This is a genomic window from Collinsella sp. CLA-AP-H1 (assembly GCF_040092945.1).
Taxonomy (GTDB): Bacteria; Actinomycetota; Coriobacteriia; order Coriobacteriales; family Coriobacteriaceae; genus Collinsella.
In genome coordinates this window covers 1-57,671 of record NZ_JBBNKO010000006.1, presented here as the reverse complement: position 1 = coordinate 57,671, position 57,671 = coordinate 1, and the positions used below count along the sequence as shown (strand labels likewise).

The window sequence follows — 57,671 nt, the reverse complement described above, 5'->3', positions numbered from 1 at the left end:
AGCCGACAGTATAACCGGCAGCGGCAGCGTTGAGTGCCAGATTCAGTGCGAACGACGTCTTACCTACAGCAGGACGGGCGCCGATGATGATGAGCTGGCCCTCGCGAAAACCCATGAGCATGCGGTCGAGTGACGGAAAGCCCGTGGGCACGCCCGCAGCCTGGCCACCGGCCTGGCACACTTCCTCGGCCTCGTTATAGGCCTCGACCATAAACTCGGTCAACGTCTTGTAGCTCGACTTGACCTCGCGTGCCGTAACCTTGAGCAGCTTGCTCTCGGCCAGCTCGACAACCTCTTTGGTGTCGGTGGGGGCGTTATATGCCAGCGCGTTGATCTCGTTAGTGGCGCCGATCAGCTCGCGCAGCATCGAGTCGCGGCGAACGATGGCGGCATGGTGCTGCCAGTTGACGAGCGACAGGGTCTGACCCATCAACTCCAAAATGTACGCTTCGCCGCCCACGGCATCGAGCTTGTTGATGCTTCGCAGGTAATCGATCAGCGAGATGGAGTCGATGGGAATGCGGCTGTTGTACATATCGACCATCGCAGTATAGATGGTCTTATGAATGGGCCGGTAGAAGTCATCGGGCTGCAGCTCGACCTGGGCCTCTTCGACCACCTCGGGCGATAGCAGCATAGCGGCCAGTACATTGGCCTCTGCATCTTGGTTTTGGGGAAGACCCAACTTTGAGCCGCGGTCCTCAACCGTCAGCCCGGTCTCCCTATCGTCATATGCCATGAGCATCCTCATTCATATCGCTTGCGAGCATCCATAGTATCAGCCATGGTCCCAAAACGCGCCGTGCGCCGCCAATCATCACCGAACCAAGCGGATGAACGGTCCTGCATATAGGACTTCGACGCAACGTTCACCATGACACTCACTCAGCGCAAAAAACAAAAGGGCGCCCTGGTTTCCCAGAGCGCCCTTCTTAGAACAAGATTGTTGCGTTGCAGCAAATGCTACTCGGCAGCAGCCTCAGTCTCGACCTCGGCGGTCTCGGCCTCGGCGACCTCAGCGGCCTCCTCGACCTCAGCCTCGGCAGCGAGCTCCTCGGCGGTAACGCCGACGAGAACGACAACCTCGGCCTTGATCTCGCGGTACAGCGAGATGGCAACGGTGTGGGCACCGGCAACCTTGATGGGCTTACCGAGCTCGACGCGCTTGCGATCGATGTCCATACCGAGCTGAGCCTTGATGGCGTCAGCGATCATAGCGGCGGTAACGGAGCCAAAGAGGATGCCCTCGTCGCCGACCTTGACGTCAACGGTGACCGTCTTGCCCTCGAAGGCAGCCTTGGTCTCGTTGGCGGTAGCCAGACGGACGGCCTCGCGCTTGGCGATGTTGTTGCGACGCTCGTCAAGCTGCTTGAGGTTGCCCTTGGTGGCGGCAACAGCGAGCTTCTTGGGGAACAGGAAGTTCTCAGCGTAACCCTGAGCGACCTCTACGACGTCACCCTCGCCGCCCTTGCCCTTGATCTCATCGAGAAGAATAACCTTCATGATGCGTCTCCCTTCTTAGCCGCGGTCGCGGTTGCCACGAGAGGAAACCACGGGGACGGTGTACGGCAGGAGAGCCATCTCGCGGGCGCGCTTGATGGCGTTGGCGATGTCATGCTGATGCTGCGTGCAAGCGCCAGTGACGCGACGGGGCTTGATCTTGCCACGGTCGGTCATGTACTTACGGAGAAGCTGAGTGTCCTTATAGTCGATGAACTCAGTGTTCTCCTTGCAGAACTGGCAGTACTTACGACGCGGCTGACGTGCAGAAAAATCATTAGCCATGTCAAAATACCTTTCGTTTGGCAACTTCGGCGAACCGAAGCCGCCTCTCACTCAAAAATAGGTGAACAACCCTTAGAACGGGATGTCCTCATCGTAGACGTCGACCGCGGGCGGCGTAGCCACCGGTGCGGCAGGACGTGCTGCGGGCGCGGGAGCTGCGGGGGCGTAACCGCCCTGATCGTAGCCACCCTGGCCACCACGGGAGCTCATAAACTCGATCTCATCGACGATGACCTCAAGTTTGCTCCGGCGCTGGCCGTCGCGCTCCCAAGAGCTGTAGCGCAGCTTGCCCTCGATCGCGACCTTGTTTCCCTTTGCCAGGAAACGGCTCACGGCCTCGGCGCGGGTGCCGAACATGGTGCAGTCGACAAAGTTGGGATAGTCCTCCCACTCGCCAGTCTGCGCGTTGCGGCGACGATCGTTCACGGCGACGCCAAAAGACAGAACCTGGGTTCCGCCGGCGGTGGCGCGCAGCTCGGGATCGCGGGTGAGGTTACCGGTGATGTTCACTCGATTGATGCTCATAACTCACTACTTCCTCTTGGGGCACAAGCCCAGTCCAAAACGACAGTCTTACTCCTGGTCGTCGCGACGGACGATCATGTGGCGGACCACAGCGTCGGTGATGCGCAGGACGCGATCAAGCTCGGCGATCTGGGTAGGATCTGCGTGGAAGTTGATGAGGGTGTAGTCACCATCGGTGAGGTCGTTGATCTCGTAGGCGAGCTTGCGCTTGCCCCACTCGTCAACGGAGTCGACCTTGCCAGCGCCCTCAGCGATCGTGGTATCGATACGCTTCATAACAGCGAGACGAGTCTCGGGGTCGAGCGACGGGTCAACAAAGAACAGCAGTTCATAAGCCTTCATATTGTCACCTCCTCTGGGCAAATGTGGCTTCAGGTCGTGAAGGTGCGCCTGAAGCAGGAAAAGACTTGGTAATAATATCTTTCAACCTCCTAGGCTGCAAGAATATGCAGCTACAACCTCATGACCTCCACATATGCCCATACTCGCACGACGTTTCATGCGCATTCCAACCAAATGCTGACCAAAAGCTTGACGGATCTGTGGACAAGATACGGTGCCGTGAGGACAAGCTGAGCCAAGTCGCAGGTCAACGGGCGCATGGTTGTGGTCGCAAAATGCATACCAGTGGCCCACAGCACCACCCAAAGATTTTTAAATTCATTGCCAAATCGCTTATAAATACCCCTTTTGAACAATTGAGTTGATCAACTACGCTGGTCGGAAGCCGTTTTTTGGCATCTCAAACCCCGCTGCAACGCCAAGTGCGGCCAAGCGTTTTAAAAAATGCCAACTTTTCTGTTTGCACTTTGCGATTCCTCGTGTATACTGACTTTCGCATTTAACGGAGAGTTGTCCGAGTGGCCGAAGGAGCACGATTGGAAATCGTGTAGGCGTCAAAAGCGTCTCCAGGGTTCAAATCCCTGACTCTCCGCCAGTTAATTCCAAAGCAGGCCTTCGAGCCTGCTTTGTTTTTACCCCACGCGGAGGGGTGGCAGAGTGGTTGAATGCGGCGGTCTCGAAAACCGTTTGGCCTGTATAAGGTCACGAGGGTTCGAATCCCTCCTCCTCCGCCATTAGATGGTATGAGCCCCAGCAATGGGGCTTTTTTCTTTTTGGGCACATTTCAATTACGCGCAGGAGGAGGGATTCGAACCCGCCAGGGCGCGGAGCGTAAAGAAAACGCGCCCGTGGCGCGTTTTTAGCGCAGCGCGGTCGGCGTAAGCCGACCGGATTAATTTTGAGCTCCGCTCAAAATTTGGACATCCCTCCTATTCGACCACGCCCCCATCGTGGTCGATCCCAGCCCATATCTCAAACATGTACACCGCCCTCCAAAGATGTCAAAAAATGTCGTTTTTGGAGTGTGATGTACACGTCTGCATACGACGCGCACCGAGCATGAGTCGATTTGCTTGCATCCGGTATATTTCCCCACCTCAACGGACATAAGAGTTTGGTGTCAGCTCGAAGCGAGAGGCCCCAATGGATACTCCTGTTCTCATTTCGCATAAAACGGCGTGGCTCGTCCATCATGCACCGCGGAACCTGGTTCAAGCCGTCGCACAACGCGACTACCAGATAGGTGTGCGGGGCCTCTCTACCCAGCAACGCATCGCGCGCATTCGGCAGGCACTTACCGACTGCGGCATTCCGTCCACCATGCTCAAGACTATCGACATCTCCGTAGTATTTGCTTTCGAGCGAATTCGCACCAACGGTGTCACCTGCCACGTTCTCGGCCAAAACCTACCCTACGACCATATTGACGAGCTTACGCCCGGCATCTTTATCACCGACGAAGCCTTCACCTTCGTGCTCGCTGCCGAGTGGATGGATAGGATCGAATACCTCGAGTATGGTTACGAAGTTTGCGGCGACTATCGCATGGGGCTCAATTCCTCTGACCCTTACACTGAGCAACCAGCCACCACCTCCAAGGACGAAATTGTCGAGCTACTCGATCGGCACCCTGGCAAACCCGGCGCCACACGCGCCAGACTCGCGCTCAGACACATCTACGACCACTCAGCCTCGCCCATGGAGACCGCATCGTCCATCACCCTCTCGCTCCCAACAAGCGAAGGCGGCATTGGTATCAGAGGTATCGAACTCAACAAACCGCTCGAAATCCCTCAACGTCTTTGGCATTGCACCAAAGCTCGAACGCTCAAAATCGACGCTCTTGTTACTTATCAGCGCAGAGAACTCGGCATCGAATATAAGGGCGGTTTTCACGACGAGACCGAGCGCAAGGGCGCAGATGCGGAACGAGAGTCCGTACTCGCCCAACTGGGATATCGAATCGTTACGCTCACCTCGGCACAGTTCGCAAGTCAACTTGCCTTTCATCGCGCCATGAACAGCATTCGCGAAGCACTCGGTATGCCCCGCTGCACGGACGCCGAGTACCAGCGAAAGCAAAACGAACTGCGCAAGGCACTTATCCGCAACTGGAAGAGCGCGCAGGGCGAAGACACGCCTTCCGAGTAACGTCATCCCAGCACATCCCAACCAAAACATGTACATCACCCTCCAAAACCGACATTTTTTGACATCTTTGGAGGCTGATGTACACGTTTGGTGCCTATGCCCGCATCCAGTCCCGACCGTTTACCGAGCAATAGGGTCGCAATCGGCGCCGAACATGTACTATGTACGGGCATTGTCTAAACCCGTAACTCAAAGGACCCCATCTTGCCCGTTGCCGCCGCTATGATCGTTACCGCACACGCCTCGGATGCCATGGTTGCCATCCCGTTTTGGCTCGAGATGTTCGCCGTCGTCGCGGCATCGATCTCGGGCGTGTTGGTCGCACGCGAGCACAAACTCGACCTGGTGGGCGCCGTCGCGCTCGCCGTGGTCTGTGGACTGGGCGGCGGTCTTTTGCGCGATATGACGCTGCAGGTGGGCAACGTCTACATCCTCAACCAACCGATGGCGCTCCCGCTCTCCATCGCCACCGCGGCCATCATCTACATCTTCCCGGCAATCGTCGACAAGCCCGAAAAGCTCATTCCCCTGCTCGATATCATCTCGGTGGGTATTTATGCGGCAACCGGCGCAGACAAGGCGCTGGTCTACGGCTTTGCGCCGGCGGTGTGCATCATGATGGGCTTTTTTACCGCGGTGGGCGGCGGCATGCTGCGAGATGGTTTTATGGGTGTGGTGCCGGGTATCTTCCAACGCACCAACTTCTATGCCATCGCGGCCATCGCCGGATCGGCAAGCTATGTTTGCCTTGTCATGAGCGGCTTGGTCAGCAATGTCGTCGCACTGGTCGTTTGCGTCGTGGTGACCATGGGACTACGCTGGCTGTCGCTGCGCTTTGATATCAAAAGCCCCACCGAGGATGACATCGCACGCTTTTTGCACCGCAAAAAGTAGGTGGCGCGGGCTCATCCTTCGAAATGCAACCGAGAGGTTCTTTTAGAGCGCCCACACGTTGGGTACCCTGTTAGGTGCATGTCGAGCATCTGACGAAGGATTCACTATGCCCTGTAATCAATTCCCGTCGACCCAGCGCCGTAAAGCGTGGGGCCGCATCACGATCTTATTCGCGCTCATCGCTCTAGCGGTCACCGCGCTTCCCACGGCGTCGTTCGCCGGCACGGACACCGCAGGCAACGTACTTGCGACCGACAATGACGCCAATTCGTCCGGCGTCGAAGGTGACCTGTACTGGGCAGGTCAGGCCCTCAACTTGGACGATGCGTCCATCGGCCGCGACATAATTGCAGCAGGCGAGAGCCTCTCCATCCGCGACTGCACGGTGGGCGGCGCCGTCCGCTTGGCGGCACGCACTATCGATATCGCCAAGACCACGGTTGATGGCAGCGTCACGGTCGTCGGTCAGCACGTTGTGCTCAATTCCGACAGCACCGCCAACTGTTTCTATGCGATAGGCGAGACGGTTGCCCTGCGCGGCTCTACCAAGTCGGCAGCGCTTGCGGGCAACACGGTGACCATCGATGGCACCGTCGAGGGCGATGTCGAGGTTTGGGCCGACAAGCTCATCCTGGGCAAGAACGCCCACATCACCGGCACCGTGAACGCGCACGTCTCCGAGGACCCCGAGCGTGCCGCAGGAGCCGAGGTCGGCGCGCTCAAGATCGACCGCACCGAGAACGAGGATACTTCCACCGTTAACGATGTCATCGGCGGTATCGTCGCCGCGGCACTCTCGACCTGCTTTGTCGCTCTGCTGCTCGAGCTCGTCTTTCCGCGCGCGACCGCCAGCGCCGCCGGCATGCTCCACCAGCGCCCCATGCCCCTGTGGGTGAGCGGTCTTCTGAGCACGATTGCTATCGCCCCCGCCGTCCTACTGCTGATTATCTCTATCGCTGGTCTGTCGCTTGCCGGAGCCCTCTTGTGCGGCGTTATCGGCATCGCGTTGGTGTCGAGTGCCTTTGCGGGGTGCGCGATTGCCCGCATGGTCGGACACAGCCAGAACCGCTACGCCATGGCAGCCGTGGGTGGCATCGCCGCGGGCACGCTTACGGCAATCCCCCTCGTAGGCGATTTCATCAGCGGCGTGGCCTTCGTCTTTGCACTCGGCTACATCATCCAAATCATCTGGCGCAACGCCCACCTCAAACCGCAGCAGCCGGCTAACACGCCAGGACTCCCCACCGCTTAGCAGCTAACCACTACAAAGATGCCAAGCACCTTTGTAGTGGTGCAAAGGGGTCAGGTTACTTTGCGCCAACAAACGAAGCGGGGCACCCGATCGCATCGACCGGGTGCCCCGCTTTTCTTGGAGGGTTCTCTAGTAACTTTTTCAAAACCAATGATCATCAGGTCGATAGGCCTGTGCGTCACTCGCTACGGAGGCAGTACGCCATTGAGCAAGAAGGGCAATTATTTTTCACGGCGACCTCCTCCCCGCTTGATGACGAGCGCGACAACAATAGCCGCCACTCCGATGGCAGCCAAAACCGCCACCAGTACCAACGTTCTATCTCCCGTCGAGGGCATAAAGCCTCGACCTGCTTCTTTGCTTGGGGTGTTGAGCACCGACAGCTCAATCGAACCCGTCCTGGCATCGGCGGTATCAACCCGCAGAGGGTTTTCGACCGATACGGTCACCTTGGGCTTCGCGGTCGCCACTTGTTTAACGTCCAGACCCTCAGCCGTAACCGTCACCGTACGCTTGCCCTCAAAGGCGGTGTAGCCCTTGGGTGCCGCGATTTCCTCGACGGTATAGACACCCGCGTCCACACCGCTCAATTCCACATGGCCATCCGCGTCCGTGGTGATGCACGCGTCGGCATCCGTCGACCACGAGCCGTCAGTCGTTAGGATGCGACCGCGGTCGTCGATGATGCGCAGGTTGGCACCCGCGAGCGGCTTATCGTCCGAGCTTGAGCGCTTGATCAGACTGAGTCCCCAGGTGTAGGCGCACGCGTCATCGCTCGGCGTGCGGGTGAAGCGGGCGTCACCGGACTGGCCGGCGAGGGGAGAGCGCGGGTAGCGCAGGTAGACCTCGTTGGGGTTGCCCTTCGCGATGCCGTGGTTGCACGCGCTGTTGAGCGGCGCATTGTACACGGCGACCACGCGGGCGCCCGCGGCAAAGGCGTCGGCCCCGCCGAGCGCGGCGATCAGGTCGCCGGTGCGCACGGTGAAGGTCTTGCCGTCGGCCGCCACCTTGGTGGCGCACTGAGCTGTGATATCGGTCCAGCCCTTCGCGGGCTCGGTGCCGACGCGCCCGTCCCTGCCGGCCGAGACGGCGTCGAAGCCGCCGTCCGCGCCCGCCGCCACGTACACGCGCATGCTCGCGGCCACCTTGGAGGGGTCGAGCCCCGCGCTCATGGTGTCGACGAACCGCACCGTATAGGTGTCGTAGGCGGTAAGACCCGCCGGGACCGTGGCGTCGGCGGCCTTCTGCCAGGCGGCGGTGCCGTCCTCCAGCACGTGCTTGACCACCTTGGGGCTCGCCGCCTTGGGCTTGACGGTGACGGCGCCGCCGCCCACCAGGGCCATGATCGGCGCGGTGCCGGCCTCGCCCTGGTCGATGGCGTCGTCGTCGGCGACGATGAGCCAGTAGCCACAGGGCAGCTCGGCCGCCATACCCGCGTTGAGGGGAACAGAAGCGGCACCTGCATTGCAAATCGCACAGGCGAGCCTTGCCGCCAGAGCGGTCGACATATGTCCGTCGGCATTCAGCCACTCGGCAGCCTCTTGCGCCGTCGATGCCGAGCGATCAAACCCCGCATCATAAAGAACGGGAAGGACAGCCTGACGAGCTGCATCGCTCGCCCACGCCAAGTCCGTCGCGACCTTTTGATCGGAGCCGGCTTTATCGGTAACAGTTGCCGAAAAGAGCTGGTATGCATCGTATTGCGTCGCGACGTCGCCGCCAATCGTGATGGCTCCGGCATCGGCAGCACGGGCCGTCTCGGGCGACGCGGCAAAAGCGAGGATAGTCGTCATGGCCACCATCATGACGGTCAACAAGCGGCGGTGCAGTTTACTCACGGCGACCATCTCGATCAAGACCACGGTGGCGACGAGCATGCATCCACGTCGCGGCAAAACACAACAGCGAAGCGCCGGCAAGATATGTCATAGTCAAGCCAGCCCCGCCCGCCTCAGGTAGCGTAGTCGAGTACTTGTTGGTAAAGGTCGGCGGATTCTGAGAGCCATCGTTATAGGTAACTAGGGCGTCGAGCTGGTCCGTGCCATTAGTTACCTTAACCGTGACGTTGTACACGGTCCTGTCATAGGTGATGTGATCTTTAACATGGTCGACGGCGCCCTCGGGCTCGACCTCGGAGATGGTGTAGGTATAGGTTCCCGCCTTGTTGTACTTGACGTCAAAGGAGACATTTCCTTTGTCATTATTGGTCACCGTCTGGAGCACCTTGCCCTCGGCGTCCTTGAGCACGAACGAGAACTGCCCCGCCTTGAAAGTGCCACCTTCAAGCACTTTCTTTGCTTTAATAACCGCAGAGCCCGTTAGGCGATTGTCGTAGATCCAGATCTCGTCCTTTTTGTCATCGCCGATGATTTCGGAGTCTTTGACGATGCTTTTCGCTTTATTGAGCTCAGTTTGATACTCCTCATCGTCAGCATTACCCTTAAGCATGATCCACGTGGGCGCCGCCGCGGCATAGCCGTCAGGCGCTTTCGTCTCCACGAGCTGGTAAAGCACGCAATTTACCATCGCCTTGTCTTCTGCGCCAAACGAGATTTTGCCGTTGGCGTCGGTGGGGGCGGCTTCAAACTTAGTCCTTGCATTCTCGATACCCACCGTTGCAACCTGGTCCATATTCACGCTGTAGAGCGTAAACTCCGCACGCTCGAGCGTCGCACCGACCTGCTGGGCGTCATACTTGGTCATCGTGATGCCGTAGCCGTTGCCACCTGCGCTGGCAGAAGCTTTTTTGATTTCCCATGTTTGATCATCAGTCGCAGAACCGTCCTTCACACCCGTAAGCATGGCGGTATTGGATAGAGGAACCTTGTTGCCAGGGTTTCCGGTCGGGATAACCTCATACTCGACCTGGAGGTATTTCTTGTCGGGTACCTTAAGCGTCAACTTCGTACGCGAGCCAGTTTCATCCTTGACCTGCTCCACCTTCGACGAATAGTCCTTATCAGCCAGCGGTGACCAGGCACCATACACCCACTCATAGACCTTAAGCGTCGACGGCCCAGCGTGCACTTGGCATCCATGGTATCGACGAGCCCAAGGAAGTCGGTGCCGTTTTTAAGGGCAACGGCAGACTCGTTAACAAGAATGGTGTACTTAATGCGGTTGCTACTACTGACCTGTTCACCAGTCTTTTTGATAACGTTGTTCTTGATGGTGACGGTGCCACTGCCGGATTCGAACTTCTCGCTTCCCGACTCGGCGCTGGCCTTGTTGGTGAACTTCACCTCGTTTGTGGAGGTATCGAGCTCACCGCGCTTGACCGCCGTCTTGTACGTGAGCTTTGCGTAGCCGGCATAGCTTTCAAGCTCAGTCGTGGGGATGGAGAAGGTGACCGTATTGCCGTTGCGGCTGACGTTGTCGGCGGCGAGCGTCCGACCCGTAACGACCTCCTTGGCCTCGCCTCCGCGATGAAGCCCCGTATGTTTATCATAGGGGTTCTGCACGAGCGTATACTTTGCGGAATTCGCAACATAGCTCATACCATCCGGAAGGCTATCAACGATATTCAGCGGTTTCCCGCCCAGCTTTCCAGCTCCATAGTATTCGAACTCGCCATTTGCGCCCTTATTACCCTTTTGGCGGTTTGCATACACCGTCCAGTCGACGATCTAGGCGCCCTTCTCATCCGAGCCGTCAACGGTATGCCAATCGAAGTTCTCAACCCAAGACACCTTCGACTCCGTTTCCGGCTTCTCGACCGCGGGCGCCGTTTCTTGGTTGACAACGTACTTGACGGGTTCGGTGAACGGCCACTGTAGTCTCAGGCCCGGTGCTTCGACCGCTGCGAAGTTTGAGTACCAGCCCGACAGCGCTTCTGATGTGGTGTCGTAGGTGATAACGGCGTAGTCCTCGTTCTCGAGAGCGGCTTTCACGTTGTCGGTAACGATGATTTTGAGGTCGTAGTTTTTCTTTGTTTCATTACCCGGATAGCTGGTCGTTGGTCTCCAGTCGGTGCCCGGAACCAGCTTGGTATTGCCGATTTTAATGGTAATGGAGCTTTCGTCGACACCAAGCTTCTGCGACCATGCCGACTGAAACGTGTCCTTCACCGTCACCTCGCCTGGATGGGCCGCATTGACGATCGCCTTCAGCGCGACCTTCGTCTCCCACGTCGCCCTGCCCGTCGTCGCCGCCTCATCGTATCTCACGAGCCTCTTGGCGATCGGCACAACACCCGTCAGCTGCGGCGTGAAACTGCCATCATCGCTACCGGAAACGGAGCCTCCGCGCTCGATGGCCGCGCTGTTGCGCACAGTGTCGTACGAGCTCGTGTCGTTCATCTTGGTGTGATAAACGATGCAGTAGGTGGCGTACTTATCCTCAAGGTTGTTCGGGAACGTATAGGAAAAGGAATTATCCTTAGGTTCAAGTTTTCTTTCACAAATCTTGACTCCGCTCGCCTCCGAGTCGCCTTTGTAAACCGTAAAGTTGCCCGTATACGTCTGTTTCCGTCCAGATTATCAGTGAACATGTAGCCGCTCATGTCGGCCTTGAGCTTGCCTTGGTTGAGCTTGACCGTCCACTTGATGTCCGACGGCGTGCCTGAGCCATTGGACTTCTTGATCATGTCATAGCCGAATGTAACAGGCTCAGCCGTAGCTGTTCTGTTATCGCTGTCGCTTGAGCCAGCCCAATTCCACGTTGCCGTATTCTCAGCTTTGATCAAATCGCCGCCGTTCGCGGCAACGCCGCTCTTCAGCACCGTATCGTACGTGATCGTGTGGTTGCCCTGGGAAAGGTTGCCCAGGCTGTCGAGGGTTACGACCTGGCCGTCGATCATCGGCTGGGAGTCAAGCTTCTTGCCGTCGAGCTTGAAACTGTCGTTCACAAAGTCGAAGTTGTCGCCCAGCGTATCAGTGAAGCTAGCGTCCGTAGCATACGACTCTACGGTAAGCGTAACAGTCCAGGTAACCTTGGCCACGCCATCTGCGCCCTGGGAGAAGGTCCCCGACTTCGTCCCCGTGACTTTGCCGTCCTTGGTAGGGATTTTGATCGTTCCCACACCAGGGAACACGACAGATGCGCTGCTGCCTGAGCCGGTGCCCTTGCCTGCAAGCTCGAACGAGAAATTGGCTCCGACATAAATCTCCGCAGGGTTTGACGCAAGCCAGTTTTTGTCAAACGCAAAGATGACCTTATTGTCCTTAATCTTCCACGTGCCAGCCTTGGCGGCAGTGGCTTCCGGACCCTCCATGAGGTCGCCGCCGTCGTTGTCGTCAACGACAATGGTGTCGGGCAGCTTATAGACAGCGATGTTCTTCTCGGGCGTAGGCGCCTTGCCGCCTTTGAATTGTGCCGAGAAAGCTCCATAGAGCGTCGAAGTGGACGTTACGGGATCCTCGAGCTTTTGAGTGTGGTGCTCATCGGTATACAGCCTGACATCAACCGTCGCCGTATCCCCATCGATCGCAATCGGATCGGGCTTCGCAACGTCATCGGCGCGCACGGGGGATGCGCCGTGAAAAACTGCGGCGGTGAGGCTAATCAAAATGAAGATCAGGGCCGCCATACCAAGCGACCGCGAGCGGTGTGCGTCCATAGTTGTCCCTTAATTCCTACAACACAGTGTGGAATACGGCGAATCGTCGGATCGAACACAAGCCCCAACATCTACGAGAACCTACCTAGCGCATTGCAAGAACCCATTGGGGGCAACTTCTAAGACGGTTCGTCTATGCCACAATGCATAAAATACAATATAGATAACAGTCATGTAAACCGCTGGTAAAGAGGTCTTTTAATGTAATACCAGTTGATATTTATCTGTTAACGGTTTTGTATCAAAGCGGTTATATCCTGTGGAATTATGTATATGTTTAAACAACTTTACTTTGGCTGGAAAGCCGCTCGGGGGATAACCTCCTCCACCGTGGTGCAAAGTAACCTGTCCCCTTGCACCAAAAAGGGCGCCGACCATTACGGTCGACGCCCTTTCTTGTTAGACGCTATAAAGTCCAGCGCTTATTTGTTGACCTGGCCGGCGCGGACGGCGGCCTTCTTGCGGTCGGTGGCGTTGAGCAGGCGCTTGCGCAGGCGGATGTTCTTGGGGGTAATCTCGACCAGCTCGTCGTCGGCGATGTACTCCAGCGCCTCCTCCAGCGAGAAGGTGCGGGGCGGCACCAGCTGAACGGAGATATCGGAGGTCGAGGAACGCTGGTTGCCCAGGTTCTTGGTACGGGCGATGTTGACGACCATGTCGCCGGCCTTGCTGCGCTCGCCCACGATCATGCCCTCGTAGCACTCGGTGCCCGGCTCAACAAACAGCTGGCCGCGCTCCTGCAGCGTGCCCAGAGCGTAGGCAACGGCCTTCTCGGTGGTCATGGAGATCATGGCGCCGTTCTGACGGTTACCGATCTCGCCGGCGTAAGGACCGTACTCCAGGAAGGTGTGGTAGAAAACGCCCTCGCCGTGGGTGACGTTCATGATGCGGTTCTTAAGGCCCATGATGCCGCGCGTCGGGATCTTAAACTCGAGGTGCGTCACGATGCCCGAGGTATCCATGCTCGTCATGATGCCGCCGGAGGTGCCGAAGACCTCAACGACCTTGCCTGAGTACTCGTCCGGGCACTCAACGACGGCCTGCTCGACAGGTTCCATCTTGTTGCCGTTCTCGTCCTTCTTAAACAGAACGCGGGGACGGCCGACCTGGAACTCAAAGCCCTCGCGGCGCATGGACTCCATCAGGACAGACAGGTGCAGGATGCCGCGGCCCGAGACCTCGACGCCGCTCTTGTCCTCGAGCTCCTCGATCTTCATAGTCACGTTGTTCTCGGCCTCGTTGAACAGGCGCTCCTTAAGCTGACGGGCGCCCACGATGTCGCCGTCACGGCCGACGAGCGGGGAGGTCGAAGCCTCAAAGACGATGGACAGGGTCGGCGGGTCGATCTCGATGGGCTCGAGCTCGACGGGGTTCTCGGGATCGGTGTAGACATCGCCGATATCGGTGCGGTCAATACCCACGACAGCAGCGATATCGCCGGCGCCGACTTCCTGGCACTCGGTGCGGCCCAGATAGTCGAAGGTAAAGAGCTGCTTGACGGTGGCGGTAGCGCTGGAGCCGTCGTTCTTGACAACTAGGATCTGGTCGCCCTGGTGAATGGTACCGGAGTACACGCGACCGATGCCGATACGGCCAACGAAGTTGGAGTGGTCGATGGTCACGCACTGCATGGCCAGCGGGGCGGTCTCGTCAACCTCGGGCGCGGGCATGTCGTCGATGATCATATCGAGCAGCGGGTACATGTCCATGTTGCCGTCGTTGGGGTCAAGGCGGGCAAAGCCGTTCATGGCGCTGGCGTAGACCACGTGCTCCATGGCGAACTCAAGCTGGTCATCGGTGGCACCCAGGTCGGCCATGAGGTCCAGGCAGTCGTTGTAGGCCTTCTCGGGGTTGGCGCCCGGACGGTCGATCTTGTTGATGACGATCATGATCTTAAGACCGGTGTCGATAGCGTGACGCAGCACGAAGCGGGTCTGGGGCATGGGGCCCTCAAAAGCGTCGACCAGCAGCAGGGCGCCGTCGGCCATACGCAGCACGCGCTCGACCTCGCCGCCAAAGTCGGCGTGGCCCGGGGTGTCGATGACGTTGATCTTGACGTCCTTGTACTCGATAGAGATGTTCTTGGCGAGAATCGTAATGCCGCGCTCGCGCTCCTGGTCGTTGGAATCCAGGACGCGGTCCTCGACCTGCTGGTTGGCACGGAAGGCGTCCGTGGCACGCAGGAGCTTGTCGACCATCGTCGTCTTGCCGTGGTCGACGTGAGCGATGATGGCGATGTTCCTCAGATTGTCTACGCGCATGTAGTTCCCCTATCTTCTATCTATATACAACCGGCACGCGTATGCGGCCCGCCCAGCGATACAACGCTCAGCGGGAATATTGAGCCTTTTACCGAAAACTCGTTTATTTTAGCGATTTTAGATGAGAGGGGTTTCCTCACCTGCAGGTTCAGGGTCGCTCCACATAAAACCATCGCCGGCGCCCATGCCCTCATACAGCACATATGCCGAAAAACCACTCTCGAGCGTGGTTTCGAAGAAGCTCACGAGCAGAGCATCGTGATAGCCGCCGTCAATCTCGACGCAGCCGGTGTAGCCGATGGCATAGCGAGCGATACGGCCCAGGCCCTCGTCCTTAAGACCCATCTTGTGCTCGGAGATAAAGTTGGTGGCCGCCTCGAGGCACGCCTCTTCGCCATCCTCATCGAGCGCCGCCAGATAACGGTTGGAAGCGGCGTCCTCAATTGCCACGACCACGCCAGGGTTTTCACCGGCGGCAAGGTCGTCCAAGAACGCGCCGATCAGATCGCACACCATGGCGTCGAGCTCGGCGGAGACGTTACCGGCGTCCTGCATATCCTGTGCCATCTTTAGACCTTCCCATCGAGTCTGGCGTCGTTACAGTTCTTGTGCCTCGGCGGCGATCCTGGCGGCAGCGTCGCGGGCGCGCATCATGTCCGCTGCGCGCTTGTCGAGCACCTTGATCTGACTGGTCAGCATTACCGCATCGACCACACCCCAGATCACAAGGCCCGTAGAGATCGAAAACCCAAGCGCATCAACTGTACCACGAAGGCGCGAGCAGATTGCCGCGACAAGGACGGAGACGACAACCATCTTGATAAACGAGCCGCGGCGCTCGCGAAGCGTGCGGGCCTGCGTCACATAGGCAATGCGAGCCGCCTCAGAAGCCTCCGAGCGCATCTGGGCCTCGCGGGCGATCGCAGCCGCCTCAGCCGACATACCGCCAGCCATCAGCGAACGCTCCGCAGCCTGGGCGCCCAGCATTTAGAAGTCATCGGGGGAGAGCGTATGGACGAACTCGTCGAACTTCTCGAACTCTTGCTCGTCGTCGACTTCCTCGGCATGGGCAGAAACGGTGCCCAGGCGATTCATGATGTCGTCTTCAACGAACATGGGGGCATTACTGCGTACGGCGAGGGCGATGGCGTCGCTCGGACGCGCATCGATCTTATGCTCGTTGCCATCGGCCAACACGACAACCGTCGCGTAAAACACGGGCGGCTCGGCGCGAACGATTTCGATGCGTTCGAGCTTGGCACCCAGGGCACCAACAGTATCGAGCAACAGGTCATGGGTAATCGGGCGCTCGGCGCGACCGCTATCGATGCCGCGGCTAATGGCAGCAGCTTCAAACGAACCAGTCTGAATGGAAAGGGAACGCAGTGGCGCAGGCGAGTCCGATTTGCTGCAGCGCTCGCGAAGCACGATAAGCGATGGCACGGGACCGGCGGCCATGACGATGGTCTCTATGTCGACACGAACCATGGAACACCTCCGGTACGTAGCGGTTAACACGCGGCAGTCCGCCGCATTGAATAGCTATACTACCCAAACTTTCGCACAGCACACAAAACCAAAATGAGATTTATCGCAGACAAGAAAAAAGCCCCGAGGCAATGCCCCAGGGCTCTTCACAGTTTTGATGGTGGACCTGACAAGATTCGAACTTGTGACCTCCCGGTTATCAGCCGGACGCTCTAACCAACTGAGCTACAGGTCCATCATGGTGGAGGTTAGGGGGATCGAACCCCTGACCTCAGGCTTGCAAAGCCCGCGCTCTCCCAGCTGAGCTAAACCCCCACGGAGACAGTAATAAACACCCCAGCGGCGACTCGGCTCTCGCTGGGGTGTTTATTGCGAAAGAAAGTGGTGGACCTGACAAGATTCGAACTTGTGACCTCCCGGTTATCAGCCGGACGCTCTAACCAACTGAGCTACAGGTCCATCGCGCAAGGGATATATTAGACGAGTCGTTACGCGCGCGTCAACAACTTTTTTTGAAAATCTATGGGGGTGTCGGCCCCGGCCGCCGATATATGGGGTCTGATATTTTCTACCAGTTAGGGCCTCTTACTCGTCGAGGAAATCTTCCGGCATGTCGTTGCCGTCGCCTAGATCGACAGGGGTTTCTTCGGGGGCGGAGCCGTTTTCTGTGGCTTCGCCTTCGGGCTTCTCTTTGGCGGCTGTCATGCGGGCTACGGCGCAGATGCGGTCGTTGTCGTCGACGGTCATCATCTTGACGCCCTGGGTAGCGCGGCCGGTCTGGCTGATCTCGTCGGTCTTGACGCGAATGACCGTCGCGCCCTCCGTCACGATGAATAGCTCGTGCTGCGGGCCCACCGTCTTCATGGCCGCGAGGTTACCCTTACGCTCGGTCATCTGGATGGTGTAGACACCCTGGCCGCCGCGATTCTGCTCCGGGTAGTCCGCGACCGGCGTGCGCTTGCCGTAGCCGCGCTCGGTGATGACGAACAGATCGCCGTTGCCGTTAGTGACTTCCATGCCCAGAACGCTCACGCCGTCCTTCATACCGATACCGCGAACGCCGCTGGTATCGCGGCCGGTAGCGCGTACCTGCTCCTCGGAGAACATGATCGCCTTGCCCGCGGTGGTGGCCAGGATAATCTTGTCGCCCTCGCGCACGCGGCGCACGTTCAGCAGCGCGTCGTCGTCACGCAGGTTGATGGCGATCAGGCCGTCGCGACGGCTGCGGTCATATGCGCTCATCACGGTCTTCTTGACCATGCCGCTCTTAGTGGCAAACATCAGGTACTCGTCGGCCGGGAACTCGCGGCAGCTGATGACGCTCGCGATCTTCTCGCCGTCCTCAAAGGGCAGCAGGTTGACGATCGCGGTACCGCGCGCCTGGCGCGTACCCACCGGCAGCTCGTGCACCTTCAGGCGATAGACCTTGCCCTTGCTCGAGAAGAACAGCACGTACTCGTGCGTGGACGCGATGAACATCTCGTCGATAACATCGTCCTCTTTGAGGTTGACGCCCGATACGCCCTTGCCGCCGCGCTTCTGGGCGCGGTAGGCAGCCGCCGGGATGCGCTTAACGTAGCCGGTGTGGGTGATGGTCACGACCATGTCCTCGTCGGCGATGAGGTCCTCGACATCCAGGTCCTTCTCAACCTGGCTGATCTCGGTGCGGCGCTTGTCGCCAAACTTCTTGGAGATCTCGCGCATCTCTTCCTTGATGACGCCCAGGATCTTCTCCTCATGCGCCAGCAGGTCCTCGTAGTAGGCGATGGCGCGGCGCAGGCCGTCCAACTCTTCTTGGATCTTGTCGCGCTCCAGGCCGGTCAGGCGGCGCAGCTTCATCTCGAGGATGGCCGTGGTCTGTTCGGGCGTAAAACCAAAGCGCTCGATCAGGCGGCTGCTGGCCTCGGAGTCGGTCTGCGAGGAGCGGATGATGCTAATGACCTCGTCGATATGGTCAAGGGCCATCAGGTAACCCTCGAGGATATGCGCGCGGGCCTGGGCCTTCTTAAGGTCGAAGCGGGTGCGGCGGGTAACTACGTCGACCTGGTGGTCGATGTAGTGCTGCAGCATCTCGCGCAGGCTCAGGCATTTGGGAACGCCGTTGACAAGCGCCAGGTTGTTGGCGCCAAAGGTCGTCTGCAGCGAGGTGTACTTATACAGGTTGTTGAGCACGACCTGCGGAATGACGCCCTTCTTGAGCTCGATGACCAGACGGATGCCCTTCTGGTTGGACTCATCGCGCATATCCGAGATGCCCTCGATGCGCTTGTCGTTGACGAGCTGGGCGATCTTCTCCTGCAGGGTGCCCTTGTTGACCATGTAGGGAATCTCGGTAAAGACCAGGCGGCTGCGGCCGGTCTTGGTGGACTCCACATGTGCCTTGGCACGCACGGTAATGGAGCCGCGGCCGGTCTCGTAGCTCTGCTTAATGCCGGCGCTGCCCATGATGATGGCGCCGGTGGGGAAGTCCGGACCGGGCATGATCTGCATGAGCTCGTCGACGGTGGCGTCGGGGTTGTCGATCAGGTAGCAGGTGGCCTCGATCGCCTCGGTGAGGTTATGCGGAGCGATGTTGGTGGCCATGCCGACGGCGATGCCTTGGCTGCCGTTGACCAGCAGGTTGGGGAAGCGCGCAGGCAGCGCCACGGGCTCGGCGAGCGATTCGTCGTAGTTGGGCTGCCAGTCGACGGTATCCTTCTGCAAGTCACGCAACAGTTCCATGGCGGGCTTTGCCAGGCGGCTCTCGGTGTAACGCATGGCAGCGGCGCCGTCGCCGTCGATGTTGCCGAAGTTGCCGTGACCGTCGATGAGCGGCGTGCGCATGGAGAACCACTGCGCCAGGCGGACCATGGCCTCATAGACCGCGAAGTCGCCATGCGGGTGGTACTTACCGATAACTTCGCCGACCGTCCAAGCTGACTTCTTGTGCGGGCGGTTGGGGTAGATGCCGCTCTCGTTCATCGCGTACAGGATGCGGCGGTGCACCGGCTTTAAGCCGTCACGCACGTCCGGCAGGGCGCGCGCTGTGATAACCGACATCGAATACTCAATGAACGACTGCTTCATCTCGCGACCGAACTCCGAAATCTGGAGCTGGCCGCCGTTGATATCCTCGCCGGCCGAGGCGCCACGGTCGACTTCGCCAAAGCTCTCCTCGAGCTCGGCGTCGTCTTCTTCCTCATCATCATCGGCATCGGGGTTATAGGCGTCCGGGTCACCGTCCTCGCCCTGCTCAGCACGGGCAAGCAGGCGCTTCAGATCATCGGGCATACCGGCATCGCCGGCCTCGTCCATACCCCCGTTATTGTTGATATCGTCTGCCACGTTACCTCCTCTTAAGCATCAAGGAAACGCGCGTCATGCGCATGTTTTTCAATGTACTCGCGGCGATAGCCGACCTCGGAACCCATCAGCTCGCGCACGGCGCGGTCCGCCACCACGGCGTCCTCGATCGACACACGCTGCAGGATGCGGGTCTTGGGGTCCATCGTCGTCGAGGCGAGCTGCTTGGGGTCCATCTCGCCCAGGCCCTTGTAGCGCTGGACGGTATAGCCCTTGCGCTTTTTGGTGATCTTGCCGTCCTTGGCCTTGCCGTCCTCGTCGTTATCGTCGGGGTTCAAACCCAGGCTCTGAATGGTGTCGCGCAGGATCTCGTCTTCGGGCTGGCGGCCGTTGGGATACACGTAGTGGATCTTGTTGCGTACCTTAATGCCAAAGATGGGCGGGCAGGCAACATAGACGTAGCCGGCATCGATCAGCGGACGCATGTACTTGTAGAAGAACGTCAGCAGCAGGATGCGGATATGCGCACCGTCGACGTCTGCATCGGTCATGATGATGATCTTGTGGTAGCGCGCCTTGGTGATATCAAAGTCGCCGCCGTCGCCGGCACTCGTCGTAACGCCGCAGCCGATCGCGGTAATCAGCGACTGGATGGTGTCACTCGAGAACGCGCGATGGTCACCAACGCGTTCGACGTTCAAAATCTTGCCGCGCAGGGGCAGAATCGCCTGGATGTCTCGGCGACGGCCGTCCTTGGCCGAACCGCCTGCCGAGTCGCCCTCTACGATGAAGAGCTCGGTCAGCTCGGCATCTCGCACCGAGCAGTCGGCGAGCTTGCCGGGCAGGGAAGCCGTCTCGAGCAGGCTTTTGCGGCGGGTCGCCTCGCGCGCCTTGCGGGCGGCATTGCGCGCCTTGCAAGCCTGTTGCGCCTTCTTGACGATCTCGCGAGCGGGCTTAGGGTGCTCCTCGAGGTAATCGGCAAGGCCGTCGGTCACGATCTTGAGCGTCAGCGCGCGCATATAGGAGCTGCCGAGCTTTGCCTTGGTCTGGCCCTCAAACTGAGGATCGGGCAGCTTGACCGAGATAACGGCCGAAAGGCCCTCGCGCACATCGTCGCCGGTCAGGTTGGCGTCTTTTTCCTTGAGCAGGTTCTGTTTGCGCGCGTAGTCGTTGATCACGCGGGTGAGCGCGGTGCGGAAGCCCTCAAGGTGCATGCCGCCCTCGGGGGTGTAGATGTCATTGGCAAACGACATGACGTTCTCGCCGTAACCGCTATTCCACTGCAGGGAAACCTCGACCTCGCCCATCTTGGCCACAGGTGCGTCCGGGTCCGATTTGCCCTCGATGTAGATGGGCTCCTTAAAGGCCTCGGGAACGTCCTTGCCCTCGTTGAGGAACTTGACGAAGTCGATGATGCCGCCCGCGTAGCAAAACTCCTCCACGTGGGGAGTAGACTCGCGCTCGTCAGTCAGCACGATTTTGAGGTTCTTATTGAGGAACGCCGTCTCCTGCAGACGGTTGTGCAGCGTATCGAAATCGTAAATGCAGGTCTCGAAGATCTCGTCGTCGGGCCAGAAGGTGACGGTGGTGCCCGTCGAATCCGAGGTGTCCACGACCTCCATCTTCTTGACGGTCTTGCCGCGCGAGAACTCCATCTCGTAGGTGTTGCCGTCGCGACGAACCTGAACGACCACGCGCTTGGACAGTGCGTTGACGACGGAGATGCCAACGCCGTGCAGGCCGCCCGAGACCTTATAGGCCGAGTTATCGAACTTACCGCCGGCGTGCAGAATCGTCATGACGACCTCGAGCGTCGGGATCTTTTTAACAGGGTGCTCGTCGACGGGGATGCCACGCCCGTTGTCGACGACCGTGATGGAGTTGTCGGCGTGGACCGTCACCTGGATCTCGGTGCAGAAACCGGCCATGGCCTCGTCGACGGAGTTGTCAACGATCTCCCACACCAGGTGATGCAGACCGCTGGCGCTCGTCGAGCCGATATACATGCCCGGGCGCTTACGAACGGCCTCGAGACCTTCGAGAATCTTAATCTCGCCGCCATCGTAATCGTTTTCGTTTGCCACACGTCCTCCTTCAGTCAAGAAAATGTGTACAACCTTATTAGTTTATCGTAAAAAGATACCCTCGGGAACGAGGGTATTTGGCTCTACAAGGCCACCAGATGCGATTTAAGGCTCTTTTTTGCTTTGCACGCCCTTGGCCCACTCGGCACTGGCTCTCATGGCGTTCTCGAGGGCCTCGCGCAGTTTTTGGTCTTCGATGGGCGCCACCTGGCGCTCAATCTCGGTGCGCTCGGCCTCACTTAGGTCGGCGTGCGGGGCCGGCGGGCGCTCGGTCGTCGCCGGGCGCAGGCGCTCCTTAGCGGCGGGCGGCGTATGACCGGGCGCGGTGGTTTTGAACACCAGGCCGTCCACATGCGCACCGGCGCGCTCCATGCGCGCGCGGATGATCTCGCGCAACAGCGTCATTTCCTGCGTCCACGAGGGCGAATCGAGATATACCAGCAGCTCATTGGACTCGGGCAGGTAGCGCAGACCCGTCACATGCCGCCCCTCGCGCGTGCCCGAGCACACCGCGTTCCACGCGCGATAGACCGCGCGCGACTCCTCGGCAGCCTCCATCTGCGCACGGCGCTCAGGCGTTGCAGCCGCCAGGATGCGCTGGCGCTCTGCGTTCAAAAACCCACTGAAGGCGACCGTCTCGCTCTCGCGCTCGTAATTAGCACGTCTCACCCATGCTCACCACCTTGGCTCGATCAAGCAGGTCATCGGTAAAGTATCCCAGGTTGGTCGTGGTTATGACCGTTTGGATATCATCGCCGATCAGCCGCAGAAAAGCACCGCGGCGCTCGCCGTCGAGCTCGCTCATCACGTCGTCCAGAAGCAACAGCGGAGCAGTACCCAGAACATCGCGAGCCACGGCCACCTCGGCCACCTTCCAGGACAGTACCAACGTTCGCTGCTGTCCTTGGCTGGCAAATGAACGAGCGGAGCGACCCGCCACGGTAAATTCAATCTCGTCGCGATGCGGTCCCACCAACGTCACGCCGCGGCGAATTTCCTCGTCGGCGTTCTCATCAAGGGCGGCCAGCATGCGCTCGTACGCCCAGCCCTTCAGCTCTTCGCGATCCCCGACCTGGGGCAACTCCCCCAGCGTGGACGTATAGGTCACGTTGGCAGCCTCACCGGACGCCACTTGCCCGTAGGCAGTACGCACATGGCCCGCCAGCCGGTCGAGCAGGGCCAACCGGTGCACGAGCAGAGCCGCGCCCGCGCGGGCAATCGAATCGTTCCACGCGCCGAGCATCTCGCGGCAGCACCAGGCCTCCTTGAGCAAGGCGTTACGCTGGGTCACGCAGCGACCATAGGTGCTCGCAAGATCGGCATAGCGTGCGCTCAGTTGCATGCCAAAGTCGTCGAGGGCGGCGCGGCGCACACTGGCGCCTCGCTTAACCATGTCCAGATGGTCGGGGCAAAACAGCACGCTCGGCAGAACCCCGCGCACACCGGCGGCAGAGCATCTCTTGCCGTTGCGGCTAAACGAGCGTTTACCGTCCTCCGCGCTCAATCCCATATCAAGCACGCGGCCGTCGCCCTCGAGCCTCAGCTCGACCTTGCACGAGCCCACGCCGTCATGGACGAGCTCGGCTGCGGTCGGATGCCTAAACGAGGCGCCGCTCGTCAGCAGCTGCAGCGCCTCTATGAGATTGGTCTTTCCCGCCGCGTTGGGTCCCGCAAGTATCGTCACGCCCTCGTCCAGGGCAAGACGATAGTTATCGAAGCTGCGGTAGTGCGCGACGGAAAGATCGCGGGCGAACATGGTCATGGCGAAGCGCTAAATGCGGACCGGCATGACCAGGTACAGGTAGTTGATCTTGTCGTAGGACTTGAAGATGCCCGCCTGCGAGTAGCTCTTGAGCTCCAGCGTGATCTCCTTCTCCTTGGACAGGGCATTGAGGCAGCCGAAGATGTAGTGGTAGTTGAAGGCGATGGTACCCGACTCGCCCTCGGCCTCGACATCGATCGTCTCCTGCGCAAGGTCCTGGTCATTGGAAATGGAGGACAGGCCCATCTGCCCGTTCTCGACATCGATCTCGAACTTGACGGCGGGGTTGGCGCTCGCGATAACGGCCACGCGCTTGAGGGCGGCGTTAAAGGCGGCGACGTCGATCTTGACGCTCGTCACGCACGAATCGGGGATGAGCTGCTTGTAGTTGGGGTACACGCCCTCGATGCGGCGCGACACGTAGGTGGTGTTGCCGGCCTCGAAGACGACCTGGGTGTCGGTAGCCCCGATCATGATGGTCGCCTGGCTGGCCATGATGTTCAGCGCGTCGTTAAAGGCGTCGGCCGGAACGTTGAGTTCAAAGGAGCCCTCGAGGGTTGAGGTCTCGACCTGCGTATCGCACACGGCCAAGCGGAAGGAATCGGTCGCCACCAGGCGCACGGTGTTGTTCTCGACCTTCATGTGCACGCCACCCAGGATGGGGCGGGCCTTGTCGGTCGAGGTGACGCGCCACACGCGGCCGACCATCTCGGACAAGATATCGGTCGGCAGTTCCACGGCACTCTCGATGGCATAGGCCGGAAACTCGGGGAAGTCATTGGCATCGAGCGTGTTCAGGCGGAAAGAGCTCTTCTCGCAACTGATCAGCACCTGGCGCTCGGACAGCTCAAAGGTGACTGGGGCATCGGGGAGGGTTTTGGTGATATTGGAGAGCATCTTACAGGGTATAACCATCTCGCCCTCTTCTTCGACATGCGCCGCGATGCGATGACGGATCGAGATGGTGTAGTTAGAGGTTTGGAATTCCAAGATGCCGTCTTGCGCCTTGACGAGCACGCCCGACAGGATGGGAAGGGTGGATGCCGAAGCGACACCCTTCATAACGACGCCGATGGCTTGTGTAAGCGAGCTCTGGCTGACGGTGAACTTCATCTTTTAATACCTTTCTATAGATATAAATATTTTAATAATAGTAATAGCACTGACGAAACTGTTGATTACTCCCAAAGACGCAGGTCAGACCCAGAAAGAGAATCGACAGCAGCCTGTGTGCAACAGGGGTGGTTTTCCACGTTCAAAACCTGCGCAAAACTTTTCATCACCGCGGGTTGGGTTTTAGACACCTTATGCCCGTGGTTTCGACAAGTTTTCAACAGGTGTCTCTATTTCCCTACGAGCGCAGTGTAATTTTATCGCGCAACGATTTGAGATCTTCGGTGACGGTGCGGTCTTCCTGGATCATCTTCTGGACCTTTTTGTAGCTCGTGCTGACGGTCGAGTGGTTGCGGTTGCCAAATTCGGCGCCCACCGCCGTGGTCGTCATTTCGCACATCTCGATGGCCAGGTAGATAGCGATATGGCGTGCTTTGGCGATATTGGCGTTGCGACGCGGGCCGATGAGCTCCTCGTGTGTCACGCCGTACTGCTCTTCGATGACGGACTGAACCGTCTGGACGTTGATCTTTTTGGCCGATGTGTCGAAGTACTGGCTGGCGATGGCGTCGATATCGTCAAAGGTGAGCTCCCCGCCCTCGCGCTCACGGTCGCCCGCCTCGCCGGCGCAGCGCTCGCAAAAGCTCTCGAGTTCGCGGATGTTGGTGCCCGAGACCTCGGCCATGTGTTTAAAGTGCTCGTCGGTCAGGTGTCCGCCGTCGCCCCCATAGGCCGCCAGCAGTGAGTCGTCGCCCGCCTCGGGAGCGGCGACGATGGTGTTCTCGTAATAGCGCTGCAAGATCTTGTATTTCATCTCGTAGCTGGGCTCTGCGACCAGGCAGAGCATTCCGGCGTTGAAGCGGCTGGTCAGACGCTCGTCCATGCTCAGGTCCTTGGGGGCGCGGTCTGCCGCGATGACGACCTTCTTGTTGTTGCGGATGAACTCGTCCATGAGCTGGAAAAAGTAGTCCACACTCGCGCGCTTGCCGATGATGTTTTGGATGTCATCGATGATGAGCACGTCCACGCCGTGGTACGCCTGCATGATGGGGGCGTTGCTCTTCTTTTGACGGTCGAACTCGGTCATCAGGTCGTCCAGATATGCCTGGGAGTTGGCATACTTGACCTTGATCTCGGGCGACTTCTCGGCGAGCTCGTTTTTGATGGCGAGCAGCAGATGGGTCTTGCCCAGCCCCGATTTGCCATAGATGAACAGGGATGTGCATGTGCCGCGCTCGTCCGCGAGGGCGGCAAACTTGAGTGCCGAGCGATAGGCATGGCTGTTCTCGGGGCCGTAGACAAAGTTCTCAAAGGTAAATTTTGAGTTCGCGGCGAGCGGGGCTCCATCCGTATTCTGCTCGGCCGGCACGGTCGGTGCTGGCATGGGTGAAGCGGGGGCCGCAGCTTGCGTGGATTTAGTCGGCGCTCCGCCCTTCATCTGGTTCATCATGCGACGAAAATCGTCGGCCGAGAGCGTGTTCTTGATTGCAATGCCCGAATCCGCGCCCGCCGCTGCGTCGTGAGCGATGGGCATGTGCGTGACGGGTGCGTTCGTTGACGTCGCCGCCGCGCTCGTCAACGGTGCCATTGTTTCACGGGAAACATCGCTGTGCTGGTGCTCGATTGTCGGCACGTCGCTTGCGGAGGCTGGTACCGTCGGGGAAGCAGCGGGAGCCGTGGCGGGCGCCGTCGCGGCAGCGGATTCCGTCGCGGCGCCTTGCGGCGCCACGATGTCGAGCGCAATCGGTGCAAAGGCGATTTCTTCCAGATAAGCCTCAATAGTCGGCTGATGCTTTTTGAGCTGCGCGATGGCAAAGCGCGAGGGGGCCTCGATTGTGAGCGTATCTTCGGTCAGGCTTATGGCGCGCGATTGCCCCAGCATGTTGATGAGGCGTGCATCTTGGCCGTCGCGCTGGCAAAAGGCGATGGCATCCCCCAGGATGATGCTTGCTTCCTCGTCCACTGTCTCTCCCGTTCTTTAGCTCTGAGCTCGCACGCGAGCGGCGCCGAGTTCGGTCAGATGGTATTTCTGGCCATGCTTGATGACCAAGCCGGCCTGCGCCAAGTCATTGAGCGTGCGTGACCAAGTGGGGGCCGAGTTTCCAAACGCCCTCGCAAGATCGGTTGCGCCGCACGCTTGATTTTGCGCCAGATAGCCCAGCGCGGCGTTGCCGCGATCGCTTACGAACACGTCCGGTTGTGGCTGTGCATACTGATTTACTGCATTAGGATACATCATTTGAGCTGCTGGTTGTTGAGAACTCTGCGTCGGCGGCATTTGCTGTTGAAAACTTTGAGGCCACTGTTGGTAAGGCTGCGGAGGCATCTGTTGGGCCCAGGGGTTGTACTGCTGCTGCGGCATCTGCTGGTACGGCTGCTGATATCCCTGCTGGTACTGCTGCGGGAACTGCTGGCCATACCCCAGTGGCGGCATCTGCTGATATGGATATCCCTGTTGGTACGGCTGATAGCCCATTTGCTGGCCACCCGGCGCCCCCGTCGCCTGCTGCATTGCTGCTGCATCCTGATCAGCCAGTGGCATGGCCTCTGGCATGTTTGGCGGCATCGACATAGATGCCGCCTGGGGTTCTTGTGTGGGAAGCATTCCGGGCTGCTGCATCTGTCCCACGGGGGGCTGCATCTGCTGCGTTGCCACGGGCTGCTGCGCAAAAGCTCCCGGCAGGGGATATGTGGGCTGCTCCGTCTCGGGCCGCACGGCAGCGCCGCGTCCGCCGGCACGCTCGATTTCCTGCACGCGTTTAGGGTTCAGGCTTACCGTAACCACGGTGCCGTTGCCCATGTTGTCCTCGATGGATACGGCACCGCCGGCGTTTTCCAAATACTCCTGCACCATGGGAAACCCTGCTCCGGTTCCACGGATATAGCGCTTCATCTTGCTGTTTGCGCTGGTAACGCCAAAGTCGAAAGCGCGTTCCTTGTCGTCGATGCCGGGTCCTTGGTCAGCAAAGCGGATGGTGTCTCCGCCGTCCAGAATCGAGATGATGGGCTCGGCAAAGTGTGCGTGGATAAAGTTTTCGACAATCTCGCGGATGACCATGAGCGAGATATGGCCACCTTGTTCTTTCATGCACTGGTAGACGGTGTTGGTCGTCTCTTCCAAATACGTGCGGACATCTTGCGGATCAATGACGATCACCCGCGGTGTCGACAGCATGTCGTCATAGACGGCGATGCGCGCGGCGTACATGGCTTTTGGCGCCTGCGTGGTCGTCTGCTCGCCTTCCGCACGCTCTTCGCGCACGCCGGTGATGTGCTCGTTGTCGGGTGCCGGGTCTCCGGAATCGACCATGGTGTAAAAGTCGTCAGACATGCCGCTCGCAATCTTTCAAAAGGTTTCGAACAAATAGTAGCTCACCGTGCAACGTTTCTCATCTTTCGACAACTTTTCAAAACCTGTTGAAAACTTTGGAAAACGGGCGAAAAGTTCTCAACATTGCCAACATGACCTGTTGAAAACTCGATGAAATATCGTGAAAGGTTGCCATGAGGCGCAAATTTCGGTTGCGCTTATGGGGGAACCGTGTGAACTGCGCAACCTTTTACCTTTGATTTCTTGACATTTGAACATTGATTTCCCTACAATCTTCAAGCTCACGTGTCTATATCTGCGTCCGCGTCCCCGCGGACACTCGAAATGCAGCAGGAGGAACTTAAGATGAAGCGTACGTATCAGCCTAATAAGCGTAAGCGTGCCAAGACCCATGGCTTCCGTGCCCGTATGGCCACTAAGGGTGGTCGTGCCGTGCTCGCCCGTCGTCGCGCCAAGGGCCGCAAGCGTCTCACTGTCTAGCAGCGATACACACATCTCGCATGAAGACTATTAAGTCTCGGCAAGATTTCGAGCATGTGTTCAGTCAGGGGCGTCGTTTCAATCACCCTCTGATTCGAATGACCATATGTGAATCGGTTGGCGAAGGCGACTCCGGAAGGGTCGCCTTCGTTGGTGCTAAGCGACTCGGTTGTGCCGTCGTGCGCAACCGATCTAAGCGTGTGATGCGCGAGGCCGCCCGCAGCTGCGGATTTCCCGTTGCGGGTTATGACATCATCTTGTTTGCAACTCCCAAGACGAGGGTTTCCTCGCCGCAGGAGATGGACAAGGCGTTGCGTTCGCTTATGAAGCGCGCCGGCGTTGCCGGGGAGGAGCGATGAGCAATCACGTTTTGCGACGTGTTGCCATCGCTCCTATTCGCATATATCAACAGGTTATTTCGCCCTTATTGCCTGACGCCTGCATTTATTACCCAACGTGCTCGCAATACGCCATCCAGGCGATTGAGAAGCACGGTGTTTTGAGAGGCTGCTGGCTTGCCGTGAGGCGCATCGCTCGCTGCAATTCCCTGCACGTCGGCGGTTATGACCCTGTGCCCTAGCGGGCACTCGCTATCGGAGGAAAACTTACATGTGGGATTGGATCGTTAACATCCTTTTCGAGCTGCTCAAGCTCATCCAGACCTTTGCGGTCGACTGGGGCCTGTCCATCATCATTCTGGTGGTCATCATCCGTCTGCTGCTGACGCCGCTTATGCTCAAGTCGACCAAGTCGACGGCTCGCATGCAGGTGCTGCAGCCCAAGATGCTCGAGATCCAGGAGCGCTATGCCGACGATCCCCAGCGTCAGGCCGAGGAGATGCAGAAGTTCTACAGCGAGAACAAGTTCAACCCCATGGCTGGCTGTCTGCCGCTGCTGATTCAGATGCCTATCCTGTTCGCCCTGTTTACATTGCTGCGCAACCTGCCGCAGTACTTTAACGACGGCACGTTCTCGTTCTTCAACATCCTGCCCGACCTGACCACCACGCCGAGCGCTTCCTTTGCCGATGGCTTTATGGTTGCACTGCCTGCGCTGGTTTGCCTGATCCTGTTCGCCGTCCTGACCCTGATTCCGCAGCTCTATATGTCGCGCAACCAGACCGGCCAGCAGGCTCAGAGCATGCGTATGATGGCCGTTGTCATGACGGTCATGATGCTTTGGATGGGCTGGAGCCTTCCCGTTGGTGTTCTGCTGTACTACGACGTCTCGTCTGCTTGGCAGGTTATCCAGCAGATTTTTGTGACGCAGAAGGTCATCGACAAGGCGAAGGCCGATGAGGAGGAGCGTCTTAAGAACGCTCCGCTGCAGGTTGAGGTCACTCGTCGCGAGAAGAAGCCGCGCCCGCACAAGAAGAAGTAGTGGGATATCAATCTTATTTAGGTACCTAACTTTTGGAGTACGTTATGTCTGAAGAGATCATCGAGGATATGCTTGAGGAGGTTGCCCCGCAGGTCGCGGGCGATTATCCCGAGATTGCACAGCGCTACAAGGCTGGTGAAGAGCTGACCGATGAGGAGCTCGACACCATTGCCGATGTCGCGATTTCCATCCTGCGTTCCATCCTTTCGCACTTCGATGCCGCCAACTCTCCTATCGATGAGTATGAGGGCGACGAGGGTGAGCTGATTCTGGATGTAACGGCTCCCGACCTTGCTGTTCTCATCGGCCGTCATGGTCGCACTCTTGATGCCCTTCAGGTTATGTTCTCTTTGCTGGTGAGCCGCAAGCTTGGCTTTAGGTATCCGGTTGTAGTGGACGTCGAGGGATACAAGAGCCGCCGTCAGGACAAGGTTGCCTCCATGGCTCAGTCTGCTGCCGAGCGTGCCATTCGCACTCATAAAAGTGTTTCGCTTCCGCCCATGAATGCCTACGAGCGTCGACTGGTTCACATTACACTTCGTGGCAATGATGCCGTCGATACTCATTCTGAGGGTTCTGACCCTGATCGCCATGTGGTGATTGTTGCTCGATAATCTACTCGAGCTTATGCTAAGGGGACGTGGTTTCCACGTCCCCTTTTTTTGTCAAAAGTTCTCGATACACTGATTTTTGTCAGAAAGGAGCTTTCGTTGTTAGTACTTACTGATCAGCAGGCTGACGAGATGTTGAGTCGTCTAACTTCCTATTGCAAAGAGTATTCTTTGAGCGTAACTGATGTTGAACTGAGGAAATGTATTAAGCATTTGGATTTGGTTCTGGAAACAAATAAGACAACCAATCTCACCCGTATTCTTAACGTAGAAGATGCTGCAGTACTTCATATCCTCGACTCACTTGTTTTGCTCCCCTATATCAATAAGGCTCCTGAGGGAGCTTTGCTCGATATGGGAACAGGTGCGGGCTTCCCTGGTATCCCGTTAACCATAACCACGCATCGTAAAGCTACTTATATTGACTCTGTTGGCAAGAAGGTTGATGCTGTTAATTCCTTTGTTCATGCTCTTGGATTGAAACATGCTCATGCGGTTCATGATCGTCTTGAAGAATATGCTCGAAGCCATAAGAAGCAGTTCTCTGTTGTAACCGCCCGCGCACTGGCCCCTCTACCGATTCTTGTTGAGTATGCGGCTCCGTACCTCAAGGATGGAGGGCTATTTGTTATCACCAAGGGCAATCCATCTGATGAGGAGCTTGCTTCCGGCATGTCAGCAGCTAAGATCTGCGGCTTTACTTCGCTTCTGAGTGACGCAATCGATTTGCCTGAGGGCTTGGGCCACAGGGAGTTTATTGTTCTTAAGAAGAGTCATCCAGCATCCGTTTCATTGCCTCGTGCAAATGGCATGGCAAAGAAGAATCCGCTTGCCTAGATGTTTCACGTGAAACATAATGGATACTAACAACTTGCAGTGTTTCACGTGAAACATGGCAGTTGATATTGAATCGGAATGTTTCACGTGAAACATCCTCCGTTTGACAGCTTTAATACACACCAGGAGGGACCGTGGGATTTCGCGACGTTAAGCGTTCTAAGAGCGCAAAAGACACGCGTATCATTGCAATTATCAATCAAAAGGGCGGCGTTGGTAAGTCAACGACGGCTGTAAACCTAGCAGCAGCACTGGGTGAGCAGGGTCGTAAGACGCTAATTGTCGATTTTGATCCGCAGGGAAACAGCACCAGTGGATTCGGAATTGAAAAAGAAGACCTTGATCACTGCATCTATGATGCATTGCTGAATGATGTGCCGGCAGAATCGCTTGTCCTTGATACAAATTGCAAAAAGGTATTCGTAATTCCGGCTACAATTCAGCTTGCAGGCGCCGAAATTGAGCTCGTTAGCGCAATTGCTCGTGAAACCCGCCTCAAAGATTTGCTTGAGCCGATTCAGGACGAGTTCGATTTTATTTTCATTGACTGTCCTCCTTCGCTCGGCCTGCTTACCATCAACGCCTTGACCGCAGCAGACAGCGTTTTGATTCCAATCCAGTGCGAGTATTACGCACTCGAGGGCGTTACGAAGCTGCTTGAGTCAATGAAGATGGTCAAATCACGTCTGAACAAGGGTTTAGACACCTATGGTGTGCTTATGACCATGTATGACTCGCGTACTTCTCTGTCGAATCAGGTTGTTGAGGAGGTTCAATCGTACTTTGGTGACAAGGCGTTTAAGACGCTGATCCCCCGTACAGTTAAAATCTCCGAAGCTCCGTCTTTTGGAGAGCCGGTAATTACCTATGCACCTCAAAATAAGGGTGCAAAAGCATATATGAACCTTGCAAAAGAGGTGATCAAGCGTGCCTAGTGTAAAGAAACGTGGCGGATTGGGACGTGGACTCAATGCTTTGGTCTCAGAGGCCGAGTATGAGACCGGTGGTTCGGCTGCATCGGCTTCAAATGCCGCATCTGAAACAAAGCTACCTATTGAGGATATCGTTCCCAACCCAAATCAGCCACGAATTCACTTTAACGAAACTGAACTTCGCGAGTTGAGCGAGTCAATCCAAGAACATGGCGTTTTGCAGCCGCTTTTGGTTCGCAAGCATGGAAACGGCTATGAGATCATCGCCGGTGAGCGTCGTTACCAGGCATCAAAGCTTGCTGGTCTTGAGGAACTACCTGTCATCATTAAAGATGTTAATGATGAAGAGATGCTGGCTCTTGCTCTCATCGAAAACCTTCAGCGTTCTGATCTGAATCCCGTCGAAGAGGCTAAGGGCTATCGCCAGCTCATCGACGCCAGCGGTATGACCCAGGAGGCATTGTCGAAGGCGGTAAGCAAGTCACGCTCTGCAATTACAAACTCGCTGCGCCTTCTTGATCTCCCCGAAGTAGTTCAGCAGATGATTTTTGAGGGTAAACTTACTGCCGGTCATGCACGTGCGATTCTTGCAGTTCCCTATGAGGATGCTCGAATTCGACTGGCGGAGAAGGTTGTTGCAGAGGGTCTTTCCGTCAGAGCGACAGAAAATCTTGCCCCGTTGTTTTCTGCCGGAGAGACACCTAAGACGCCGAGGCCCGCAACGCCTCAGTCTTTTAAAAAGGCTGCCCGTGTGCTTCGTCAGGTATTTAATACCAACGTGCGTGTGAAGAGCTCGCGTGGAAAGAACAAGATTGAGATTGAGTTTAAAGACGAGGAAGAGCTCTCTCGTATTCTTGGCGAAATGATTCAGTTTGATCAAGGAGACCAAGATGAGGAATAAGATTTTAACTGCGATTGCATTGGTGACAACCGTCGCGGCTGGTGCCTTTGCTGGCTATAAGATCGCGACAGACGATGAGCTTCGAGGTCGTTTGCTTCGTGGTGCGCAGGATATCGTCGATACTTCCAAGAAGAAGATGGATGTTATGACAGAAGATGTTGCTATGCGTACTGCTCAGGTAACGAAGAATCCAAAGATTAATCAAAGTTGGGTTAGCAACCAATGGGAAAATGTAGGCTATTAGGTACCTAACAATTACCCAGTATATTTTGAAGGGTCCTTGTCTGATTCACGAGACAAGGACCCCTTATTTTGACCGTAAAAATGTGACCAGAAGCAGCTGATTCAAAATTAAGGTCAATAAATGAAACGGCCACGGTTGCATATCCTGCAACCGTGGCCGTTCGATGTTTCACATGAAACGTTTTGGGGTGCGACTCCCCTATGCGTTCTTCTGAACTTTGAAGCGCTGCTTCAGTTGTCCGCAAGCGGCGTCAATATCGTTACCACGGGAGTTACGAATCGTGGTCTCGATGCCACGGGACTCAAGACGACACTGAAGATCCTCAACCTTATGAATCGGCGACGGCTTGAGCGGGCTGCCCTCGATGTCGTTAAGCTGAATCAGGTTAACGTGGCACAGCGTTCCCTCGCAGAAGTCGCAGAGCGCCTGCATCTCGGGATTCGTATCGTTAACGCCTTCGATCATGGCATACTCATAGGTCGGGCGGCGGCCAGTCTTCTCGGTGTAGAGCTGTAGCGCCTCGTGAAGGCGAAGCAGCGTGTACTTCTTAACACCGGGCATGAGCTTATTGCGCGTCGACTGAATGGCGGAATGCAGGGAAACGGCAAGCGTGAACTGCTCGGGGATATCGGCAAATTTGCGAATACCGGGAATAACGCCGCTGGTGGAGACGGTGAGATGACGAGCACCGATACCAATGCCATCGGGGTCGTTGAGGATTCGCAGCGCCTTGAGAACCTCATCGTAGTTGGCAAACGGCTCGCCCTGGCCCATGAAGACAACGCTCGTGGCACGCTCGCCAAAGTCGTTAGATACATGAAGCACCTGGTCGACGATCTCTTGAGCGGTCAGCGAGCGCTTGAGGCCGTTGAGACCGGTAGCACAAAAGGCGCAGCCCATGCCGCAGCCTGCCTGGGTGGAAACGCAGACGGAAAGCTTGTTACGACGTGGCATGCCGACAGTTTCGACGGAAATGCCGTCGTGGTACTCGAGCAGATACTTGCGAGAGCCATCTTTGGAAACCTGCTTGGCGAGTTCAGTCGGCGTGTCAAAGGCAAAAGCCTCTTTAAGCTGCTCGCGGAAAGCCTTGGGGAGGTTGGTCATATCGTCAAACGAACAAACGTTCTTCTCGAAGACCCATTCGATGAGCTGCTTCGCGCGAAACGCGGGCTGGCCAAGTTCGGCCACGAGCTCGCGAATATCGTTTTGGCTCAAGTCGCGAATGTCCTGAGATTTAGTCCTGGGATTCATGGAAGCCTTTCGATTTTGGGGAAACGTAGAGGGTATCGCTACAATATGGTATCAGCTGCAGAAATTATAGAGGAGGAGTCTGCCCATGCCGGGTAAAAGCCTAGAGAACATGCACGTAGCGGTCTTGGCGGGCGGTCATTCCGCTGAGCGCGAGATCTCGCTCAATTCGGGAAAGAACGTCGTGGTTGCCTTGAAGGAGGCCGGCTACACTTCGGTGGAGCTGCTCGACACGGCTGCCGATGATTTTATGGTAACCATGGCGACCGGCGGCTTTGACGTGGCGTTTATCGCCATGCACGGTGCCGGCGGCGAGGATGGCGCCATGCAGGGCGCCATGGAGACCATGGGTATCCCCTACACGGCCTCGGGCGTGCTTGCCAGCGCCTGCGGTGCCGACAAGGAGGTCTCTAAGCTCCTGTACGCCAAGGCGGGCATTCCCATTGCCCCCGGCCTCGCGCTCGAGGTGGGCGATGAAGTCGATATCGATCATATCGTCGAGGTTTGTGGCGAGCGCTGCTTTGTGAAGCCGGCCGTCAACGGTTCCAGCTATGGCATTTCCCTGGTCCATGAGCCCTCCGAGCTGCCCGCGGCAATCGCCAAGGCGTTTGCGTACGGCGACAAAGTGCTGGTCGAGAAGTGCATCGAGGGTACCGAGATCACCGTCGGTGTGTACGGCGAGGACGACGTGCGCGCTCTGCCGATTGTCGAGATTCGTAAGCCCGAGGACTGCGAGTTCTACGATCTGGACGTGAAGTATATCGACCCTACGGACATCCATCGCATTCCGGCGCAGATTTCACCCGAGAATTACGCTCGCGCTCAGGAGCTTGCCTGTGCTGCTCACAAGGCCCTCGGTTGCCTGGGTATCTCGCGCAGCGACTTTATCGTGAGTGAGGACGGCCCCGTTATCCTCGAGACCAATACCATTCCCGGCATGACCGATACGTCGCTGTATCCGGACGAGATCCGCCACACCGACGACATGACGTTCCCGCAGGTCTGTGACAGCCTGATTCGTATGGGCCTTCGTCGAGCGGGCATTGCATGCTAATCGAGGACGCGGTTTCGTCGGGAACGCCGCAGTTTGTCATCGACTCCTATGCCGCGCTTGCCGAACGCGCCAAAACGCAGTCCTTCGGCCTTATCGAGGAAGATGTGATTGTCCTCGATACCGAGACCACAGGTCTTTCGGTGCAGGACAACGAGCTGATCGAGATCTCGGCGGCCCGTCTTTCGGGCCGCGAGATTGTCGACCGCTTCGATACCTTCGTGCATCCCAAGCAGCTGATTCCCGCCGAGATTACCGAGCTCACGAGCATTACAAATGCCGATGTGGCAGATGCCCCGTCAGCCGTTGAGGCCGTCGCCGCTATCGCCGATTTTGTCGGTGGTTGCCCGGTGATCGCACATAACGCCACGTTCGACCGCTCGTTTATCGAGTCGGTCAAAGGCGGCGTCAACGTGAGCGATATTTGGATCGATTCGCTGGCGCTGTCGCGCATCGCGCTTCCTCGCCTGGCCTCGCACAAGTTGTCTTTTATGGCCGATCTGTTTGGCTGTGACTCGGTATCACACCGTGCCAATGCTGACGTCGACGCCCTGTGTGGCGTATGGCGCGTGTTGCTCGTGGCGCTCACCGACTTGCCTCAGGGCCTCATGGCGCGCCTAGCCGACATGCATCCGGATGTGCCTTGGTCCTATCGTCCTATCTTCTCATTCTTGGCAGGGCAGAACCCTGGTTCTATCTTCTCTCTCAGCGCCGCTCGTGCTGACGTTCTCAAGGCCGATCGCGCCGACGATCGGGTGGACGCCGACGAACTGCCGGTCCTCAAGATGCCGAGTCGTGAGGAGATTGAGGCAGACTATGCGCCCGGTGGCCTGGTCAATCGCATGTATCCCACCTACGAGCCGCGTGATGAGCAGATCGCGATGGCGCTCGAGGTCCGCGATGCGCTGGTCACGGGCACTCATCGTGTAATTGAGGCGGGCACGGGCGTCGGCAAATCGATGGCCTATCTGGTGCCTTTTGCCGAGGCGGCACGCCGTAACAACATCACGGTTGGTATTGCGACCAAATCGAACAATCTTGCAGACCAGCTCATGTACCATGAGCTGCCAAAACTTGCCGAGCAACTAGGCGGTGGTCTGTCATTTTGCGCTCTCAAGGGGTATGACCACTATCCGTGCCTGCGCAAGCTTGAGCGCATGAGCCGCGGCCAGGTCGAGATTACCACCAAGCGCGATCCGGCGGACACGCTCACGGCGGTCGCGGTCATTATGGCGTACGTCTGCCAGTCAGCCGATGGCGACCTCGACTCGCTCGGCATTCGGTGGCGCAGCGTCAACCGCCCCGACTTTACGACGGCCTCGCGCGAGTGTGCTCGTCGCCTCTGCCCGTTTTTCCCTGATAAATGTTTGGTCCACGGCGCTCGCCGTCGTGCGGCGCATGCCGATGTGGTGGTCACCAACCATTCCCTGCTGTTCCGCAATGTCGCGGCCGAGGGCAGGATTTTACCTCCGATTCGTCATTGGGTAATCGACGAGGCCCATTCCATCGAGCGCGAGGCGCGCCGCCAGTGGGCGCGCGTGGTGTCGGCGGACGAATCACGCGTTCTGTTTGAGCGCCTGGGTGGCTCGAGCACCGGCGCGCTAAGCCAGGTTTCCCGTGATTTGGCAACCTCCGAGGGCTCTACGCTCTATCTGGGCCTTACTGCCAAGGCGACGTCGACGGTTGCGCGCGCGAGCATGGCAATCGCCGACGTGTTCGATGGCGTTCGCGAGCTCGGCCGCCGTGCCCGTGGGGGTTATGACAATGCCAATCTATGGATTGGCCCCGAGCTGCGCGAATCTGACGACTGGCATGATTTCTTACAGTCGGCCTACACTGCCATCGACGCATTGGAACAAGCTGACAAGAGCGTCGACGCGCTGGTGCAAGCCATCGCCGCCGACAAGCCCGAGGTTGTTGTCGACCTGGGTGATATCTCGCGCCGCTTGCACGAGCTGGCCGAGAACCTCAAACTCATCATTGACGGCACCGATGAACACTATGTGTATTCGCTGCAGGTCAATCGCAGGTTGCGTGCCGGCGGAGAGTCAATGACCGCAGAGCGCATCGACATTGGCGAGGCCTTGGCAACCGAGTGGCTGCCCGAGGTTCACACGGCTATCTTTGCCTCGGCGACCATGACGGTGTCCAAAAGCTTTGAACACTTTAACCACGCGGTCGGCCTCGATCGCATCGGTGCTTCAATATCCTCATCGTTGCACTTGGACTCGAGCTACGACTTCGATTCGAACATGGCTGTAGTCGTTGCGGGCGATATCCCCGATCCGCGCGATCGTGAGAGCTATCTTACGGCGCTCGAGCGCGTGCTGGTCGACGCCCATCTTGCCATGGGCGGATCGGTGCTCACACTGTTCACCAATCGGCGCGACATGGAAGACCTGTACGCCCGCGTTGAGCCCAAGATGGCCCGTGCGGGTCTGGAGCTCAACTGCCAGCAGCGCAACTCATCTCCTCGTCGCCTGCGCGACCGGTTTATCAACGAGCCGACCTCGTCGCTTTTTGCTCTTAAGGCCTTTTGGGAGGGATTCGACGCCAGCGGCGAGACGCTGCGCTGCGTCATCATTCCCAAGCTGCCGTTCTCGAGCCCCACGGACCCGCTCTCGTGCGAGCGCAACCTGCGCGAAGACCGCGCTTGGGCGCGCTATTCGCTGCCCGAGGCGGTGCTCGAGGTCAAGCAGGCGGCCGGCCGCCTTATCCGCTCGTCGACCGATTGCGGCGTGCTGATTCTGGCCGACCCGCGCCTGGTGACGAAGGGCTACGGAAAGAAGTTCTTAACGTCGCTGCCCACGAGCTCCTACCAGCGCATCGAATCGGCGCAGATCGGGCACTATCTGCAACTGTGGCGCGCACGCCACGAGCGGCGGCGTTAAAGCTGACAGACGAGGGTTTTTGCCATATCGCACAGACGCTTTGACAGGGCGGGGTCATCCAAGATGTGGATGGCTCCGCCCGCTGCAATTATCTGGCTCAGTAGCCAACGCTCGGAGCCGTAATGCACGGTTACCGTTGCCATGTCTGCTCCGCTGCGCTCGATTAGGGTGATGCCGGCCCAGTCCAGATGCTCCGCCATATCGAATGGCATCAAGAGTTTTGCACTACGCTGCGTCCGGGCAAGGGAATCGTGGAGGGATGCGACGTCCGGTGCGTGAGGCACGACGGAGTCTTCCGTCAAGGCGAGTCCCTCGATTTTATCCATGCGATAGGTGCGCTGCTCATCGACTGCGATGTCCCAGGCAATCAGGTATGTTTGGTCGCCGTTTGCCGTAATGCGCAAGGGGTCGACCAGACGCTCGCGTGGCCGTGCATCGTCCATCGAGCGATACGAGATGCGGCAGCGAACGCCGTCCTGAATGGCGCAGCTCAGCTGCTGCCAGTGCGATCCGTGGTTGACGGTGTCAAAGACGCGCTGGTTATAGCCAAGCTCTTCGGGTAGAAGGGCATGTCGAATCCGAGCTGCCGTCTGCGGCTCGATCCCCAACGATTCAAGTTCATGGTTGAGCACAGCGCCCTCGGCGGCACTCAGGCGCAACGGTAGCACACGCCCGGCGTCACCGGTGAGGACCACACGCTCGCCGCGGCATTCGCAGATGATGCGCGCGCCCGATTCTCGGTCCGCGAGCGTCGAGACGATCTCGAGAATCTCGTCGAGCGATACCCCCGTGATGTCAAAGCGACTGCAAATCTCGGTTCGTGTCATGCCGCTCTCGCCGGCGGCGTAGAGGGCTTCCATGATGTCGATGGCGCGCGAGAGTCTCTGCTCGCTGGTGAGTTTACGCACGGGCATACTCGTGCACCGTCCTTTCGATGAGGTGGTTCCACGCCTGCTTGAGCGATTTGGGGGCCATGGGCCTCATGCCGTCCATGGCGTGGGCCATGCAAAATGAGGCGGCGGCTTCAAGGTCGCGCACGTCAACGGTCCAGGTCCATCCCACATCGGTGTGTGCGAGCTCACCTCGCCCGCGCGTGAGGCCGTTGATCATATCGATCTGCGTCTGGGGGGCGAACGAGAACGTGGCTGCAACGGGCGGTCGGTCGGCAAAATCGAATTCAAAGAACAGATAGTCGTTGAGATTGAAGTTCGCGGGGATGACGTAGGCCTTCGAAGGACGCCAAGCGCGTACGATGCGGTCGCAGCGGAATGTCCTGATGTCGTCGGTGACGTTGTCGAGGCCGCAGAAGTACGCCACGCCCTCGCGCTCGAACATGCCGTAGACGCAGACGGTACGTTCTTTCTGCTCGCCGCGTCCGTTCTGATATAAAAATCGCAGCGCGCATCGCTCGGCAAAGGCGCTCCATACCGCATCGACGGTGGGAGAGCGGCGGATCGGTGCTTCGTCCGCCGTCGTCCTACCGGTGAGGTAGGCAATCTTTGATCGAATATCGGCAAGCGGTGCGGCAAAAGTGGATGAGCCGGCCGCTAGTGCCTGGTCGATGGCGTTGAGCAGGATATCGGCGTCGTCTGCGGTGATGAGGCCGCCTGCTGCAAAGGTGTGCTCGCGGTCAATTGTCCACGAGCTTTCCTCGGTCTCCTGCGCGCCGGCGGGGCGAACCTCCTTGATTAAGATGCCACGCTCGAGCAGTTTGTCACGATCGCGCCGAAACTTGCGCTTATCCGAGTCGATGTTGCCCGAGCCATATCCCAGGTCAGAATCCAAGACGATCTGCTCGGTCGTCAGCGGTTCGGGGGAGCTATTGAGCACAAAGAAAAGATTGAGGATGCGCTGAGCCGTTTTATCGAAACTGGGCTCCGAATTCCCCTTTTTAATTGTCGCGGTCGCGTCGCTTGCCGTCATAGAGTCCTCGCATGAGAAGGTGGTTTGCTGCCATGATTTTAGTCCGATATGGAGATTAGGCTATATCCTTGTCCGCTCGGGGCGTTAAGATGGCCCGAATTCGGTCGTTTGCGCCCGCTCGGGGTATACTTTCGACTATATACGGTTCTAATGTGCATGCATTGGGCCTATTTGTCGGATTATGGATGTGGAGCGCACATGGCGAACACCCAGAACTATATTAACCACCTGCTGCAGAACACCGGCATTACGCCGGCATGCAGCGAAGAAGAGCGCTTGGCTGCCGAGGATATCGCTCAGATCTTCCGCAACCACGGCTTTGATCCCGAGGTTCAGGAGTTCAATGCCCCGGCGCCCAGTAGATTGGCATTTGCCGTTACCGGTATTCTTGCGTTTGCCGGCGCCCTGCTGATGGGCATCGGCGGCGGTATCGGCTTGGTCGGCACCTTGCTGGCTATTGTCGGCGCCGTTCTTTACGTGCTCGAGCGCACGGGCCACCCCGTGGTTTCGCGTCTGGGCAAGACGGGCGTGAGCCAAAATGTCATCGCCTACCACAAGGCCTCGGGCCCGCTCGCGTCCCCGCGTAACCGCCCGGTGGTCGTTGTCGCACACTACGACTCTCCCCGTGCTGAGCTGCTCGCCCGCGAGCCTTATGCTTCGTATCGTGCGCTCATCGCCAAGCTGTTGCCCGTTGCCACGGTTGCCCCCGCTGCCGTTGCCATCCTGCGTATCCTGCCGCTCCCCGGCGCGCTCAAGGTTCTGCTGTGGATTGTCGCGCTCCTCGCTTCCCTCGTTGCACTTGCCAACGCGGCAAACATCATCTCTAACCGCCATATTCTTCCCTATACGTCCGGCGCGGTGTGCAACAAGTCTTCTGTCGCCGCTATGCTCGGCGTTATGGACAACGTTGCTCCCTTCCAGGGCGAAAACGAGTTTCCCGACGATGTTCCGTTCGATACCTATTTTGGGGAGCAAAAGCGTCGTGCCGAGGAAATGGCGCGTGCAGCGGCGGAGTATGCCGCGGCCCAGCAGCAAAACGACTACGGCAACACCATCGAGTACGAAGAGCCTACCTACGCCGAGGACGAGTTCGGTCAGCCGATTGCTCCCGACACTCAGACCGAGCCCGAACAGGGTGAGGCTTTCGACGAGCATATCGAGGGCTTTGAGGGTGCGTCTGCCGACGAGACGCTGATTGGCGCCATCGTGCCCGAGGATCAGAATCAGGCTGTCCAGGCTGAAGAGTTCAATGACGAGGTTTCCGCTGCCGAGTCGGCGGAGGAGCCTGTCGCGGCCGAGCCCGAGCCCAAGCTCTATCGCAATGCCGCCGGCAACATCCGCTTTGGTTCGGATGCCATCCGTGCGCTCGGAATGCTTCCCGAGTCCTGCACGCTCGATTACGAGGAGGGCGAGGAGCCGACGTTTGAGCCCGAGCCTGCCCCCGTCGTGACTGCGCCTGCGCCCGCTGTCACCGTGGATGATGAGTCTGCCGCGGTTGCCGCTGCCGTTGCCGAGCCCGAGGCGGTGTCCGCGATCGATCCCGCGGCAGGACTGGACATTTTGGCTCCCGCCGCGCCGGCGCAAGACGTTGCGGACGAGTCTGACGACGATTACGTTGAACAGCCGAGGCGCGTGTCTTACGAGAGCGATACTGATTTCTCGGCCGAGATTCCCGCGGCAACGCCCCATGCCGACATTGCATCCGCGTTCTCGTCGATTGGCGCCAGCGCTTCCAACTTCTTTAAGGGTGCGCTTGCAAAGGGCAAGAAATTTGTCGACGATTTCGAGGAGAAGCGCGCTGCCGCACGTGAGGCTGCCGAGCAGGAGGCTATCGCTCAGCAGCAGGCAGCCGAGGCGGCACGTGAGCACGCGGCGCAAGAGTTCGAGCAGAACGAGGCTATGCAGTCCGCGCCCGTCGACGCCGCCGAAGCTACAACGTCCTTTGAGTCCCAGCAACCGGCGTCCGCGGATGTTGTTGAGGCGACGACGTCTTTCGAGGCTCAGCAGCACGTCGATAGCACCATGTCGTTTGATGCCGCGCAGTTCGATTCCACGATAACGTTTGAAAAGCAGGGCACCGCGATTGCCGAGTCCCTTCCTGTTTCCGATGAACAGGGCGACGCGGTGGACGATGACGAGCCCATTGATGCTGCCGAGGACGAGCCCGTCGAGGCCAACTCTGGCGAAGAGCAATACGCGGCAGCCGAGCAAGCTGATTCGACCGAGGCCGAGCAGGAGGAAGTGCCTGCGGTTTCCGAGACTCTCGAAACGGATGAGTCGAGGCCTTACTCCACGCAGATTTTCACCATGCCGACCCCGAGTGGTTCCGGTGCCACGGTTGCCAATGTCGCTCCCACCCAGGACGAAACGGTCGATTCCCTTATGGCCCAGATTTCCTCCCAAGCATCGCCGCGTCCGCAGATGAATGTTCCCGATCCGTCGTCGGCACCGTCGCCTGCACCTTCCTCGTCTCCGCTGGCTTCGGTCCCCGATCCGTCGCTGCCGTCTATGAAGCAGGCAAACGTTGCGTCTCGCACGTCGCTGTTCGACCTTCCCGACCCCTCCGCACAGGTCAACGATCCCTTTGCTACTGCCCAGGGTCCCGAACCCACATCGGCACCCGTTGCGCCTCCTATGCCCGTTGCGTCGGGCGCGCAGCCGATCGAGACCATTTCGGCTCCCGCCCCGGCGGCACCCAAGTCTCGTAAGCGCGGCCTGGGTGGTCTGTTCGGCCGTAAAAAGAAAAACGAGCAGGACAGCATGAGTGACTGGCTGGGCGTCGAAGACGATTACGATGCCAAGAAGTCCGGTCGCGGTATCGGTTCGTGGGATAACTTCGAGGACGATAACGATGGCTGGAAGGGTGGCGCTACGTCTTCCGATGGCGCTTCTTCCGAAGATATGCTCTCGGCTGTCGCCTCTATGGGCGATGATGAGCTGCTCGGTCACGATATCTGGTTTGTGGCAACGGGCGCCTCGGATTGTGATGGCGCCGGCATGAAGGCCTTCTTGGCTTCGCATCGCGATAAGCTCCGCGGCGTATTCTTTATCAATCTTGAATCCGTCGGCGCCGGTAGGCTTTCGGTTGTGACGGTCGAGGGCGAACAACAACTGCTCAAGGGCGATCGCCGCATCATGAACCTGGTCAGCAAGGTCTGCAAGTCGTTCCATGTCGATTGTGGCGCGCTCGAGATGCCCTATGCCAAGACCGATGCCTATGCCGCGCTCGAGGCGAGCCGCCGAGCCCTCACCATCGCCGGCGTGGACGGCACGCGTCTGGCTTGCGCTCGTACCGAGGACGACCTGCCCCACAATGTCAACCCGACGAACATTGCCACGGTATCCGAGGTCGTGACCGAGGTTATCCGCCGTTCGTAGACGGAGCTCTAAGGAGTCAACGTGTTTTCGTATATTAAGCGCCATTGGCCTGTCTACGTGATTTTGACCTTGATTGCCATTGCGTTAGGATTTGGGGCTGCCTACATCGTGGGTGCGAAGGGCTCGACCCCCGCCTCCGCAATCAGCGAAGAGGTGGAGCAAGAACAGAGCACGGGTGCCGATGGGATTCCTGAGTCTGAGCAGGCAATCGTTGATGGTGGATCTTCGTCTGCAGAGTAGATACGGCGATTTAAATGATTGAAAGCGGGCGAGCCGGGGGACTGGCTCGCCCGCTTTTTCATCGTGCTAGCGGTTCTTTGGGATCGACCTAAGGCGAGCGAACCATAGGGCTGCGGCACCCGAGGTCAGGAGCGCGGTGATGCAAGCGGCGATGGGAACTGATCCTGTTGCCGGTAGGTCCTGCGGTAGGGTACAGCGTTGAATGACACGGTCCTCGTCATGTGACTCAAGTTTATCGCCGCCGCCGTTGCGGCAAAGATCGACGCGCGCGCTGTTGGTGAGTGCGGTTTGGGTCGTATAAGCCGACGTTGCCTGCATGTGCACGACTGCGCCCCGAGCGTCTGTGCCAAGGATTGCTTTGGCATCGTCAAGGTCGTCGTGCTCATCTTTGAGATCATCGCGGGTCCAAGAATCCGCATCGCTTCGAGTCGTAAAGTCGGCAGCTACCGCACCGTATTCAATTCGAATGCCCGTTACGACGGTATTGGATGCAAGGTCGAGCTCTTCCGCCTCGAGTGTGGTGGATTCCGTGGTCGAGACATCCGCCTTCCAGAGGCGCCAGCCGTCGTAATCGACGAGGCGACAGTCCTCACCAAGGCTCTCTTTTACTTCGTCGGACTCAAGCCAAGGATTTTCGTGCCCATCGTCAAGTGTCGCGTTCGCCGGTTCATCGACGTCTGTCGAGTCCAACGGCGTCGTGCGATACCACACGTTGCACAGACCGTTGAGGTCGCCGATGGCGACGGGGGTTTCGATTGAGATGAATCTCGCCGTGCCGTCTTTGGCGCACTCAAGATCATCGGTAATCGTAAACTCATCAACCCAAGTAGCGGAATCGTTTCGAGCATCGATGGTATAGGAGAAAAGCCCATCACTATTGGTTTGCGTCGTGGCGCGGTTTTTACCATCGCCGTTAGCCAACAGGCCCTTTTCGATAGGTTGGACAAGTTCCTGACGCTTGTCGACCTGCCCCTTGATCTCGATGGGCGCATCCTTCATCGCGACGGATTGGACTTCTCCCGTATCCTTTATTTCAAACGTTATCTCCTCGGCAAGGTCATAGGTCCGCGGAGACATCATTTCGCGCAACGAGTAGGTGCCAGGTGCAAGATGTTCGACGCGGTGCGGCTTGTCGGATGAGGTCCAGGAGTCTATTTCGGTTTTATCGGGACCATATAAGGTGAGCTGTGCGCCTTCCACTTCCTGCTCACCGCTTGCATCGACCTTGGAGATATCAACCTTGGTGTAATCGTCGGATACGTTAAGCCGTGCTTCTACAACGGGTGTTTTCTGGTCGGCATAAGCGAGGTCTACGATATGGGGCGTCCGGTCGAGTAAGAAGCCGGTCGGCGCTTGAGTCTCGACGACCTCGTAGCGTGCGGTGCCAGATCCCAGCGGGAGGTTGTCCGCGCGTGCTTCTCCAGTTTCATCCGACGTGACGGTCGCGACGGTCTCACCGTCGAGCGCGGCAATGCTACCGTCGGGGCGCACGATATCACCCGAGGCACGGATCTCAAAGACGGCGCCCGCGAGGCTGCTGCCGTCTACGGCATCGGTTTTAACGATCCTGATGTTTCCGGTCGCGGCGTGGTCATAATACGAGGCGATTGCAACGGGCGTTAAGTTCATGTCGGCGGGTATGTTTACCTCGATCTCTTCGCCGACAAGATAGGGCTCTTTGGCCGAGGTTTCGCGTACATAATAGGTGCCCGGCACGAGCGATTCGGGCAGTGTGACGGTCCCGGTCGCGTCAGTCGTAAAGGTGTCCATTACGTTATGTGCTGGATACCAGCAAGTTTGTGAGACAGGTTCGTGATTGCTGTCTAGGAGTTGGAAGGTGAATCCGGCTAGTGGAACAGAAGCGCCTGTTTGGGCATCGCGTTTTACAATCTGGAGATGCGTCGACAGCGCGTGGTTGTCCACGATATATTGAAGCTCGGCGCCGTTGGAAATCTGATTGGCCCCGACGGTCCATTCCCCTGCACGTTTAAAACCCTCGGGGACGGTTTCCGGAACCTCGCGAATCGTGTAGCCGGCACGGTCGTATGGGACAGCTCCGTGGACACCGGCGGGTCGCTTGCCTGTGCCGAACCATGCTTCGGGCTGATCTTTGGTGGAGGCAAAGCCATAGACGTTTGTGGTCAGTGTGCCAACAACCTGCTGAGAGCTGTTGCTGACAACCTCAAAGACAACACCACCCGCCGGCTGCTCCAGGCCGGATTGATCGCTATTGCCGTAATCCTTGAATTTGGAAATCTCAAGGTTAAACGCAATGGGGATATCGGAAATGCGAGATTCGATCTCGACCACGCCTGAATCGCCGAGCTGGTCGGCTCCAACGGTATAGGTCCAGCTGTCGTTGGATGGCAGGTAGCCCTCGGGGGCTTTTGATTCGTAGATGGTAAAGGTTCCTAAGGGGACATCGGCGAGGGTGGCCCGACCGCTTTCGTCGGTCGTGAGGATTTGCGCCCATCCAGGGGTTGATTGCGACACACACGTGAACTCTGCTCCTGCGAGTGAAGATCCCACCTGGGGGCCGGCATTCGTCGCGGCATCGAGTTTTACGATACGCAGGTTGATGGTGCCGGGCTGTTCATCAATGGCGACCTGTCCACCGTCATTCCCCGTGGTAAAGGCGATGCGATCACGACGGGGGACATAGCCGGCCGGCGCCTTCGTTTCAACTAGGTAGTATGCCGTGTTGGGCAGAAGTGTTGCTTGCGCTCGACCGTTGCTGTCCATCTGGACGGTGTCGACACGCGCGCCGCTGGTGCTCTCAAAAACATCGAATGTTGCCCCGTCAAACTGATAAGTATTGTTTCCGCTGGTAATGGCAGCGTTTGCAGACTGCTTTTGGAAGGAAACAGAGACCGCCGGCAGTACATAGAGCATGTCTTGACGTTTGCTGCCGCCCGATACGGCTCCTAGATAGCGCCGCGCGCGGTGCGGAGCGGCTTTGATGCTTCCTGATTTTGCGCTGTCGTGGAGCCACCGCGCAGCCGCCACGACTTCATTGTCGGCGGTAAAGTGCCCACTCTTGGTTTTGCCCTGAGCGGTCGTGTAGGAATAGGTACCGTCGACATGGGTAGTGCCGTTGAGCATCCATACGGCAAGCTGGGTTGCGGCGCGGGCGCGATCGGGTGAAAGATGGTAACCGCCAAACGACGTGGCGGTAGGATATCCGTGACAAACGATTGCCGCGAACTCGTCGTCGAGCCACACCCAGCCTTGATCAAAGTTGAGCCATGGGCCGCCCGGCTTGGTGGGGCCGGGGCGCTCCTGGTTCATGCAGTAGGCAATCGAGGCGTCTTGAGCTTCATACTTGCCGATGAAGAAGGGCCCACAATCATCGCTAATAGTGCGGAAGCCGAGCTGGTCGTAGCCATCGACGGCAAATGCGGCTCCCGGTGCCAGGCAGCCGAAAAGCAGGAAGAGGAGCAGGAGCAGCGGACCTGTTGCGATTGCGCTGTGGACAGAGTGTATGGGTGCGTTGGACATGGCTGCTCCTTATCCCTCGTGCGCCGCATGGGGAGGTTGCGACGCGTAGGATGAGGCTACCCCCGAGGTTCATGCGGGTAAGTACCGGAGCCTGACCAAAAGCTTGCCCGATTTCTGACAAATCGAGCTCAAATACAACAATCAGATAAAAGTGCAGGTAGAAGATGGTAAGAAAAGAAAGACAAAGGTCCTCATCTCCACAATTGGCGCGGTTTTCAAACGATTCTCCACAGCTAAAACAAGCATCGACACCCTTGTATCGAACAAGACAACCGCGTTATACTATCCCCCACATATGCGGGCATCGCCAAGTGGTAAGGCATCAGCTTCCCAAGCTGACACTCGCGGGTTCGAGTCCCGTTGCCCGCTCCAGTAAAAAGCACAAGCACGACAGCGTTACGTTGCCGTGCTTTTTACTACTAAGCGCCGGGACTCGAACCCGCCAGGGTGCGAGCGTTAAGCAAACGCGAAGCGTTTGTAGCGAGCAGGCGAAGGCGCCGACAGGCGCCTGAAGCCGGTGCGGATTTGCGAAGCAAATACGCGGACGTCCCGTTGTCCGCTCCATGGAGCACAGAAGACCTCGGGACGGCCAATTCAACAAAGTCTTCCCCATCGTCACCGTGAATCCGAGGGGATCGACCGCAGCCGGTGCGGATTTGCGAAGCAAATAACGCAGACGTCCCGTTGCTCGCTCCAATTCCAAAATGTTAGGTTAATGCCTGCTGCCCATACTTGCACCTGCGCACGGTACAATGGTTGGGTTACGACCAACGTGCCAATAACCAAAAAGGAGCCGCTATGATCGATCGCTATACCCGCCCGGAGATGGGACACATCTTCTCCCTCGAGAACAAGTACGCCATTTGGCAGGAGATCGAGGTTCTGGCCTGCGAGGCCCAGGCGGAGCTCGGCAAGATCGGTATTTCCAAAGACGAGGCCCAGTGGATCCGCGACCATGCCAACTTTGAGAAGGCGAAGGTCGATGAGATCGAGGAAGTCACGCGCCACGACGTCATTGCCTTTCTGACCAACATGAAGGAATACATCGATGCCGATGTTCCCGAGGGCGACCCCAAGCCCAGCCGCTGGGTTCACTATGGCATGACCAGCTCGGATCTGGGCGACACGGCCCTGTGCTACCAGCTCACCCAGGCCTGCGACCTGATCATCGAGGACGTCAAGAAGCTCGGCGAGATTTGCAAGCGTCGCGCCTTTGAGGAGCGCAACACGCTCTGTGCCGGCCGCACTCATGGCATCCACGCCGAGCCGATGACCTTCGGCATGAAGTTTGGCTCTTGGGCCTGGGAGCTCAAGCGCGATCTGGATCGTCTTGAGGACGCCCGCAAGAATGTTGCCTTCGGTGCTATCTCGGGCGCTGTCGGCACGTACAGCTCCATCGAGCCGTTCGTCGAGGAGTATGTCTGCGAGCACCTGGGCCTGGTTCACGACCCGCTGTCCACGCAGGTTATCAGCCGCGACCATCACGCCTATCTCGCCGGCGTTCTCGCCACCACCGCAGCCACCTGCGAGCGCATCGCTACCGAGGTCCGCAATCTGCAGAAGACTGATACGCTCGAGGCCGAGGAGCCGTTCCGTAAGGGCCAAAAGGGCAGCTCAGCCATGCCGCACAAGCGCAATCCCATCACCATGGAGAAAGTCTGCGGTCTGTCGCGCGTCGTGAAGTCCAACGCCCAGGTTGCCTTCGATAACGTCGCCCTGTGGCACGAGCGTGACATTTCGCACTCCTCTGCCGAGCGCGTCGCCCAGGCCGATAGCTTCATCGCCCTCGACCACATGTTCCAGTGCCTCATCCGCGTTATCGACGGCCTGCAGCTGTATCCCGCCCGCATGATGGCCAACCTCAATAAGACCCGCGGCCTCATCTTCTCTTCCAAGGTACTGCTCGCCCTCGTCGACACGGGCATCACCCGCGAGGACGCGTACGCCATTGTGCAGGAGAACGCTATGGCAACCTGGCACGAGGTACAGGATTGTGTCTCCGGCCCCACCTTTAAGGAGCGTCTCGAGGCCGACCCGCGCTGCACCGTCAGCCAGGAGAAGCTCGACGAGATCTTTGATCCGTGGGACTTCCTCACCCGTATCGACACGGTCTTTGATCGTCTGGAGCAGCTGAGCTTCGAGTAGGTTCGGGCATAACGTTAGCTTTTTAGGGCGCTTTGCTGGTAATGTGTGTTGCCGGCAAAGCGCCTCGTTGCATTTAGGGAAAGACGGGGATAATAGTCGTCTCGAATAACATTCTGAGAGGGGATCGCATGATTTCGTTTGATTACAAGCCTCAGGGCGTGTGTGCTCGCAATATTCACCTTGACCTTTCCGATGACGGCAACAAGGTGATGGGCGTTGAATTTACCGGCGGCTGCGACGGCAATCTCAAGGCTATCTCCAAGCTGGTCGAGGGCGCTCCTGCCGATCGCGTAATCGAGGTTCTCGCCGGTAATACCTGCGGTATGAAAAAGACCTCCTGCGCCGACCAGCTTACACGCGCTATCGAGGCCGCTCGCGCCGAGATCGCCTAATGGGTATCGCCGATCACATCAAGAACGGAATATCGCGTCGCGGCTTCGTACTCGGTGGGGCTGCCGCGGGCGCTGCCACGGTACTTGCCGGATGCTCGAAAAAAACGGGCACCAGCGATGATGCCGCCGGCGAGCCGCAGGTTATCAAGGACGATTCCAAGATCATCTCGATTACGGATGAGTACGAGGCAGTCGACATCGATCTTGAGCCGGCGGCGTCGTGGACGCTGCCTCTGGGTACGCTGCTGTACTACTGCGACGGCGATTACGCCGCGGCGATGATGGCGCCCGCATCGGCGCTGCACGCCAACACACTCGGTGTGCTCAACCTGGGTGATGGCTCGCTTACCACATTAATCGAGGATCCTATCGAGGGCACGGGATATGCATTCTACGATGTCCGTGCCGGCGACGGCGTATTCGCGTGGGTTGAGATGAACTTTGCCAATTCATCGTGGAAGCTCTACGCTCAAAATCTGTCGGGCGCTTCGCTCTCTGGCGACGTGGTTGAGCTCGATCGAGGTGGCAAGGACTATGATCCGCCCTTGTTTACGGCGTTCGGGTCATCGGTCATCTGGTATAAAATGCCTTCGGCAGGCGGCAATAAAACGAGTAGTGATTCGTTTTGCTATCGTCGCTCGCTTGATGAATCCAAGGCCGAGGTAATTTGGAAATCGACGGGCCGCTTTGCATCGGCCCCGCGCGCGAGCGACGGCATTTTGACCATCTCGCCGCGTGTCCGCAACGACGAGGGCGTCTACTACGGCATAACGGCAATCGATCTGACCGACGGCAACAACACCAAGCGTGCCCAGTTGGTCCTCCCTTCGTCAGTTTCGCCTTTCGAGGCCGTATATATGGGCGATACCTTCGTGTTTTCTATCGAGGCGGCCTATAGTGGCGTGGGCAGCCTGGGCAATATGGGCACGTATATCGGTAATGAGGGAGGGCCGTACCTCTTCCTGTCACGCGAACCGCTCGCATGTGCGGCTGGCAAGAAGAATAAATACCTTGTTAAGGTACAGGCGTCGCATTTCCTGATCGACACCTCTGCCAAGACCTATGGCTCGCTGCTGTCGCCCGACCGCGCTTTGGAGTATGGCGATTATCCAGCTACGGCGGGAAAATCGGACTCATTCCTTACGTACGCCACGGTGCGCAACAGCCAGGGTATACCAGAGACAGTCACTGCACGCCTATTCTCTCTTTAAGCTTAGAGGGGTTAAAAAGGCGCCAACAGGGGAATAAACGCGTTGTAATTGTGAGTACCGCCCGCCGAGCTGCCGCGTCATAGCGGCATCTGGCGGGCTCAGGTGCGTTAAAATGGGCTTGTTCTTAGCTAATTGAGACAGGGGGGCCGTGTTATGGCTTCAGATGCAAAAAAGATTCTGCTGGTCGAGGATGAGAAGGCAATCCGTGACGCCGTCGCTGCCTATCTCGAGCGCGAAGGCTACTGGGTTGTGGGCGTCGGCGACGGCCAGTCCGCGATCGAGGAGTTCGAGAAGCATCAGTTCGACCTGGTCGTGCTCGACCTTATGCTCCCCAAGATCCCCGGCGAGCGCGTTTGCCGCACCATTCGCGATACCTCGGATGTCCCCATCATCATGCTGACGGCTAAGGGCGAGATCGAGGACCGTATTATCGGTCTTGAGCTCGGCGCCGACGACTATCTGATTAAGCCGTTCTCGCCGCGCGAGCTCGTCGCCCGCGTTCGCGCTCTGTTCCGCCGTGCCCATCAGGCCGACGAGCCCGCCGTCGAGGTACTCGACTTCGGCGATCTGGTCATCGATATCTCGGGCCACAAGATCTTGGTCGAGGGCAAGGAAGTCGATCTGACGGCTTCCGAGTTCAAGCTGCTCACCACGCTTGCCCGCCATCCCGGCCGTGTGTATAACCGCATGGAGCTGGTCGAGAAAGTGCTCGGGTATGACTTTGAGGGCTATGAGCGCACCATCGATAGCCACGTGAAGAATCTTCGCGCCAAGCTGGGCGATGATCCCAAGAAGCCCAAGTGGCTCTACACCGTCCATGGTGTCGGCTATCGCTTCGAGGCTCCGGCCAAGACCGATAAGTCGGACGAGAAATAGGGAAATCACATATGACACCTGCGCGCTTTGAAATCGGACAAAAGCACAAGCAGGAGAGCGAGGCGGGTTCCAAGGCTAGTTGGAACACGCCTCGTTCCGATTCACGGCCAACGATGAGCTATCCCTCGCGCATGGCACTTGCTTTTGCTCTGACATCGCTCATGACAGTATTGGTGCTGGTGGGCGTTGTCTCTGTTGTGTGGGGCACGGTCTTTTCGGATTACACGCGCTCCAATATCGTCGAAATCGCAAATTCCGCTGCCGAGAAGTTGGCGATCTCATATGAGGAAAACGGCTCTTGGACCGCGGGAGAACTGCGCACGGTCGCAACGTCGAGTTTGGTTTCCGACGATCTGGGCATGCAGGTCGTCAATAAAAAGGGCGTGATCGTTTATGACGATTCCTGGCCCTCGGCAAGCGCCACCGCCGATGTACGCGAAAACCAGGCTACGACCGACGACACGAGCGGCAAGAGGGCATCGCATAGCCCGGTCTCGTCTGCTCCAACCGACTCCGATAGCGTTGCTAACGTCGAGATTGTAACGTCTTCCGGCGAGCATGTCGGACAGGTAAAGCTGTGGGCCATCGGCTCCGACGCTCTGCTCACCAAGGCGGACTCTGCGTTTAGGGAGAAGACCTTTAACGCCATGGCCCTCGCCGCGGTTGTTGCAATCTGCATTTCGGTCGTTATCGGATCGCTCGTGTCGCGCATGCTCACCAAGCCGATTCATCGCATCACCAGTACCGCAAAGCAAATCCGTGACGGCGACCTGTCGGCTCGCACGGGACTGCGCGGTGATGACGAGATCGATCAGCTGGGTGAGACCTTCGATGAGATGGCCACTTCGCTCGAGAAGGATATGAAACACGAGAAGCGCCTGACCTCAGACGTTGCACACGAGCTTCGCACGCCGCTTATGGCCATGCTCGCAACGGTCGAGGCCATGCAGGATGGCGTGTATCCCACCGACGATGAGCATTTGGAAACCGTTGCTTCCGAGACGCGTCGCCTGGCTCGTCTGGTGCAGCAGATGCTCGACCTGTCGCGCATGGAAAACAGCACGGCTCCGCTCAACCTTGAGCCGGTGGACATGGTTCCTTTCGTGCGTTCCATCGTTAATGCCCAGGAGCGCCTGTTTGTCGACCGCGATCTGCGCCTGCGTTTTGCGGACGAGACCCAGGGTCACGACGATGTCGTCGAGGCCGATCCCGACATGATCACGCAATGTGTTATCAACCTCATGAGCAACGCCATGCGCTACACCCCCGAGGGCGGTTGGGTCGTGGTGTCGGTGCTCAGTGACCGCAAGCACGTCAGCATTGCCGTTTCTGATACCGGCATCGGTATTGCCAAGGACGATTTGTCGCGCATCTTCGGGCGGTTTTGGCGCGCCGATGCCAGCCGCGCCCGCGAAGCTGGCGGCCTGGGCGTTGGCCTCGCCGTGACCAAGCAGATCGTCGAGCGTCACCATGGCTACATATCCGTGGAGTCGGAGCTTGGAAAGGGTACGACTTTTACAATTCATCTGCCCCGCGAGCACACGGCAGACGCGGCATCTACTACAATGGAGCACTAGCTTTTCGTTATTCGGTGAAGGAGGGGCCGCGTCCCTGCCGCTCCGAGTTTGCGAAAACATGCGGGAAAGAACCCGCATTTCTGTCGTATTTAGGTAAGGAGTGACTCACGTGACAACGATGGAGCGTCGTCCGGATTCCCGTGGCAAGGTTCGTGATATTTACGATGCCGGTGAAAACCTGCTGATGGTCGCCACCGACCGCATTTCTGCGTTTGACTTCATTCTTCCCGACGAGATTCCGTTTAAGGGAGAGGTACTCAATCGCATCTCGGCATTCTGGTTCGATAAGTTTGCCGACATCGTCCCCAACCATCTCGTTTCCATCGACCCGGCGGATTTCCCCGAGGAGTTTGCTGAGTATCGTGACTACCTCGCTGGCCGCGCCATGCTGGTTAAGAAGGCCCAGACGATTCCTATCGAGTGCATCGTCCGCGGCTATCTGACCGGTTCGGGCAAGAAGACCTACGACGAGAACGGCACCGTCTGCGGCATCCAGCTGCCTGAGGGCCTGACCGAGGCTTCCAAGCTTCCCGAGCCGCTGTTCACGCCGTCCACGAAGGCCGAGATCGGTGACCACGACGAGAACATCTCGTTCGAGCGTTGCTGCGAGATCGTGGGCGAGGACATCGCCACGCAGATTCGTGACCTTTCCCTCAAGATCTACAAGGCCGCTGCCGAGTACGCCGCGACCCGTGGCATCATCATTGCCGACACCAAGTTCGAGTTTGGTGTCATTGATGGCAAGGTCACGCTGATCGACGAGTGCCTCACGCCCGACTCCAGCCGTTTCTGGCCTGCTGCCAGCTACGAGGAGGGCAAGATCCAGCCTAGCTACGACAAGCAATTCGTCCGCAATTGGCTCAAGGCCAACTGGGATATGACGGGGGAGACCCCGCACCTGCCCGCCGAGGTCATCGATGGCACGTCCGAGCGCTATCGCGAGGCCTTCCAGATCATCACGGGCTCCCAGTTCACAAGCATGAAGGAGAACGCATAAGTGAGTACCCGTAGCGCCACGAACAAGCGCACGCAATCCCACGAAGTTACCGGGGTTGCGCGCAAGTCTGCCGCATCTGCTAAGCCCGCCCGTCAAGCAGCGAGCTCCGTTCGCGTCGTGCCGGCTTCGTCTAAGGCACGCCGCAAAGAGCTCGAGAAGGGCGAGAACCTCGAGGGCCTCTCTAAAGAGGAGAAGCGCGCCCGCAAGGCTAAGCAGCGCGCCAAGGAGGACCGCATCTATACGGTGTCGAATATCCTCCTCAAGCAGGACGAGGACTACACCAAGCGCCGTCGCATCTGGTGGATTGTGCTCGCCATTGGCATGGTGCTCGTCGTGGCAATTTGGGCCTCGCTGTACTTCGCTCCCGCTGGCATGGTGTCCAGCCCCGTCCAGATGGTCGGTATTGTTTTGTCCTACGTCGTCATTCTGGGTGACTTTATCTACGACTTCGCTCGTATTCGTCCCTTGCGCAACATGTACCGCGCGCAGGCCGAGGGTATGTCCGAGAACAAGCTCAACGCTCTTATTGAGCGCGCGGCTGCCGAGGAGGACAAGAAGGACTCCAAGAAGAAGTAGCGTTTGCATACATACTTATCGCTAAGATATAAGGCGCGTCGTTTTTGCGGCGCGCCTTTTTACTGTTCTATAGATAGATGGAGTGGCACATGATTCGAGCTGCCCTGACGGTCGAAGAGGCTCTGGAGGGCATGAAGGCCCTGGAGCCCAAGATTAAAAACTACGCGCGCCTGGTCGTCCGCAAGGGCGTAAACGTCAAGCCCGGTCAGGAGGTCGTCGTTCAGTCTCCGGTCGAGTGCGCGCCGTTTGCGCGCGTGGTGGTCGCGGAGGCCTATGCCGCCGGCGCCGGCCACGTGACGGTCATTTGGGCCGATGATGCCGTGACGAGGCTCACGTACGAGCATGTCGAGAAAAGCTATTTTGAGCAGACACCCGAGTGGAAGCGCATGCAGCTGGATTCCTTGGCCCAGGATGGTGCCTGCTTTGTCTTTATCGAAGGTGCGGATCCTGCGGCCCTCAAGGGCATCGATCCAGCCAAGCCGGCCGCGGCATCAAAGGCGAGGAATACGCAGTGCAAAGTTTTCCGCCGTGGACTGGATTACAACATCAACCCGTGGTGTATCGCCGGCGCTCCGGTCGTGGCTTGGGCGCGCGAGGTGTTCCCGGGAGACGCCGATGAGGTTGCAATCTATAAGCTGTGGAATGCGATTCTGCACACCGCTCGTGCCGATGGCCAGGACCCGGAGAGCGATTGGGAGCTTCATGACGCGGCGTTCGAAAAGAACTTGCGCTTCATGAACGACAATCGTTTCGACTACCTGCATTACACCGCGGCAAATGGAACCGATCTGAGGATTGGCATGACGAAAGGTCACGAGTGGGCCGGCGGCAAGGGCAAGACGCCCGATGGACACCCCTTCTTCCCCAACATTCCCACCGAAGAAGTCTTCACTTCGCCCGATCGCATGCGCGCCGACGGTATCGTGTACTCGGCCATGCCGCTCATTCACCACGGTAACAAGGTTGACGATTTTTGGATTAAGTTCGAGGCCGGCCGCGTAGTGGACTACGATGCCCGCATGGGCAAGGCGACGCTTGCGAGCATTATTGACACCGATGAAGGTGCCGCTCATCTGGGTGAGGTCGCGCTCATTTCCAAGAACACTCCGATCCGCGAAAGCGGCGTTCTGTTCTATGACACGCTCTATGACGAGAACGCTAGCTGCCACCTTGCGCTAGGCGTCGGCTTCCCTGAGTGCATCGAGGGTGGGTATGACATGTCCAAGGAGGAGCTCTTGGAGCATGGCGTTAACGTTTCGAGCACGCATGTCGACTTTATGATTGGCACGGACGATATCGATATTACGGGCATAACACCTGATGGACGTGAAGTTGTGATTTTCCAGAACGGCCAATGGAGTTGGGAATAGTCCCAGACCGTGGTACAATGCCACCCGCGGGCCGTTAGCTCAGCTGGCAGAGCAGGGGACTTTTAATCCCAAGGTCCAGGGTTCGAACCCCTGACGGCCCACCATAGAAAAGAAAGCGATCGACTCCGGTTGGTCGCTTTTTTGTTGCCGCGGCACGGGTTCGAACCCGTCGGGGCGCGGAGCTGAGTAAACGCGTGAGCGTTTGCCAGCGCAGCGCGCAAGGCGCGAAAGCGCCGCAGCGGCCGCCTGCGAAGCAGGCTGAACCCCTGACGGCCCACCATGGAATAGAAAGCGATCAACTCCGGTTGGTCGCTTTTTTGTTGCCGGTGCACGGGTTCGAACCCGTATCTAGCTATATATAAGAACGCTTGGCGAACAAAACCCGCCTTTTACCGATGGGAAACAAACAACTGATGCCTTTGGAGTAAAGTAGCGCTCCAGAGATGACCGATGTCTCAATACACATAAAACAGCTGGTCATCGCCAATATCAGAAGCCAATGCTTCAGTTTTAACCTCAGTGAAGCAACTGAGGGTTCTATTCATTTGTGAACAAAATATGGAGTGCGCGATTCCCGCCCACGGCGCCCCTCCGGTCTGGCAATATATCTCCTTGCCGCGCGGCCCGGTGCAACCGGGAACCAGCGCAGGCGTGCACCTTGAGAACCGGATACTGCGAGGATGGACACACACTTCAGTGTCGCATCCGGGCAGACATCGAACCATTTGAAATGGTCTAACTTGGATTTGTTTTTCGCAAGGCCGCCGAGAGGCGGCCCCGAGAAATTCCTTTTCCTATACTAAAACCATATGAATCGAACGGAACCGATCAGCGATGAACTGAGAGGACCGGACGGGCTCGAAGCCCAGATATTTTGGACGGAGAGTTCGATCCTGGCTCAGGATGAACGCTGGCGGCGCGCCTAACACATGCAAGTCGAACGGCACCCCTCTCCGGAGGGAAGCGAGTGGCGAACGGCTGAGTAACACGTGGAGAACCTGCCCCCTCCCCCGGGATAGCCGCCCGAAAGGACGGGTAATACCGGATACCCCGGGGTGCCGCATGGCACCCCGGCTAAAGCCCCGA

49 protein-coding genes, 7 tRNA genes and 1 rRNA gene (1 of these 57 running past the window's edge) are annotated in these 57,671 nt (G+C 58.2%); 29 read left to right on the top strand and 28 right to left on the bottom strand.

Going from position 1 to position 57,671, the window contains the following annotated elements; all coding sequences use genetic code 11:
• From dnaB to rpsF, 5 genes are all read right to left on the bottom strand, one after another.
• Positions 1-739 carry the 5' portion of a replicative DNA helicase gene (gene dnaB / locus AAAV44_RS04935; protein ID WP_022094074.1) on the bottom strand. It extends 653 nt beyond the left edge of the window, so the window shows 739 of its 1,392 coding nt (coding positions 1-739); the start codon lies at positions 737-739; its stop codon lies beyond the left edge, outside the window.
• Positions 740-963: 224 nt separating this feature from the next.
• On the bottom strand, positions 964-1,503 hold the full coding sequence (gene rplI / locus AAAV44_RS04930) for a 50S ribosomal protein L9 (RefSeq protein ID WP_022094073.1): 540 nt from the start codon (positions 1,501-1,503) through the stop codon (positions 964-966).
• 15 nt (positions 1,504-1,518) lie between these two features.
• The gene (gene rpsR / locus AAAV44_RS04925) at positions 1,519-1,785 is read right to left on the bottom strand and encodes a 30S ribosomal protein S18 (RefSeq protein WP_006235829.1); all 267 of its coding nucleotides are present in this window, start codon (positions 1,783-1,785) and stop codon (positions 1,519-1,521) included.
• A gap of 72 nt (positions 1,786-1,857) precedes the next feature.
• Positions 1,858-2,310: a single-stranded DNA-binding protein gene (ssb, locus tag AAAV44_RS04920; protein WP_006235830.1), complete on the bottom strand. Its 453-nt coding sequence runs from the start codon at positions 2,308-2,310 to the stop codon at positions 1,858-1,860.
• 48 nt (positions 2,311-2,358) lie between these two features.
• Positions 2,359-2,652 (bottom strand): 30S ribosomal protein S6, encoded by a 294-nt coding sequence (rpsF, locus tag AAAV44_RS04915; protein ID WP_006235831.1) that lies wholly within the window; start codon positions 2,650-2,652, stop codon positions 2,359-2,361.
• Positions 2,653-3,156: 504 nt separating this feature from the next.
• Here rpsF and AAAV44_RS04910 point away from each other — a divergent pair.
• The 5 genes from AAAV44_RS04910 to AAAV44_RS04890 all read left to right on the top strand — a co-directional run bounded on the left by AAAV44_RS04910 (position 3,157) and on the right by AAAV44_RS04890 (position 6,949).
• Positions 3,157-3,247 (top strand) — tRNA-Ser (locus AAAV44_RS04910).
• Positions 3,248-3,295: 48 nt separating this feature from the next.
• A tRNA-Ser gene (locus AAAV44_RS04905) sits at positions 3,296-3,386 on the top strand.
• 409 nt (positions 3,387-3,795) lie between these two features.
• A complete protein-coding gene (locus AAAV44_RS04900; protein WP_349114825.1) occupies positions 3,796-4,803 on the top strand; it encodes a hypothetical protein in 1,008 nt (335 codons plus the stop codon).
• 204 nt (positions 4,804-5,007) lie between these two features.
• Entirely contained in the window at positions 5,008-5,697 is a 690-nt protein-coding gene (locus AAAV44_RS04895) for a TRIC cation channel family protein (RefSeq protein ID WP_229065363.1), read from the top strand.
• Between the two features lie 106 nt (positions 5,698-5,803).
• Entirely contained in the window at positions 5,804-6,949 is a 1,146-nt protein-coding gene (locus AAAV44_RS04890; protein ID WP_349114824.1) for a polymer-forming cytoskeletal protein, read from the top strand.
• A gap of 221 nt (positions 6,950-7,170) precedes the next feature.
• Here the strand turns inward: AAAV44_RS04890 and AAAV44_RS04885 are convergent, their stop codons facing one another.
• The 19 genes from AAAV44_RS04885 to AAAV44_RS04795 all read right to left on the bottom strand — a co-directional run bounded on the left by AAAV44_RS04885 (position 7,171) and on the right by AAAV44_RS04795 (position 27,827).
• Positions 7,171-8,826, bottom strand: a complete 1,656-nt coding sequence (locus AAAV44_RS04885; RefSeq protein WP_349114823.1) for a SpaA isopeptide-forming pilin-related protein — start codon at positions 8,824-8,826, stop codon at positions 7,171-7,173.
• On the bottom strand, positions 8,780-9,889 hold the full coding sequence (locus AAAV44_RS04880; RefSeq protein ID WP_349114822.1) for an FctA domain-containing protein: 1,110 nt from the start codon (positions 9,887-9,889) through the stop codon (positions 8,780-8,782). Before AAAV44_RS04880 ends, AAAV44_RS04885 begins: the two co-directional genes overlap by 47 nt.
• Positions 9,847-10,410, bottom strand: a complete 564-nt coding sequence (locus AAAV44_RS04875; RefSeq protein WP_349114821.1) for a hypothetical protein — start codon at positions 10,408-10,410, stop codon at positions 9,847-9,849. The genes AAAV44_RS04880 and AAAV44_RS04875 overlap by 43 nt, the downstream gene beginning before the upstream one ends.
• A 165-nt stretch (positions 10,411-10,575) precedes the next feature.
• Complete coding sequence (locus tag AAAV44_RS04870) at positions 10,576-11,247, bottom strand: hypothetical protein (protein WP_349114820.1); 672 nt, start codon at positions 11,245-11,247, stop codon at positions 10,576-10,578.
• Positions 11,244-12,506, bottom strand: coding sequence for a hypothetical protein (locus tag AAAV44_RS04865; RefSeq protein ID WP_349114819.1), 1,263 nt, complete (start codon positions 12,504-12,506; stop codon positions 11,244-11,246). The genes AAAV44_RS04870 and AAAV44_RS04865 overlap by 4 nt, the downstream gene beginning before the upstream one ends.
• Before the next feature lie 422 nt (positions 12,507-12,928).
• Positions 12,929-14,767: a translational GTPase TypA gene (gene typA, locus AAAV44_RS04860; protein WP_349114818.1), complete on the bottom strand. Its 1,839-nt coding sequence runs from the start codon at positions 14,765-14,767 to the stop codon at positions 12,929-12,931.
• A gap of 117 nt (positions 14,768-14,884) precedes the next feature.
• Positions 14,885-15,334, bottom strand: coding sequence for a hypothetical protein (locus tag AAAV44_RS04855; protein ID WP_089572580.1), 450 nt, complete (start codon positions 15,332-15,334; stop codon positions 14,885-14,887).
• A gap of 30 nt (positions 15,335-15,364) precedes the next feature.
• Positions 15,365-15,754 carry a hypothetical protein gene (locus AAAV44_RS04850; RefSeq protein ID WP_349114817.1) on the bottom strand — a complete coding sequence of 130 codons (390 nt, stop codon included), beginning with the start codon at positions 15,752-15,754 and terminating at the stop codon, positions 15,365-15,367.
• Positions 15,755-16,255, bottom strand: coding sequence for a bifunctional nuclease family protein (locus AAAV44_RS04845; protein ID WP_346979423.1), 501 nt, complete (start codon positions 16,253-16,255; stop codon positions 15,755-15,757).
• 158 nt (positions 16,256-16,413) lie between these two features.
• Positions 16,414-16,490, bottom strand: a tRNA-Ile gene (locus AAAV44_RS04840).
• Between the two features lie 4 nt (positions 16,491-16,494).
• Positions 16,495-16,570, bottom strand: a tRNA-Ala gene (locus AAAV44_RS04835).
• Positions 16,571-16,637: 67 nt separating this feature from the next.
• Positions 16,638-16,714: transfer RNA gene (locus AAAV44_RS04830), tRNA-Ile, on the bottom strand.
• Between the two features lie 126 nt (positions 16,715-16,840).
• A complete protein-coding gene (gyrA, locus tag AAAV44_RS04825; RefSeq protein WP_349114895.1) occupies positions 16,841-19,549 on the bottom strand; it encodes a DNA gyrase subunit A in 2,709 nt (902 codons plus the stop codon).
• 41 nt (positions 19,550-19,590) lie between these two features.
• Positions 19,591-21,621, bottom strand: a complete 2,031-nt coding sequence (gene gyrB, locus AAAV44_RS04820; RefSeq protein ID WP_349114816.1) for a DNA topoisomerase (ATP-hydrolyzing) subunit B — start codon at positions 21,619-21,621, stop codon at positions 19,591-19,593.
• A 105-nt stretch (positions 21,622-21,726) separates the two neighbouring features.
• The gene (locus tag AAAV44_RS04815; protein WP_346963405.1) at positions 21,727-22,290 is read right to left on the bottom strand and encodes a DciA family protein; all 564 of its coding nucleotides are present in this window, start codon (positions 22,288-22,290) and stop codon (positions 21,727-21,729) included.
• Positions 22,277-23,383 carry a DNA replication and repair protein RecF gene (recF, locus tag AAAV44_RS04810; protein WP_349114815.1) on the bottom strand — a complete coding sequence of 369 codons (1,107 nt, stop codon included), beginning with the start codon at positions 23,381-23,383 and terminating at the stop codon, positions 22,277-22,279. Before recF ends, AAAV44_RS04815 begins: the two co-directional genes overlap by 14 nt.
• 9 nt (positions 23,384-23,392) lie before the next feature.
• Positions 23,393-24,496: a DNA polymerase III subunit beta gene (dnaN, locus tag AAAV44_RS04805; RefSeq protein WP_006236186.1), complete on the bottom strand. Its 1,104-nt coding sequence runs from the start codon at positions 24,494-24,496 to the stop codon at positions 23,393-23,395.
• Positions 24,497-24,734: 238 nt separating this feature from the next.
• A complete protein-coding gene (locus tag AAAV44_RS04800; protein WP_349114813.1) occupies positions 24,735-26,459 on the bottom strand; it encodes a DnaA/Hda family protein in 1,725 nt (574 codons plus the stop codon).
• Positions 26,460-26,474: 15 nt separating this feature from the next.
• Positions 26,475-27,827 carry an ATP-binding protein gene (locus AAAV44_RS04795; protein ID WP_349114812.1) on the bottom strand — a complete coding sequence of 451 codons (1,353 nt, stop codon included), beginning with the start codon at positions 27,825-27,827 and terminating at the stop codon, positions 26,475-26,477.
• Between the two features lie 345 nt (positions 27,828-28,172).
• Here AAAV44_RS04795 and rpmH point away from each other — a divergent pair, with 345 nt between their 5' ends.
• The 9 genes from rpmH (at position 28,173) to AAAV44_RS04750 (ending at position 33,212) form a co-directional block, all read left to right on the top strand.
• Positions 28,173-28,307, top strand: a complete 135-nt coding sequence (rpmH, locus tag AAAV44_RS04790) for a 50S ribosomal protein L34 (RefSeq protein WP_019127408.1) — start codon at positions 28,173-28,175, stop codon at positions 28,305-28,307.
• 20 nt (positions 28,308-28,327) lie between these two features.
• Positions 28,328-28,666 (top strand): ribonuclease P protein component, encoded by a 339-nt coding sequence (gene rnpA / locus AAAV44_RS04785; RefSeq protein WP_006236191.1) that lies wholly within the window; start codon positions 28,328-28,330, stop codon positions 28,664-28,666.
• Positions 28,663-28,887: a membrane protein insertion efficiency factor YidD gene (yidD, locus tag AAAV44_RS04780; protein ID WP_349114811.1), complete on the top strand. Its 225-nt coding sequence runs from the start codon at positions 28,663-28,665 to the stop codon at positions 28,885-28,887. Before rnpA ends, yidD begins: the two co-directional genes overlap by 4 nt.
• A 29-nt stretch (positions 28,888-28,916) precedes the next feature.
• Positions 28,917-29,687 (top strand): YidC/Oxa1 family membrane protein insertase, encoded by a 771-nt coding sequence (locus AAAV44_RS04775; protein ID WP_006236192.1) that lies wholly within the window; start codon positions 28,917-28,919, stop codon positions 29,685-29,687.
• A gap of 44 nt (positions 29,688-29,731) precedes the next feature.
• Complete coding sequence (locus AAAV44_RS04770) at positions 29,732-30,301, top strand: R3H domain-containing nucleic acid-binding protein (protein WP_349114809.1); 570 nt, start codon at positions 29,732-29,734, stop codon at positions 30,299-30,301.
• Positions 30,302-30,397: 96 nt separating this feature from the next.
• The gene (gene rsmG / locus AAAV44_RS04765) at positions 30,398-31,135 is read left to right on the top strand and encodes a 16S rRNA (guanine(527)-N(7))-methyltransferase RsmG (protein ID WP_349114807.1); all 738 of its coding nucleotides are present in this window, start codon (positions 30,398-30,400) and stop codon (positions 31,133-31,135) included.
• Positions 31,136-31,269: 134 nt separating this feature from the next.
• Positions 31,270-32,070, top strand: coding sequence for a ParA family protein (locus tag AAAV44_RS04760; RefSeq protein ID WP_022093800.1), 801 nt, complete (start codon positions 31,270-31,272; stop codon positions 32,068-32,070).
• A complete protein-coding gene (locus AAAV44_RS04755; RefSeq protein ID WP_349114805.1) occupies positions 32,063-32,968 on the top strand; it encodes a ParB/RepB/Spo0J family partition protein in 906 nt (301 codons plus the stop codon). The genes AAAV44_RS04760 and AAAV44_RS04755 overlap by 8 nt, the downstream gene beginning before the upstream one ends.
• Positions 32,958-33,212, top strand: a complete 255-nt coding sequence (locus tag AAAV44_RS04750; protein ID WP_349114804.1) for a hypothetical protein — start codon at positions 32,958-32,960, stop codon at positions 33,210-33,212. Before AAAV44_RS04755 ends, AAAV44_RS04750 begins: the two co-directional genes overlap by 11 nt.
• 198 nt (positions 33,213-33,410) lie before the next feature.
• Here the strand turns inward: AAAV44_RS04750 and rlmN are convergent, their stop codons facing one another.
• Positions 33,411-34,463 (bottom strand): 23S rRNA (adenine(2503)-C(2))-methyltransferase RlmN, encoded by a 1,053-nt coding sequence (gene rlmN / locus AAAV44_RS04745; RefSeq protein WP_349114803.1) that lies wholly within the window; start codon positions 34,461-34,463, stop codon positions 33,411-33,413.
• Between the two features lie 85 nt (positions 34,464-34,548).
• On the opposite strand from rlmN, the gene AAAV44_RS04740 reads away from it, so the two are divergent.
• Together AAAV44_RS04740 and AAAV44_RS04735 are read left to right on the top strand one after the other, a co-directional pair.
• Positions 34,549-35,514 carry a D-alanine--D-alanine ligase gene (locus AAAV44_RS04740; protein WP_349114801.1) on the top strand — a complete coding sequence of 322 codons (966 nt, stop codon included), beginning with the start codon at positions 34,549-34,551 and terminating at the stop codon, positions 35,512-35,514.
• On the top strand, positions 35,508-38,402 hold the full coding sequence (locus AAAV44_RS04735; RefSeq protein WP_349114799.1) for a helicase C-terminal domain-containing protein: 2,895 nt from the start codon (positions 35,508-35,510) through the stop codon (positions 38,400-38,402). Before AAAV44_RS04740 ends, AAAV44_RS04735 begins: the two co-directional genes overlap by 7 nt.
• Here the strand turns inward: AAAV44_RS04735 and AAAV44_RS04730 are convergent.
• On the bottom strand, positions 38,399-39,316 hold the full coding sequence (locus AAAV44_RS04730) for a WYL domain-containing protein (RefSeq protein WP_349114798.1): 918 nt from the start codon (positions 39,314-39,316) through the stop codon (positions 38,399-38,401). The genes AAAV44_RS04735 and AAAV44_RS04730 overlap by 4 nt on opposite strands.
• Positions 39,303-40,325 carry a WYL domain-containing protein gene (locus AAAV44_RS04725; protein WP_349114796.1) on the bottom strand — a complete coding sequence of 341 codons (1,023 nt, stop codon included), beginning with the start codon at positions 40,323-40,325 and terminating at the stop codon, positions 39,303-39,305. Before AAAV44_RS04725 ends, AAAV44_RS04730 begins: the two co-directional genes overlap by 14 nt.
• Positions 40,326-40,523: 198 nt before the next feature.
• Between AAAV44_RS04725 and AAAV44_RS04720 the strand changes: the two genes are divergently transcribed.
• Positions 40,524-43,703 (top strand): hypothetical protein, encoded by a 3,180-nt coding sequence (locus AAAV44_RS04720; protein WP_349114795.1) that lies wholly within the window; start codon positions 40,524-40,526, stop codon positions 43,701-43,703.
• 21 nt (positions 43,704-43,724) lie between these two features.
• Positions 43,725-43,943: a hypothetical protein gene (locus tag AAAV44_RS04715; RefSeq protein WP_022094153.1), complete on the top strand. Its 219-nt coding sequence runs from the start codon at positions 43,725-43,727 to the stop codon at positions 43,941-43,943.
• 66 nt (positions 43,944-44,009) lie between these two features.
• On the opposite strand, the gene AAAV44_RS04710 is transcribed toward AAAV44_RS04715, so the two are convergent.
• The gene (locus AAAV44_RS04710; RefSeq protein ID WP_349114794.1) at positions 44,010-47,441 is read right to left on the bottom strand and encodes a SpaA isopeptide-forming pilin-related protein; all 3,432 of its coding nucleotides are present in this window, start codon (positions 47,439-47,441) and stop codon (positions 44,010-44,012) included.
• Positions 47,442-47,738: 297 nt separating this feature from the next.
• On the opposite strand from AAAV44_RS04710, the gene AAAV44_RS04705 reads away from it, so the two are divergent.
• The 11 genes from AAAV44_RS04705 to AAAV44_RS04655 all read left to right on the top strand — a co-directional run.
• Positions 47,739-47,813, top strand: a tRNA-Gly gene (locus AAAV44_RS04705).
• A 426-nt stretch (positions 47,814-48,239) separates the two neighbouring features.
• Positions 48,240-49,586, top strand: a complete 1,347-nt coding sequence (purB, locus tag AAAV44_RS04700; RefSeq protein WP_055251306.1) for an adenylosuccinate lyase — start codon at positions 48,240-48,242, stop codon at positions 49,584-49,586.
• 128 nt (positions 49,587-49,714) lie between these two features.
• Positions 49,715-49,978: a TIGR03905 family TSCPD domain-containing protein gene (locus tag AAAV44_RS04695; RefSeq protein WP_117848466.1), complete on the top strand. Its 264-nt coding sequence runs from the start codon at positions 49,715-49,717 to the stop codon at positions 49,976-49,978.
• Positions 49,978-51,189 carry a twin-arginine translocation signal domain-containing protein gene (locus AAAV44_RS04690; protein ID WP_055310311.1) on the top strand — a complete coding sequence of 404 codons (1,212 nt, stop codon included), beginning with the start codon at positions 49,978-49,980 and terminating at the stop codon, positions 51,187-51,189. The genes AAAV44_RS04695 and AAAV44_RS04690 overlap by 1 nt, the downstream gene beginning before the upstream one ends.
• A 153-nt stretch (positions 51,190-51,342) precedes the next feature.
• A complete protein-coding gene (locus tag AAAV44_RS04685) occupies positions 51,343-52,065 on the top strand; it encodes a response regulator transcription factor (RefSeq protein WP_006236208.1) in 723 nt (240 codons plus the stop codon).
• A gap of 11 nt (positions 52,066-52,076) precedes the next feature.
• On the top strand, positions 52,077-53,642 hold the full coding sequence (locus AAAV44_RS04680) for an ATP-binding protein (protein ID WP_349114793.1): 1,566 nt from the start codon (positions 52,077-52,079) through the stop codon (positions 53,640-53,642).
• A gap of 118 nt (positions 53,643-53,760) precedes the next feature.
• Positions 53,761-54,639, top strand: a complete 879-nt coding sequence (locus AAAV44_RS04675) for a phosphoribosylaminoimidazolesuccinocarboxamide synthase (protein WP_035136481.1) — start codon at positions 53,761-53,763, stop codon at positions 54,637-54,639.
• On the top strand, positions 54,640-55,215 hold the full coding sequence (locus AAAV44_RS04670; RefSeq protein WP_349114792.1) for a hypothetical protein: 576 nt from the start codon (positions 54,640-54,642) through the stop codon (positions 55,213-55,215).
• Positions 55,216-55,304: 89 nt separating this feature from the next.
• Positions 55,305-56,585, top strand: a complete 1,281-nt coding sequence (locus AAAV44_RS04665) for an aminopeptidase (RefSeq protein WP_349114790.1) — start codon at positions 55,305-55,307, stop codon at positions 56,583-56,585.
• Positions 56,586-56,613: 28 nt separating this feature from the next.
• A tRNA-Lys gene (locus tag AAAV44_RS04660) sits at positions 56,614-56,689 on the top strand.
• Positions 56,690-57,460: 771 nt separating this feature from the next.
• Positions 57,461-57,671, top strand: a 16S ribosomal RNA gene (locus AAAV44_RS04655); the annotation flags it as partial.

Coding starts and splice junctions, on each gene's coding strand:
- rplI (WP_022094073.1), bottom strand. CDS start 1,503: ATGAAGGTTATTCTTCTCGATGAGATCAAGGGCAAGGGCGGCGAGGGT.
- rpsR (WP_006235829.1), bottom strand. CDS start 1,785: ATGGCTAATGATTTTTCTGCACGTCAGCCGCGTCGTAAGTACTGCCAG.
- ssb (WP_006235830.1), bottom strand. CDS start 2,310: ATGAGCATCAATCGAGTGAACATCACCGGTAACCTCACCCGCGATCCC.
- rpsF (WP_006235831.1), bottom strand. CDS start 2,652: ATGAAGGCTTATGAACTGCTGTTCTTTGTTGACCCGTCGCTCGACCCC.
- AAAV44_RS04900 (WP_349114825.1), top strand. CDS start 3,796: ATGGATACTCCTGTTCTCATTTCGCATAAAACGGCGTGGCTCGTCCAT.
- AAAV44_RS04890 (WP_349114824.1), top strand. CDS start 5,804: ATGCCCTGTAATCAATTCCCGTCGACCCAGCGCCGTAAAGCGTGGGGC.
- AAAV44_RS04885 (WP_349114823.1), bottom strand. CDS start 8,826: ATGCTCGTCGCCACCGTGGTCTTGATCGAGATGGTCGCCGTGAGTAAA.
- AAAV44_RS04870 (WP_349114820.1), bottom strand. CDS start 11,247: ATGAACGACACGAGCTCGTACGACACTGTGCGCAACAGCGCGGCCATC.
- AAAV44_RS04865 (WP_349114819.1), bottom strand. CDS start 12,506: ATGGACGCACACCGCTCGCGGTCGCTTGGTATGGCGGCCCTGATCTTC.
- typA (WP_349114818.1), bottom strand. CDS start 14,767: ATGCGCGTAGACAATCTGAGGAACATCGCCATCATCGCTCACGTCGAC.
- AAAV44_RS04855 (WP_089572580.1), bottom strand. CDS start 15,334: ATGGCACAGGATATGCAGGACGCCGGTAACGTCTCCGCCGAGCTCGAC.
- AAAV44_RS04850 (WP_349114817.1), bottom strand. CDS start 15,754: ATGCTGGGCGCCCAGGCTGCGGAGCGTTCGCTGATGGCTGGCGGTATG.
- AAAV44_RS04845 (WP_346979423.1), bottom strand. CDS start 16,255: ATGGTTCGTGTCGACATAGAGACCATCGTCATGGCCGCCGGTCCCGTG.
- gyrA (WP_349114895.1), bottom strand. CDS start 19,549: ATGGACGAGGCCGGCGATGCCGGTATGCCCGATGATCTGAAGCGCCTG.
- recF (WP_349114815.1), bottom strand. CDS start 23,383: ATGACCATGTTCGCCCGCGATCTTTCCGTCGCGCACTACCGCAGCTTC.
- dnaN (WP_006236186.1), bottom strand. CDS start 24,496: ATGAAGTTCACCGTCAGCCAGAGCTCGCTTACACAAGCCATCGGCGTC.
- AAAV44_RS04795 (WP_349114812.1), bottom strand. CDS start 27,827: ATGTCTGACGACTTTTACACCATGGTCGATTCCGGAGACCCGGCACCC.
- rpmH (WP_019127408.1), top strand. CDS start 28,173: ATGAAGCGTACGTATCAGCCTAATAAGCGTAAGCGTGCCAAGACCCAT.
- rnpA (WP_006236191.1), top strand. CDS start 28,328: ATGAAGACTATTAAGTCTCGGCAAGATTTCGAGCATGTGTTCAGTCAG.
- yidD (WP_349114811.1), top strand. CDS start 28,663: ATGAGCAATCACGTTTTGCGACGTGTTGCCATCGCTCCTATTCGCATA.
- AAAV44_RS04775 (WP_006236192.1), top strand. CDS start 28,917: ATGTGGGATTGGATCGTTAACATCCTTTTCGAGCTGCTCAAGCTCATC.
- AAAV44_RS04770 (WP_349114809.1), top strand. CDS start 29,732: ATGTCTGAAGAGATCATCGAGGATATGCTTGAGGAGGTTGCCCCGCAG.
- AAAV44_RS04750 (WP_349114804.1), top strand. CDS start 32,958: ATGAGGAATAAGATTTTAACTGCGATTGCATTGGTGACAACCGTCGCG.
- rlmN (WP_349114803.1), bottom strand. CDS start 34,463: ATGAATCCCAGGACTAAATCTCAGGACATTCGCGACTTGAGCCAAAAC.
- AAAV44_RS04740 (WP_349114801.1), top strand. CDS start 34,549: ATGCCGGGTAAAAGCCTAGAGAACATGCACGTAGCGGTCTTGGCGGGC.
- AAAV44_RS04735 (WP_349114799.1), top strand. CDS start 35,508: ATGCTAATCGAGGACGCGGTTTCGTCGGGAACGCCGCAGTTTGTCATC.
- AAAV44_RS04730 (WP_349114798.1), bottom strand. CDS start 39,316: ATGCCCGTGCGTAAACTCACCAGCGAGCAGAGACTCTCGCGCGCCATC.
- AAAV44_RS04725 (WP_349114796.1), bottom strand. CDS start 40,325: ATGACGGCAAGCGACGCGACCGCGACAATTAAAAAGGGGAATTCGGAG.
- AAAV44_RS04720 (WP_349114795.1), top strand. CDS start 40,524: ATGGCGAACACCCAGAACTATATTAACCACCTGCTGCAGAACACCGGC.
- AAAV44_RS04710 (WP_349114794.1), bottom strand. CDS start 47,441: ATGTCCAACGCACCCATACACTCTGTCCACAGCGCAATCGCAACAGGT.
- purB (WP_055251306.1), top strand. CDS start 48,240: ATGATCGATCGCTATACCCGCCCGGAGATGGGACACATCTTCTCCCTC.
- AAAV44_RS04695 (WP_117848466.1), top strand. CDS start 49,715: ATGATTTCGTTTGATTACAAGCCTCAGGGCGTGTGTGCTCGCAATATT.
- AAAV44_RS04690 (WP_055310311.1), top strand. CDS start 49,978: ATGGGTATCGCCGATCACATCAAGAACGGAATATCGCGTCGCGGCTTC.
- AAAV44_RS04685 (WP_006236208.1), top strand. CDS start 51,343: ATGGCTTCAGATGCAAAAAAGATTCTGCTGGTCGAGGATGAGAAGGCA.
- AAAV44_RS04680 (WP_349114793.1), top strand. CDS start 52,077: ATGACACCTGCGCGCTTTGAAATCGGACAAAAGCACAAGCAGGAGAGC.
- AAAV44_RS04675 (WP_035136481.1), top strand. CDS start 53,761: ATGGAGCGTCGTCCGGATTCCCGTGGCAAGGTTCGTGATATTTACGAT.
- AAAV44_RS04665 (WP_349114790.1), top strand. CDS start 55,305: ATGATTCGAGCTGCCCTGACGGTCGAAGAGGCTCTGGAGGGCATGAAG.